Below are 55,276 nucleotides of genomic sequence, written 5' to 3'. Positions count from 1 at the left end.
GACCAGACCAAGACCATCGACCCGTGCAACCTGCAACTGCTCTACCAGGGCCGCAGCCCCAGCTCCGGCGGCGACTACGGCCTCCTGCCCTACCGCCCCGGCGTGCTCACCCTGCAACGCTGAACGGCCTACCGGGCGGTCGTCTGCTCCACGACCGCCCGGTGCCGGCGTTCAACCGCTCATTGCCGTTCCGCGACGGCCAGCAGCCGCCGGCCGGCATGCTCCGGCCGGACGTTCGGACTGTCCGCCGCGGCGGTGTTCGATCGCCGGGTGGAGGCGGCGATGACGCCCTCGTCGACGGTCACCCCGACACCGGGCGCCTCGCCCAGGATGAAGGATCCGTCCTCGACTTCCAGGTCGAGCGACACCCCGAGCTGGTGGACGACCACGTCACGTACGAGCAGCACGATCGGTCTTCCGCGACGTGATCATGCAGGCGTCCGGTAACCGTATTGCCCGTGGTGTGGTGAAGTCGCTGGAAAGCCAGGTCATTCACACCGCCCGCTACGTGGGACGCACCGCGCGGGCGCTGTGCGTCGCGTCCAACGCGGGCCATCGGCGCGTCTACGAACGCATCGCCGCCCGCGACCCCGAGGGCGCCGCCGAGGCGATGTTCACCCACATCACCGACTCCTGGCTCGTCCGTCGCGGCGGGCCCGGCGACCCGGCACGCCTGCAGCGCTAGCCGTGCTCCGGGGCCTGCGGTTCGGCAGACCCCGGAGGTCACATCGCAGGCGTCAGTTGCGAATCCACTGCTGGTTGGTGCCACCGTTGCAGGTCCAGAGCTGCACGGCGGTGCCGTTGGCCGTGCCGGCGCCGTTGACGTCCAGGCACAGCCCCGAGCCGACGCCCATGACCGTGCCGTCGGCGTTGAGGCGCCACTGCTGGTTGGCGCCGCCGTTGCAGGTCCAGATCCGGACGCGGGAGCCCGATGCGGTGCCGGGCACGTCCAGACACTTGTTGCCGTAGACCGTCAGCTGGTTGCTCGAGGTGAGCGTCCACTGCTGGTTGGCCCCGCCGTTGCAGTCCCAGATCTGCACGACAGCGCCGTCGGCCTGGCTGGCGCCGTTGACGTCCAGGCATCGGTTGGATCCGGCGCCGCGCAGTTCTCCGGTGGGGCCGCCGGAGCCGCCGGTCCCGGTGATGGACAGGTTGTCGAACTGCGCGGTCACGCCCTGGCCGGTGCCGTAACCGATCTGGCCGGCCACCCAGGTCGAGTCGGACACGCTACCGACGGTGGCGCCGTCGATGGCCGCGCTGAGGGTGGTCCCGTTGAGCGTCAGCGACAGCGTGTGCCAGCGCCCGATGCCGAAACCGGACGTCGTGCCGCTGGCCAACGTCCGCCAGTTGCCGCTCGTGTTGTTGCTGCGGATCGACCACGCGCCGGAGTCGGAGACCCGGAAGTAGTAACCGTTGAGGTTCTGCGGGCCCTGATGGTTGTACGTGTTGCCGCGGCCGATGAGCTGGACGTAGCCGGACTTCTCGAGCATGACGTCCGACGAGACGGTGTAGTTGCGCCACGTCAGGTCGCCCAGCAGGGTGAATGGCTCGGCCTGGCCGGACGTCCAGAAGATGGGGGCCTGCTCCGACATCTGGCGCACGCACTGTCCGGTGCGCCCGCCCCCGCACCCGGCGACCTCGAACGAGCCCTGCTGGTCCATGAGGTACCTCGCCTCGCGGCCGGTCGCGTAGCCGTCGAAGTTGTCGCTGTAGGGCAGCTTCAGGTTGCCCTGCGCGGGGCTGGTCGCCGCGCCCTTGCCCTGCCCGGTGGTGGTCGTGATGCTGTACACGTAGCCGGGCTGGACGGTGAGCGAGAAGCTCCCGCCGGACGGCGTGATGTCGCCGCCACGCACGAAGTGCTCGGCGGGGTTGCTGGACCGGACGTTGGTGGACCACACGCGCACGGTGCCGGTGGACAGCCCGCCGGTGATGCTGAAGTTGAGGGTCTGGGCCGCGGTGGCGTCCATGGTCTCGATGATGGTGCTGTAGTCGCCGTTGCCGGGCGACCTCAGCGAGACGTAGCTGCCGTTGTTGCGGTTACCGCCGATGTAGCCGCTCGAGTTGTCGAGGTAGCGCCAGCCGGGGGCGGTGAACTGCGTGGTCTGGGCCATGACCCAGGTGCTCCTGCCGATCGAGTAGTAGCCCGACCACGGCTGCGGAGCCACCGCCACGCCGGTGGTGGCCCACGGAATGTTGGGGGTGATGGCGGCGATGACCGGCCAGTTGATGTAGGCGGTCATCTTCCCGTCGAGGTAGCCGCGGTTGACGCCGCGGGCGAGCGCCTGGGCACCGGCGTTGTAGTCGTCGGAGCCGTTCTCGCTGGCCCACAGCGCCTTGCCGGTCGACACGGCGTTGCCGGAGCTCGGGCAGCTCGCCTGCGAGCTGCGGTACCCGCAGACGTAGTGGCTGCCGAAGACCGACACGGCGGCGGCGAACGCCGGGTCACGCAGCGATTCGTCGGCGGCGGCCCACCCGAAGTCGTCCGAGGCCACCAGCTTCACGTTGGCGTACCCGCGGGAGTTCAGGGTGGAGCGCAGGTTCTTGTACCAGGTGGCGTTGTAGCCCTTCTCGTTCCAGCCACCGAGGTAGTTGATCGTCAACCCGTGCGTGCCGGCGCAGTCCAGCCACGCCAGGAGGTAGTCGATCGAGTCGTTGGACCAGAAGTTGCCGTTGCCGATCCAGCCGGGGGCGCCCCACGCCAGGCCCACCAGGCTGATGTTGGGGTTGCGGGCCTTGGCCTGCTCCATCAGCCACCACTCGTACCCGCGGTTGCAGTTGACGCTGCCCCGCGTGTGTTCGTGGCTCGGCTCCGCGCCCGAGGTGGAGTTGGTGTCGCCGCCGATCTCCACCTTCAGGACCTGCATCGCCGCGCCGTAGCCGGGCTTGAACAGGTAGTTGAGGATGTCACTGCGCTGCGGCTCCGGGTAGTCGACCAGCAGCCGGGTGTTGCCCCCGCCGCCGCTGACCGCGCCCACGCCGTCGAACGTCCGCCCGCCCGACGCGCCGTTGATCGTGATCGCCGTCGCCGCCTGTGCCGGGGAGGCCACCGCCACCGGCGCGCTCGCGGCCACCACTGTCGCGCCGATCGCCGCCGCTACGCGCCAGCGCAGGTGCCTCGCTCTTCTCAACATCGACCCGGACTCCCCATCGCCGTTGATACATAAGACGTCTTACGTTAGGCACTCTCCAGATAATTGGGCAACTTCGATGCATTTCGGATCGCCGCACCGCGGGACGGGCGTGAAAGTTACCGGCGCGGCAGTCGCGGAGCCCATCGAAACCGTTGCATCTCTTGACACAATACGTCATACGAATTATGTTCCGCCTCGCGCACTTCCGGAGGAGAGGCCATTCGCCCCCAAACAAGGAGTCACTGCTGTGAGCACTGCCCAGAGACGACGCCTGGTTCCCCGTTGGCTGGCGGTGGCCGCCGCTGTCGCCATGGTCGCCGCGGGGACACTCACCGTCATGACGGCCACCGGCCCGTCCGCGTCCGCGGCGACGACGGCCGGTTGCGGCAAGACCCCGACACTGCACAACGGCTCGTACACCATCCAGAGCAGCGGCCAGAGCCGCAGTTTCATCCTGCGGATCCCCGACGGCTACAGCAGCACCCGCCCCTACCGGTTGATCTTCGGATACCACTGGCGGGGCGGCACCATGAACGACGTCTCCACGGGCGGGACCAGCGGCACCTCGTGGGCCTACTACGGCATGCAGCAGCAGTCCGACAACAGCGCGATCCTGGTCGCGCCGCAAGGTATCGGCAACGGCTGGGCCAACACCAACGGCCAGGACATCACGTTCACCGATGACATGGTGCGGATGATCGAGAACGACCTCTGCGTCGACACCACCCAGCTGTTCGCCATGGGATTCAGCTACGGCGGCGGGATGAGCTACGCCATCGCGTGCGGCCGGGCCACCGTCTTCCGGGCCGTCGTGGTCTACTCCGGCGCGCAGCTGTCCGGTTGCAGCGGCGGCACCCAGCCGATCGGGTACTTCGGCATCCACGGCATCTCGGACAACGTCCTCAACATCGCATCGGGACGGGCGCTGCGCGACACGTTCGTGCGCAACAACGGCTGCACCGCGCAGAACCCGCCGGAGCCGGCGCCGGGCAGCGGGCGGCACATCACGACCGCGTACTCCTGCCGGGCCGGATACCCGGTGCAGTGGGCCGCGTTCGACGGCGGTCACGGGCCCGGCCCGGTGGACGGATGCTCCGGCTGCGAGGACGGCGTCCGGACGTGGACCAAGGGCGAGGCATGGCGGTTCATCTCCTCCTTCGGCAGCACCCAGCCGTCGAGCCCGCCGCCGTCGAGCGCGTCACCGTCGAGCAGCGGACCGCCGCCGGGCCAGACGAACGTCATGATCGCGGGTGCCGGCTCGGGCCGCTGCGTCGACGTGCCCGGCTCCAGCACGACGAACGGGACACAGGTGCAGCTGTGGGACTGCCAGGGCGGCACCAACCAGCGCTGGACCTACACCACCGGCAAGCAACTGCGGGTGTACGGCAACAAGTGCCTGGACGCCAACGGCCAGGGCACGAGCAACGGCACCACCGCCATCATCTGGGACTGCAACGGCCAGCCCAACCAGCAGTGGAACCTCAACGCCAACGGCAGCGTCACCGGTGTCCAATCCGGACTGTGCCTGGACGCCAGCGGCGCCGCCACGGCCAACGGCACGAAGATCCAACTGTGGTCCTGCCACGGCGGCTCCAACCAGCAATGGAGCCTGCGGAGCTGACCGAATGACCGGTGGCGCCGGCCCGCAGACCCCGACCCGGCCTGCGCCGGCGCCACCCATTGCATGAACCGGCCCGAGCGGCATCGGCACAGCTGCTCCGACGTCGGCACGCGCGACGTCCAGGCGTTGCGCTCGCGACTCGGGCGTGTCCGGCGGCGGGGGTGCCGGACACGCCCGTCTTCAGGGTTCGTCGAGTCGTCCTCGTACTCTTTGTCGGTGCACCGTGCATGGTGCGATGGCGCCGGCGAAGGGACGAGGCATGGCACCGGCGGCGGGTCCGTCCCGTCGACAGCCCACGCTCGCCGAGGTGGCCGCGCGAGCCGGCGTGTCGATGACCGCGGCGTCGCGGGTGATCAACAACGCGCCGTATGTGAGCCCGGCCAAGCGGGCGGCCGTGGAGAAGGCCATCAGGGAGCTCGGGTACGCCCCGAGCCGCAGCGCCCGGGCGCTGGCCACGCGCAAGAGCGGCGTGGTCGCCCTGGCCATCTCCGGCGATGACCCGGCCCTCTTCGCCGATCCGTTCTTCGCCCATGTCATCGTCGGTATCTCGACGGCCCTGGAGGAGACCGAGCTGCACCTGCTGCTGTGTCTGGGTGCGTCCGGCCGGGCCCAGGCACGGTTCAAGGGCCTGCTCGGCACCCGCGCGGTCGACGGCGTCATGCTCATCGCGCTGCGCGGCGACGATCCGCTCGTCCCGGTCGTGGAGCGCTTCGGCCTGCCCACCGTCTACGGTGGCCGGCCACTGCACGGCGAGCCCGCCTGGTATGTCGACGTGGACAACCGGGGCGGCGCCCGGAAGGGCACCGACCACCTGATCGAGCTCGGCCGCACGCGCATCGCCACGATCACCGGTCTGCCCGACACGGAGGTCGGCCAGGCCAGACACCTCGGGTACCGCGATGCGATGGCCACCGCCGGCCTGTCACCGCACGCCGTCGAGGCCGGTGACTTCACCGTCGCCGGCGGTGCCGCGGCGATGACGGCGCTGCTGGACACCCATGCCGACCTCGACGCGGTCTTCGTCGCCAACGACAACATGGCGGCGGGGGCGGTGCGGGTGCTCCGCGAGCGCGGTCGCCGGGTCCCCGACGACGTGGCCGTCGTGGGGTTCGACGACCTCGAGATCGCGACCCGCACGGACCCGCCGCTGACCACGGTGCACCAGCCGGTGCGCGCCCTGGGCACGGAGATGGCCCGGATGCTCACGGCGCTGCTGGCCGGGCGGGAGCCCAGCCCGCTGATCCTGCCCACGCGCCTGGTCGTGCGCGCGTCGGCCTGAAACTTTCAGCGCCGAGCGGGGCGTCGCACGCCCCGACCTCGATGCATCTGACGGGTCAGCCGCCCGGGCGGTCGATGGTTTGCGTCCGCGCCGTCCCGGCCGATACAACACGACTGGAAGCGCTTCCACATCGATCCACCTGCAGTAACCGGACAGTTGGCGGCACCTGTCCGGAACTGTTTCCACACTGCGATTCGCAGGTCAGTAAAGGAGGAATGCATGAGACGACTCTCCGTTGTCATCGCCGCGGCACTGCTCTCGATTGGCGGGGCCGTCGGGGTGGCCTCGCCACCCGCCCACGCCGACACCCAGATCTGCAGCAAGTACGGGTCCACACCCATCCAGGGCGGCAAGTACATCGTGCAGAACAACGTCTGGGGCGACGACACGACCCAGTGCATCAACGTGACGAACACCGGCTTCACGGTCACCTCGGCAGTGCACAACCTGCCGCAGAACGGCGCTCCCGCCGCGTACCCGTCGATCTACGCCGGATGCCACTACGGCAACTGCACGTCCGGCAGCGGCCTGCCCCTGCCGGTCAGCGACAGCCGGTTCGCCACGATCGCAACGAGCGTCAGCATGACCTACCCGAACAACGGCAGCGTGTACGACGCCGCATACGACGTCTGGTTCGACCCGACCCCGCGCACCGACGGGCAGAACACCGGCGCCGAGCTGATGGTCTGGCTCAACAAGACCGGCTCCGTGCACGCCGCCGGCTCACAGGTGGCAACGGTCAACATCGCGGGCGCGAACTGGGACGTCTGGTACGCCAACTACGGCTGGAACGTCGTCTCCTACGTCCGGCAGAGCCCGACCTCGTCGATCAACTTCAACGTCTCGTCCTTCTACCGTGACATGCTCAACCGCGGATACGCCCAGAACTCCTGGTACATCACCAGTGTCCAAGCCGGGTTCGAACCCTGGATCAACGGCACCGGCCTCGCCGTCAACGACTTCTCCTACAGCATCGGCAGCGGCACGGGGCAGGGCCGGCGCATCGTCGGCACCCAGTCCGGCCGGTGCGTGGACGTGCCCAACGCCAGTCAGACGCCGGGCACGCGGGTGCAGCTGTGGGACTGCAACGGTCAGGCGAACCAGGCGTGGACATACACGTCCGGCAAGCAGCTGCAGGTGTACGGCGGCATGTGCCTGGACGCCAACGGCCGGGGGACGACCAACGGCACCACCGTGGTCATCTGGAGCTGCAACGGTCAGACGAACCAGCAGTGGAATGTCAACGCCAACGGCACCATCACCGGGGTGCAGTCGGGGCTGTGCCTGGACGCCCCGGGCACGGGCAACGGGACACGGCTGCAGCTGTGGTCCTGCGGTGGATCGGCCAACCAGCGGTTCAGTCTCAGCTGACCGGACAGTGCCTCGCAGGCGGCCTGCGAGGCACTGTCACATGACGGTCTCCGTCGCGCCACCCCTCACCCGGCTGCGGGTGAGGGGTGGTTGCGCGGCCGCGTCAGCTGCGCAGACTCCACTGCTGGTTCGCGCCGCCGTTGCAGGACCAGAGAATGAGCTTCGTGCCGTTGACGGTGGCGGCGCCGTTGGCATCCAGGCACAGCCCGGACTGGACGCCGGTGATGGTGCCGTTGGCGTTGAGGTTCCACTGCTGGTTGGTCTGACCGTTGCAGTCCCAGATGACCACCGCGGTGCCGTTGGTCGTGCCGCGGCCGCTGGCGTCCAGGCACTTGCTGCCGAACACCTGCAGCTGCTTGCCCGAGGTGGAGGTGAAGCGCTGGTTGGTGCCACCGTGGCAGTCCCACAGCTGGGCCTGGGTGCCGTTGGCCGGATTCGTGCCGCCGATGTCGGCGCACCGGCCGGACGCGCCACCCACGATCATGACGTTCTGCGGGCCGGTGCTGCCGCCGCCCTGCTGCCGGACGATCCACTTCGACTCGGCCGACCGGTTCCCCTGGGCGTCCACGACGTAGAGCCGATATTCGCCGGACGACGCCGGCACGGCAATGGTCGTCGCGGTGCCGACCGCCCGGGTCATCGTCGGACCGGTGGCGAACGTGGTCGTCCCCGAGGGGGCCAGCCACACGGTCCTGGCCGCGTCGCCGGTGCTGCGGATCGGGATCGTCGCCGTGCTGCTGCCGACGAAGGTGCTGGCCGGCAGGGCGTAGTCCGGCAGGGAAACCTGACCCTGCGCAATGATGTCGCGGTACGTGTCCTCAAGTCCGGAGTTCACGGCGATGCTGTGGGCCGCGGCCGGCCAGACGTAGTCGGAGGAGACGAGGATGTCCTGGACGGTGCTGTTCGGCAGGTTCTTGTTGGAGACCTTGTTGATGGCACCGTAGGTCTGCGTGATGCTCAGATCGTGCTTGCGCCCCCAGTCGTCGGAGTTGATGAGCCACGTGACGTTCTTGTCCACGCTCAGCACGTTGTCCCGGAAGGTGATGTACGCCGATCCCTCATCCGGGTGGAGTCCGTACTTGTGCCCGGCCGGGACGCCCTCGAGGTAGTTGTTGGTGATCGTGGTCCCCGGCTGGCTGCCCAGCGTGTAGATGGGTGCCGTGTCGCTGAGGCGCTGCACGGTGTCGATGATGTGGTTGTAGCTGATGGTGTTGTTCCGCGCCGTCGTGGTCGGCCGGTTCGGCGCGATCGAGCCCGACGAGCCGTCGAAGTTCCACCAGCCCCAGCCGAGGGTGATGCCCGCCCACGGCGCCTTTTCGATCCGGTTGTGCTGGATGGTGAGGGTGTCGGCGAAGTACGCCGAGATGGGGCTGTGCCCGTTGAACAACACGGCACTGTCGTAGATGTAGTTGTTCTTGATCTCGATGTTCTTGCACAGGCCTTCGACCTGGGCGGAATACCGCTCGCGGTTCGTCGACGTGCCGTCGCCGATGTAGACGTGCTGCGGATGCCCCACCGTGACCGCGGATCCGGCGATGTCGTTGGTGAAGTTCCCGATCAACCGGGTGTTCTGCACGTCGTTGACCATGTTGATGCCGTCGCCGCCGGTGTGCTGGATCCGGTTGCGTTCCAACAGGATCCCGTCGGCGTTCTCGATCTGGATGATGCCGGGTGCCACGTCGACATTGCGGTAGTAGTAGGCGTGGAAGTTTCCCTTCGCATACGCGGAGGCACCGAGGTTGCCCTGCTGCGCCTGCTTGAAGGCCGAGCCGGCGACGTTGAACAGGTTCCAGTCCGAGTGCTCGACGGTGAGCCCGGAGAACGTGAGGTTCCGAACGTGGCTGCTCGTGGACCCGCCGGCGACCCGAAGCGCGGTGGACACGTTGTTCGGCGCGAACACCGGCGCGGTCGTCATGTCCTCTGAACCGGCTTTGTAGTAGTACAACACCCGGCTCGTCTTGTCGAAGAAGAACTCCCCCGGCGTGTCCAGGAACTCGTACGCGTTCATGACCTTGTGGCTGCCGCCGGCCTGTGCGTCGCCGTTGTACGCGCCCTGGGCGATGGCCGCGCCGGGTTGCTGGAACAGGGCCACCCGGTTCGCACCGTCAGCGCTCGTGGTGACCTGGCGGACGCCCACGATGGCGGTGGTCCAGGTCGTCGCCGTTTCGATCTCGATGTCGTCCTGGTTGCGCGGGACGGCGGGGAAATCGGCGAGGCTGTACTTGGACCCGTCGCATTCCGAACCGGACTCCCACGCCCAGGAGGCCTGCCCCGCGCTGACGTTGTAGGTGCCGTAGCACCCGGCCGAGTTGATCGTCTTGGCTGCCATGAACGCCCGCTTGCCGTTGACATAGAGCGCCCGGAGCTTGTTGCTCCGATTGAGCGGGGCCTTCCAGATGTTGCCGCTGTGCTGCGTCCACCCGGTCACCTGAACGCCGGCCTCCAGCACCGGACGCTCGTTCTGGTAGGCGGCGTAGGCGATCCGGTAGCCGTTGGTGCCCGAGTCGCTCGCCGTGAACTCGATGGTGCTGGTCACCGGGTAGGTTCCGCCGCGAACGTACACATAGATGTCGCCGGTCATGTTCGCGTTCACCGTGCGAACGACGTCCCGCGCGCGCTCGACGGTCTTGAACGGCGCGGCGATCGTCCCGGCGTTGGCGTCGTTGCCGTCGGGAGCGACGTAGTACGTTGCCTGGGTGGCGGCCACGGCGGGCGCCTGGCCTGCGACGGCCGGCAGCAGCGCGGCAGCGGCGAACACCGCGAGCGCCGTGAACGACCTTCCAGCGGTGGAAAACGCTGACTTCACGCCTCGGTCCTTTCTTCCATTCCCAGCGGGGGGACGGGCCATCTCGCCGTTCGGCATCGATCACAGGCCGCGCATGACGTGGTGCGCGTGCGCCGACACGCGCTGGCCGCGCCACTGCGAGCCCGTCAGGCGGCAGCTTTGCCGATCGGGCGTCATGTGGCCCTCAAGACAGCGGAAAGACTCGAACAGAGGGTAGACGTCATACGTATGAAGTACAAGCACTTGAATATGCCGACGCCGACGTGGCCGCCGCACACCGGATGCGAGCGGCCTTGCCGGCTCCAAGAAGGTGGTCGCGGCGCACAACCTCAAGCTGGTCGAGGCGAAGATCAAGCCGACCGACACGGACATGACCGCGCACGTCACCACCATGAAGGCGCAGGGCGTCAAGGCGATCGTGATGTCGACCAGCAGCGCTCACATGGTCGGCCACGGCCCGGCTCGTTCCGCCGCGTGGCGGTGCGGGCCGGGCCGTTGCCGGTGCGCTCAGAGCGTGGTGACGGTCCAAAGGTTGTTGGTGCTGGTGTTGGGCGTCCACATGGCGACGGTGGAGCCCGCGGTGGCGTTGCCCATGCCGTCCAGGGCGGTGCCGGTGCCGCGGTTGATGATCTGGACCCGGCCGTTGCCGGTGTCGTTGAGCCGCCACTGCTGGTTGTTGCCGCCGTTCCACGCCGCCTGCCGGCAGACTGCGCCGTTGGCGGTCGCGCCCCAGCTGTCCAGGACCATCCCGTTGGTGCGGTTGACGATGCGGTACCAACCGCTGCCGAGGTCCACCAGCTGCCACTGCAGGTTGGTGCTGCCGTCCCAGTTCCACTGCTTCAGGTTGGCACCGGAGGCGACAGTGCCGCCGCTGTCGAGCACCAGGCCGGTGGTGACGTTGCCGATCCGCACGTACCGCGGCTGCTGCTGCACCTGCCCGACGATGCGGTAGGTGCGCCCGGCCAGCCCCGGCAACTGGATGGCGTCGCTCTCGGGCCTGGTGACGGTGACGGTGCCGCCGCTGGTCGTGTCGGTGACCGTGAACGTCCCGGTGAGGAGCCGGTTGCGCACCTTGACGGTGCCGTCGCGGTCGAACCGGACCGTGACCTCGTCGGGCTGCCCGCCGCCCCACCGCGCGCCTACGGTGTAACCGCCGCGCCCGCGCAGCCCCTGCACCTGCCCGCCCAGCCAGGCCGACGGCAGGGCCGGCAGGACGTGCAGCTCGCCGTTGTGGCTCTGCAGCAGCATCTCGGCGATGCCGGAGGTGGCGCCGAAGTTGCCGTCGATCTGGAACGGCGGGTGCAGGTCGAACATGTTCGGCGCGAGCCGGTCCGTGGTGACGAGCAGGCGGATGAGGTCGTGCGCGCGGGTGCCCTCCTCCAGGCGCGCCCAGTAGTTGATCTTCCAGGCGAGGGACCAGCCGGTGCCGTCGTCGCCGCGCAGCTCGAGGGTGCGGCGGGCGGCGGTGTACAGGGTGGGCGTGCCGCGTTTGGTGATCTGGTTGCTGGGGTGCAGCCCGTACAGGTGGGAGACGTGCCGGTGGGTGCGTTCGGTCTCGACCCAGTCGGCGAGCCACTCCTGGATGTTGCCGCGCGAGCCGACCTTCATCGGCGGGAGCCGGTCGCGGGTGGCCAGGACCCTGGTCCGGAAGTCGGCGTCGACGCCGAGCACCTGGGCGGCCTGCGCGACGCCGGTGAACAGGTCGCGCAGGATCTGGTTGTCCATCGTCGGCCCGGCGCACACGCTGACGCCGGAGTGGTGGGCGAGCTCCGGGGAGTTGGACGGGTTGGTGACCAGGTATCCCAGCGAGGGCTCCTGCACCAGGGTGTCGAGGAAGAACTGGGCGGCGCCCTTCATGGCCGCGTAGTTGGCCTGCAGGAAGGTGGTGTCGCCGGTGAACTGGTAGTGGTCCCAGATCATGGTCGCCAGCCAGGCGCCGCCGGTCTGCCACATGCCCCACAGCGCGCCGTCGACGACGGAGGACCCCCGCCATGCGTCGGTGTTGTGATGCGTCACCCAGCCGCCGGCACCGTACTGCACCTGGGCCGTGCGGGCACCGGTGACCGCGAGCTCGCGGATCATGCCGAACACCGGCTCGTAGCACTCGGCCAGGTTCGCGGTGTCCGCGGGCCAGTAGTTCATCGGCAGGTTCGCGTTGAGCGTGTACTTCGAGTCCCACGACGGGCTCAGCGAGTCGTTCCAGATGCCCTGCAGGTTCGCCGGTTGGGTGCCGGGCCGGGAGGACGAGATCAGCAGGTACCGGCCGAACTGGAACAGCAGCACCGAGAACTGCGGGTCGCTGGTGGTGGCGTGCTGCGCGATCCGCACGTCGGTGGGCTGGTCGGCGGCGGAGGTGCGGCCGAGGTCCAGCGTCGTGCGCCCGAACAGCCGCTGGTAGTCCGCGACGTGCCGGCCGCGCAGGTCGTCCCAGGTCCGGGCGGCCGCCGCGGTGAGGTACGCGCGGGCCTTGCCCTGGTAGTCGCCGCTGGTGTCGCGGTAGTTGACGTAGCTCGTGCCGATCGACACGAGCAGCGTCACGCTGTTCGCCGACTGGACCTGCACCGTGCCGCCGGAGCTGCTGACGGTGCCACCGTCGGCGACCACCCGCGCCAGGCCGTAGAACTTGACCTTGCCGGCCAGCCCCCGCAGGTCGCCGGAGATCCCGTCGATCGCGACGGTCGCGGCGTCCGGGCTGGACACCGTGGTGCGCTGCGGGCTGTCGAACTTCGCGGTGAACGTGAGCTGCCCGGCCCGGTCCGCGGTCAGCCGCACCGCGATCACCTGGTCCGGGGCGCTGGCCAGCACCTCCCGCCGGAACCGGATCCCGTTCTGCAGGTAGCTCACCCCCGCCACGGCCGTGCTCAGGTCCAGGAACCGCGAGTAGTCCGACACCCCGCTGCTACCGGCGGCGAACGTCAGCCGCAGGTTGCCCATGATCTGGTACGCCAGCTGCGCCGACGGGATGCCGAGCAGGTTCTGGTCGATGAGGCTCTGCGCCTGGCCCCACTGCCCGGCGAAGACCAGCTGCCGGATCTGCGCCAGCGCGCCGGCGCCCCGGGGATTGCTCTGGTCGTACGGGCCGCCGGCCCAGATGGTGTCCTCGTTGAGCTGCAACCGCTCCACGTCGACGGTGCCGAACACCATGGCGCCGAGGCGCCCGTTGCCGATCGGCAGCGCGCGCAGCCAGTCCGTGCCGGCGGACTGCGCGTACCACAGCGCCAGCCCGTTGGCCGTGCCCACCTCCGGTGGTGCGGCCGCCGAGGCCGGCGACGCCGACCACGCGAGGGGCAGCAGCGCCGCACCGGCCCCGACGGCGCCGGCCTTCAGCACCTGCCTTCGGGTCACGTCTGGCGTCGGCTCTTGCGATACAGCGGTGTCATTGCCGGCAGGGTCGGCTTGCACGGGATGCTCCTTTGCCGTGGCGGGTCGGCACGTCTCACAGCTGCCTGTTAGCGCTCACAACAATCAATGCATGCAGGGACTGTTGATTTCGGCGGAAATTGAGCGGGCGGCGGCAACGCTCGACGTCTATATTCGCCGAGACTGCCAGATCATTTCCGAAGATTCAAGCGCGGCCAGGAATGCAAAAAGCCCGCCATTTTCGGTTATGCGGACGCCCGCCACACAGTCCAAAGCGCCGCAAGCACCGCACGACGACGCCGGGTGCCCCGTGGTTGGGGCACCCGGCGGTCGCAGGTCAAGCGTCAGGCACCAGGGTTACTGGTACAGCACCGCGGAGATCTTCGCGTCGTCGATGTTGGTCTTGTCGTACCAGTAGAAGCCGGTGTCGATCGACTTCGGCAGCTTCTCGCCCTTGATGGTGGCGACGGCGGCCTTGACGGTCTCGTAGCCGATGCCGACCGGGTTCTGGGTGATCGCCCCGTACATCGTGCCGGCCTTGATCGCGTCGATCTGGTCCTTGCCGGAGTCGAAGCCGACGATCACCAGCTTGTTGGTGAGGCCCTTCTCCTGGGCGGCGTGCAGGACGCCGATCGCGGCGCCCTCGTTGGAGCCGTAGATGCCCTTGAGGTCGGGGTTGGCGGTCATGATGGCCTTCGCGAGGTCGGTGGCCTTCAGGGGGTCGCCGCTGTACTGGATGTCGACGATCTGGATCTTCGGCTCGTTCTTCTTCATGTAGTCCTGGAAGCCGTCGCGGCGCTGGACGCCGGTGACGCTGGTCTGGTCGTGGACGACCATGGCGATCTTGCCCTCGTGCCCGATCTTCTCCGCCATGTGCTTGGCGGCCTCGGCGGCGGCGGCGAGGTTGTCGGTGGAGGCGGTGGTGACCGGTACGTCGCTGTCGACGCCGGAGTCAAACGCGATCACCGGGATCTTGTTGGTCTTCGCCTGCTGCATGAGCGGGCCGGCGGCCTGGCTGTCGATCGCGGCGAAGCCGATCGCGGACGGCTTCTTGTCGATGACCGTCTGCAGCAGCTGGATCTGCTGCTCGACGTTGCCTTCCTCCTGGGCGCCTTCGAACGTGACCGTGACGTTGAGCTCCTTGCCGGCCTGCTCGGCGCCGGCCTTCACGGCCTGCCAGAACTGGTGGCGGAAGCCCTTGGAGATGAGCGCCACGTAAGGCTTCTTCTCCTCGCCCGGCTTCTCGGCGGCGTCCGAGCAGGCGCCGAGCGCCAGCGTGATCGCGGTCGCGCCGAGCAGCGCGACGAATGCCTTTCTGTGCATGGTCCGGACTCCTTCATCAGCATGGGATGGGGTGTGTTTCGGGGTGGGTCTTTCTGCGGGGGCCACGGGTGTCAGGCCCCCCTTCTGCGCAGCATGTCGACGTAGACGGCCACGAGGATCACGCAGCCGACCACGACCGATTGCCATTCCTGCGGCACGGCGGTGACGCGCAGGCCATTGGTGAGCACGGCGACGATGAGAGCGCCGACGACGGTGCCGGCGATCGAGCCTCGGCCGCCCTGCAGTGAGGTGCCGCCGATGACGACCGCGGCGATGGCCTCCAGTTCCAGGCCCATGCCACCGACCGGCTGGGCGGAGCTGAGCCGGGACGCCGCGAGGACACCCGCGACGCCGACGAACAGCCCGGCGATCGTGTAGATGGCGAGCTTCCAGCGCACCACGTTGACGCCGGACAGGGCGGTGGCCGCCTCGTTGCTGCCGATCGAGAACGCGTAGCGACCGACGATGGTCTTGCCCAACACCACCGCGGCCACGACGGTGAGGACCAGGAAGATCAGGACGCCGAGCGGGAACCGGGCGCCCGGGATCACCGAGTAGTTCATCAGCAGCTGGAAGTCGGGGTGTTCCTTGAAGTAGATCGGCTTCGTGCCCGAGATGACCAGGGACAGGCCGGACGCGACGAGCATCATGCCGAGCGTCGCGATGAACGGGGGCAGCCGCAGGACCGACACGTTGAACCCGTTGATGAACCCGATCAGGCCGCCGAACAGGATCGCGCCGGTGACCCCGGCCCAGGCCGGCCAGCCCCAGTAGGTCATGAACACGCCGGTCATGACGCCGCACAGGATCATGCCGGTGCCGATGGACAGGTCGATGCCGCCGGAGACGATGACGAAGGTGGTGCCCAGCGCCAGGATCCCGGTGACCGTCGCGGCCATGAGGATGCCGACGAGGTTGCTCGGCGTGAAGAAGTACGGGCTGGCGAAGGAGAAGAACACGAGGATCGCGATCAGGCTCGCGAGGGCGAGCAGTTGCTGCACGGAGCCTCGGATCCGGGCGACGATCGGGTTGTTGACCGGGATCGAGGTCACGAGGTCACCGTTCCTTCGCTGCTGAAGCGGGTTGCGTAGTCCATGATCTTTTCCTGGGTGGCTTCGGTACTGTCGAGGACTGCGGTGATCCGTCCCTGGCACATGACCGCGATGCGGTGCGACATCCGCAGGATCTCGGGGAGCTCGGACGAGATCATCACGATCGCCTTGCCGGCCGCGGCGAGCTCGTCGAGCAGCGCGTAGATCTCGTCCTTCGCGCCGACGTCGATGCCCCGGGTCGGCTCGTCGAAGATGAGGATCTCGCAGTCGCGGGCGAGCCATTTCGCGATGACGGTCTTCTGCTGGTTGCCGCCGGAGAGGTTCTGCACCAGCTGGCCCGTGGACGGGGTGCGGATGCGGAGCTTGGCGACGTAGTCGGTGGCGGTCTTGCCGATCATCCGGTCGGCGACCAGGCCGAGCCCCGAGGTGAAGCGGGGCATCGAGGCGAGCGCGATGTTGTCGCGCACGTTGCGGCCGAGCAGGACGCCGTAGCGTTTGCGGTCCTCGGACAGGTAGCCGATCCCGGCGCGGGCGGCGTCGGCCGGGTTGGCGATGGCGACCTCGCGGCCGTGGACGGTGACCGTCCCGCCGTCCTTGCGGTCCGCGCCGACGAGGGCCCGGGCGAGTTCGGTGCGGCCGGCGCCCATGAGCCCGGCGAAGCCGAGGATCTCGCCGCGGCGCACCTCGAAGCTGACGTCGCGCAGGAGTGCCTTGGTGTGCAGGCCGCGCACGGTCATCACCGGCTCCCCGGTGGCGACCACGCCCCGGGGGCGCTGCTCGCTGGTGATCGTCCGGCCGACCATCAGCGAGATCACCTGCGGGACGGTGCTCGATGCGGTGTCGAGGGTGTCGACGTACCGCCCGTCGCGCAGCACCGTGATCCGGTCGGTGATCTGGGCCAGCTCGTGCATGCGGTGCGAGATGTAGATGACGCCGGTCGTCGGTGTGACGAACCGCCGGATGAGCCCGAACAGCGTGCCCACCTCGACCTCGTTCAACGCCGCGGTCGGCTCGTCCATGACCAGGACCCGCGCGTTGAAGCTGAGCGCCCTGGCGATCTCGACCATCTGCTGCCGGGCCACGGTCAGGTCACTGATGAGGTCCGTGGGCTCCAGCGGCAGGCCGAGCCGGGCGAGCAGCTCCCTGGTCTGCCGGTTGAGCGCCCGCTCGGACAGCAGCAGGCCACCGATGCGCGGTTCGCGGCCGATGAAGATGTTCTGCGCGACGGTGAGGTCCGGCATCAGGTTGAGTTCCTGATGGATGATCGAGATGCCGAGCTCCTGGGCGTGCCGGGGGCTCGCCGGGGTGTACTGCTGGCCGTCGAGGAAGAACTCGCCGCTGTCCGGCCGGTCGATGCCGGACAGCAGCTTCATCAGCGTCGACTTCCCGGCGCCGTTCTCCCCGACGAGGGCCAGGACCTCGCCGTGGCGTAGCTGCAGGTCGACGTCGTCGAGGGCCTTGACCCCGGGGAAGCTCTTGCTCGCGCCGCGGACCTGCAGCAGCGTCGTGTCGGCCATGTCAGGCTCCACTGCCGGTGGCGGGGCGCGGCGCGCGCGTCTGCCAGTAGCCGCCGCCCGGGTAACCGAACTCGAGCAGCGACTCCTCGTGCATCTGCGCGCTGTAGCCGGGTGCCTCCGGCAGCACGTAGTGGCCGTCGGTGACGACGCACGGGTCGACGAAGTGCTCATGCAGGTGGTCGACGTACTCCGTCACGCGGCCGTCCAGAGATCCGGACACCGCGACGAAGTCGAAGATCGACAGGTGCTGGACGAGCTCGCACAGCCCGACGCCGCCGGCGTGCGGGCACACCGGGACGCCGAACTTCTTCGCCATCAGGTAGACGGCGAGGATCTCGTTGACGCCCGCGAGCCGGGCCGAGTCGAGCTGGCAGAAGTCGATCGCGCCGGCCTGGAAGAACTGTTTGAACAGCACCCGGTTCATGCCGTGCTCGCCGGTGGCGACGCCGATGGGCGCCACCGCCCGCCGGATCGCGGCGTGGCCGAGGACGTCGTCGGGGCTGGTCGGCTCCTCGATCCACAATGGACGGAACTCGGCCAGCCGGCCGACCCACTCGATGGCCTCCGGCACATCCCAGACCTGGTTGGCGTCGATCATCAGGTTGGCGTCCCAGCCGATCACCTCGCGGGCGATGCGCAGCCGCCGCACGTCGTCGGCGAGGTCCGTGCCGACCTTGAGCTTGACGTGCCGGTAGCCCGCGTCGACCGCCTCCTTCAGCAGCCGGCGCAGCTTGTCGTCGTCGTAGCCGAGCCAGCCGGCGCTCGTGGTGTAGCAGGGGTAGCCGCCCAGCTCGCGCAGTTGCTGGAGCCGCTGTGCCCGGGTGGGCTCCATCTCCCGCAGCATCGCGAGCGCCTCGTCCGGGGTCAGGGCGTCGGTGATGTACCGGAAGTCGGTCGCGGCGACCAGCTCCTCGGGTGACATCTCGGCCAGCAGCCGCCACAGCGGTTTGCCGGCCCGGCGCGCGGCGAGGTCCCACAGTGCGTTCATCACCGCGGCGAGCGCCAGGTGCACGACGCCCTTCTCGGGGCCCAGCCAGCGCAGTTGCGAGTCTGCGCCCAGTTCCCGGTAGACGGCACCGAGGTCCTGGCACAGCACGCCCACGTCGCGGCCGAGCAGCGGTTGCGCGCGCTGCCGCACCGCTTCGGTGACCAGGTCGGTGCCGCGGCCGATGGTGAAGGTGAAGCCGTGCCCGGCGAGCCCGGGGGTGTCGGTCTCCAGCACCACGTAGGCGGCCGAGTAGTCGGCGTCCTTGTTCATCGCATCCGAGCCGTCGAGCTTCAGCGACGTCGGGAAACGCACGTCGTGGATCCGTACTGCGGTGATCGTCGTCATGCGCACACTTCCGTCCGGCGACGCGGACCAAGCCCGCGGCGGCGGTGATTGATCCGATCTATTGGCGTCGGACACTAGCACCGTCAATCACCCCGGGTCTCCACCGAATCGGCAAATTCATGGGATGAATTTTGTCGAAGCGCATCGACTTCTCACCGGTTGTGGCCAGCCTTGCGCCAACTCGCTCGATTATGCACCATTTCGTCCCTCCAAACCGTTACCTATCCGGCGACGATCAGCAGTTGACGTTCGAAGACCTCCCATGTCTAATCCCAACGTTGCTCCACTAGACATCCGATGGCTTCAGTTAGGGGCCACGATGATCCACCGCCGAACACGAGTCGCCACGGCGATCGCGATGCTCGCGCTGATCGGCCTCACCGCCTGCAAAGGCCCGGAGGGCACCGGCACCGCCGACGACGCGACCGACTCCGGCGGGCGCATCACCGTGTGGGTCGACCCGCCGCGGCTGCCCGCGGTGAGCGCCTTCCAGCAGGCACACCCCGAGATCCCGGTCGACGTCATGACGATCAACGGCAACGTCGGCAGCACCGAGCTGCAGCAGAAGTTCGTGCTGTTCAACCAGGCCGGCACCGGCTGGCCCGACGCCATCTTCTTCCCGTCCAACGACGACATCGCCTGGGCCGTCAACTCGAAGATCAACTACGTCCGGGACCTCACCACCGACCTGGCCGACGTCATCGCCCAGTACGCACCCAGCTCGATCTCGCAGTGCCGCATCGACGGGCTGTACCGCTGCCTGCGCAACGACGCCGCACCCGACGTGTTGTGGTACGACAAGCAGCTGCTGTCCGCCTGGGGCTACCGGCCGCCGGCCACCTGGGAGGAGTACGAAAAGCTCAGCCTGCGCATCGCCGCCGAACACCCGGGCTACATCACCGGCTTCCTCGGCGACGCCTACGCACCCGACCGGTACCTGTGGGCGAGCGGCTGCCCCACCAACGACCGGCTCAGCGAGCGGCAGGTGCACATCAACCTCACCGACCCGCGCTGCACCCGCGTCCGCGACCTGCTCGACCACCTCGTCGGCGCCCGCGCCATCGCGCCGGCCGGCATCTTCTCCCCCGAGGCCGCCGACCTCGGCCGCCGGCTGGTGATGAGCCCGGGCGCGGTGTGGTGGGGCAGCTTCCTGTTCCGCGACACCTGGAAGGTCCCGCCGGGCCGCATCGCCGCCGCCGCCCCGCTGCACTGGGCCGCGGACCCCACGCCGTTCACCAGCTCCGAGGGCGGCGGCCTGTGGGGGTTCTCCCGCCACATCAAGGGCACCCAGCTGGCCAACACGCTGACGTTCGCCCGGTTCGTCGCCGCCGACCCGCGCTGGCAGGTCGACCTCAGCGTCGGGCTGCCCGGCGTCGGACCGCTGCAGCAGCCGTGGCTGGACCGGCAGCGGCAGGCCGGCTACCTCGCCGACTTCGACGCCGCCGCCGCGGCGTTCGTCCTGGCGAGCACGATCGTGCGGCCGGAACGCGACTACACCCGCTACAACACCGGCACCGTGTGGACGCACACCGTCACCCCGGCGCTCACTTCGGGCCGCTCCTTCGCCCACGCCTGGACCGTCTTCGGCGAGCGGCTCGTCGGCGAGGCACGGTCGTTCGGCTACACCGTCCACAACAGCGCGTAAACGGCCGGTCCCTGACAGTGCCGGCAGCCGCCCACGACACCTGAAAGCCGCCCTCGCCGAATCGAGACCCGCCCGTGTCGACGTATCGGAGCAGCCAGACCGACCGGTGGTCCGCCAGCCACCCGGTCCGCACCCCCACCCGGCCCGGGTCGCCCTACGCGCCGGTGCACGCGATCGACCCGCCGCCGGCCCGCCCGCCGCGACGGACCGGACGGGCCGGGCGCATGGGCCGCCGCGCCGCCGCGGTCCTGGTCCTGCCGTACGTCGTGCTGCTGCTCGTCGGCGGCCTCGTCCCCGCCGGGTACGCGGTCGTCAAGAGCCTGCAGAACGAGTCCGAGACCGGCTTCGGCGGGATCAGCGCTTACCAGCGGGTGGTGACCGACCTGCGCTTCGCCGAAACCTTCGGCAACGTCGCGCTCACCCTGGTGATCTGGCTGCCGCTGATGCTGGTCGGCGTCGTCGGGCTGGCGCTGCTCGTCGACGCGAGCCCCGGCCGGTTCGGCACCACCATGCGGTTCGTCTACTACCTGCCCGGCGCCCTGGCCGGCGTCGCCAACTTCATGCTCTGGCTGTTTCTGCTCGACCCGGGGCAGAGCCCGATCGCGTTCCTCTGGCACGGCTTCGGCTACAGCACCCTCAACGAGGTGGCCCAGCCCGGGAACCTGCCCTACATCCTGGCCGCGATGCTGTTCTTCCAGGGCGCCGGCACCTGGGTCGTGGTGCTCGGCGGCGGGCTGAACAGCATCTCCGACGACCTGCTGGAGGCGGCGAAACTGGACGGCGCCGGCGCGTGGGGCATCGCCTGGCGGGTCAAGCTGCCGATGATCCGGCCCTGGCTGGGCTACCTGACGCTGCTCAACCTCGCCTACGGCTTCCAGCTGTTCCTGGAGCCGCAGGTGCTCAGCCAGGTCACGCACGGGCTGATCGCGCCGCAGTGGACGCCCAACCAGCTCGGCTTCTCCTACGCCTACCAGATCCTCGACACCCCGATGGCCGCGGCGATGTCGGTGATCCTGCTGGCCGTCACGCTCGGCGTCGGCCTGCTGGTCGTGCGCCGCAGCGGCCTCTTCGACGACGAACGGTGACCCGATGAAGCCCTCAACGCTCGGCCGCGCCACCCGGATCGTGACGCTGCTGCTCATCGCGGCCGGGTTCGCCTACCCCGTCGCCGCGTTCGCGCTGGTCGCATTGCGCCGCGACGACGGCACAGGCCCCACCGGCCTCGCGCTGGGCAACGCCCGGGACAGCTGGCTGACGGTGCTGCGGTTCAACGACGGGGTCGTGCTCAGCTGGCTCGGCAACTCGCTGCTGGTGGCCACCGGCGGCGCGCTCGTCGCCGTCGTCGTGGGGCTGCCGGCCGGCTACGCGCTCGCCCGGCTGCGCTTCCCCGGCCGGCGGCTGCTGCGATTCTGCACGCTGCTGACGATGGTCGTGCCGAACACCGTGCTGGTGATCCCGGTGTACCTCGAGGTGAGCGCGATCGGGGCGGTGAACAACATCTGGATGGTGGCGCTGCTGATGGGCTTCCACCCGTTCGGCGTGTACCTCACGTATATCCACTTCCGGACCACCCTGCCGGTGCCGGTGCTGGAGGCGGCCCGCATCGACGGGCTGTCGGAGACCGACATCTTCCGCCGGGTCGCGCTGCCGGCGTCGAAGCCGGCGGTGGCCCTGGTCGGCTTCTTCAGCTTCGTCGCGAACTGGACCAACTTCTTCCTGCCGCTGGTCCTGCTGCCGCTGTCGTCGAGCACGACGATCTCGGTCGGCCTGCCGCAGCTGGTCTCCTCCAGCCCGCTGTTCGACCCCACCAACGCCGCCGGCCTCGACGTGCGGCTCTATGCGCCGCAGCTGGCCGTCGCCACGTTCGTCACGGTCGCGCCGGTGATCGCCGTGTTCGTGATCGCGCAGCGGGCGCTCACCCGCGGTCACATGCTCGGCGCCACCCGCCGGTAGGCGGCGGGGCGCGCGCGTCGCCGTGGTTCAGGGCGTTGCCCGGAGCGGGGGTACCGTTCCCGCGTGTTCGATACGCATGCCGCGCTGTCGGAGGTCCTCGCCGGCGTGGACGACCTCACCGTCGACCTCGACCCGGGTGTCGCCGCCAGGCTCGCCGCCAGCGGTGACCGCACCCTGGTGCCGAGGGTGCAGGCGGCGATGGAACGGTTTCTGGACGAGGGCAACTTCTACGGCGTGGAGGTGCTGGCCGACGTCCTGGCCGGCATCCTCGGCACGCGGGCGTTCCCGCTGCTGCTGCGGGCCTCGGCGCGGCCGCTCGGCCACGACTGGGACAGCCTGATAGGGCTCCTCGGCCAGCTGATGGACGCCGATCCGGCGGGCTGCCGTCCGACGGCGCGGTTGTTCGCCACCGAACGGCATCCCGACCTGCGGCTGGCCGGGCTGTGGGCGCTCGGATACGTGGTCACCGCCGACGACCTCGACCTGCTGGGTGCCGCCCTGCGCGACGCGGACCCGCACGTGCGGCAGATCGCCCTGGGGTCGGTGGGGAGCCTGCGCGGCGACGCCCGCGTGCTGCCCGCCGTGCTCGAGGCCCTGCGGGACCCGGATCCGGCGGTGCGCGGCACGGCCGTGCTCACCGTCGGCGACGTCGGGGACCTGGGCGCCCTCGACAGCCTGCTCGCGCTGCGCCGCGACCCGTCACCGCGGGTCCGGTCGCTGCTCGGCCACGCCACCGGCCAGCTGATCGCCCCCGGTTGGGGCCCGCCCCGCACGCCGCCCGGCCCGGCCCAGGTGGAGACCGCGGTGGCGGCGCTGGTGGACCTGCTCGCCGACCCGGACCGCGAGGTGCGTGTCGGCGCCGTCCAGGGACTGGGCATGATCGGCGGGCCGTCGGCCGTCGGCGCGCTCATCGCGCTCGCCGATGACCCGGACGCCGCGATTCGAGCCGCCGTCGCGTTCGCCCTCGGTACCCTCGCAGCCCCGGACACCGTCGCGACACTGCGCGTCCTGGCGCGGGACGAGGCGGCGCAGGTCAGGAGCGAGCTGGTGACCGCGTTGGGGCGGCCCGGACGGCCAGAGGCGGTGCCGCTCGTCGTGGCGCTGGCGGCCGACCCCGACCCCGACGTCCGGGTCAGGGCAGCGGCCGCGATCGGCCGCCTCGACGACACGGCCGCGCTGGACACGGTGCGCCGCCTCGCCGCCGACGACCCCGAGCCGCGGGTCCGCCGCACCGCCGCCGCGGTCCTGGCCCGGCAGGCGGCCTCGGCGCCGGCGTAGTGGCGCGGCGTCGCATGATCGGGCCGAGCCCCCGGCCACCGCGGTGGCAGGCGGCCGGGGGTCTCGAGCCGTGGCAGGTTGCCGACTACGCGGCGGGTTCCAGGAGGACGACGGGGATCTGGCGGTCGGTCTTGCTCTCGTAGTCGGCGAAGCCCGGGTAGGCCGCCTTCTGCGCGGTCCAGATCCGGTCCCGTTCCTCCCCCTCGGTCACCCGCGCGACCAGCTCCACGGTGCCGGTCCCGATCTCGGCCTTGACCCGCGGGCTGGCCAGCAGGTTGTGATACCAGTCCGGGTTGGTGGGCGCCCCACCCTTGGACGCGAACACGGCATACCCGCCGTCGACCTGCTGGTACATCATCGGGTGGACCCGCTCCTGGCCGGTGCGGGCGCCCACGGTGTGCAGCAGCAGCAGCGGGGCGCCCTCGAAGTTTCCGCCGACCCGGCCGTCGTTGGCCCGGAACTCCTCGATGATCTTGTCATTCCAGTCGCTCATGAACACCAGTCTTACACCCGCCGCCGGCCCCGCTCCGGTGCCCGGCGGGATCCTATTTGTCGAAGTGCATGCCGCTCGGCTCGAGAGACTGGCACGCCTTGCGGGCCTCCTCCCACCTCGGTTGGGCGGTGATCGGCGACAGCTGCTGCGGCACCTGGAAGTCGCCGTTGCTGTCGGGGTCGGGCAGGTCCGGGATGCCGTTGGTGCGGATGCAGGCGGCCCACTGGCGCCGCTTGGCGACCTCCTCGGCGGGGCGCGGCTCCCGGCGCGGCGCGGTGCCTTTCGCGGCCTGGAACAGCGCCAGGCACGCCGGTGGCGGGGTCAGGTTGGCCGCCGGTTCCGGGAGCACCCAGATGCCGTCGTCCTGGATCGGGTCGGGGAAGTCGGGGAAGCCGCTGGCGCGCATGCATTTCACCGCCTCGATGAGCTTGTCGTGGTCCGCGCCGCGGGTCGGGCGGGCGGCAGGCCCGCCACCGCCGCCGCACCCGGCCAGTGCGGCCAGCGCGGCCAGCGTCGCCGCCACGAGCAGCGCCCGTAGCGTCCTGGAGTCAGCGGTTCTTGCCATTGGTCGGACCTCCGTCGATCGTGATCGGGCCGGGCTGGAGCGGCTCGCACGCGACGTCCGCCGCTCTCCACGCGGGGTTGTCGTCGAGTGGGAACAGCTGGGCCGGCACGTGGAACACGCCGTCGCTGTCCGGGTCGGGCCAGTCGGGCAGGTTGTGGGTCCGCATGCAGTCGCCCCATTTGCGCAGCTTGGTGATGAGTTCGGCGGTCACCGGCGCCCGGCTCGGTGGGCCGCCCTTGGCCTTGGTGAACAGCTCCCGGCACTCGGCGGCCGGGAGGATCTCGTTCGCAGGCTCCGGGATGATCCAGTGCCCGTCGCGTTCGATCGGGTCGGGGAAGTCGGGGTAGCCGTGGCCGCGCATGCATTTCGCGGCGTCGACGAGCGCCTCGCGGGCCAGGCCGGCCGGGCCGGCGGCCGGGGCGGCGGACGGGCCGGTGCTGGACCCGCCGCCCGCGTCACACCCCGCCAGGGCAACGACCGCGGCCAGGACGGCGGCCACGGCGAGCACGCGACGTCGCACAGACATGATCGGGTTCTCCTCACGATGGGCGGTCATGACGTCCGCAGCGCGTCGGTGGGCGCCAGGTAGGCGGCGCGCAGCGCCGGATAGAGGCCGGCGACCGCGCCGGCGGCGACCGCGACGAGCAGCCCGCCCCACAGCGCCTCCGCCGGGATCAGCACCGACCAGCCCTGGTCGGCGGCCATCGCGACGGTGACCGCCGCGCCGATGGCGACCCCGGCGGCGCCGCCGAGCGCGGCGAGCACGAGGGACTCGGTGATGAACTGCGCCGCCACGTGGCCGCGGGCCGCGCCGAGCGCCCGGCGCAGGCCGATCTCGACCCGCCGCTCCAGCACCGAGATCACCATGACGTTGGCGATGCCGATCGCGCCGACCAGCAGCGCGATGGCGCCGAGGCCGAGGAACAGGAACGCGCCCGCCTCCTTGACCTTCAGCTGGGCGGTGAGCGCGTCCGACGGCCGGCTCACCTGCACCTGCGACGGGTCCACGGGGTTTGCCGTGCGGGCGAGACGGGTCGCCACGTCCGCGACGTGGTTCGGGTCCGCGCGCAGGTACAGGCGGCTCGGGTGGCCGTCGTAGCCGAGGAACCGGGTGGCCGACTCGAACGACACCAGCGCCGCCTGGTCGAGCTCCGGCGCGAGGGGGAACGGGGTGAGGATGCCGACGACCGTGAACCAGTGCCCGCCGAGCCACACCCGGTCGGTGCCGGTGACGGCCTTGATGCCCAGGGTGCCGGCGGCGGCGTAGCCCAGCACCGTGACCGGGGCGGGCCCCCCGTCGAGGAACCGCCCGGCGAGCAGCGCGCCGTCGAGGGTGCCCAGCAGCGAGACGTCGCAGGCGCGGACGCTGCGCCCGCCGGTCTGGCCGACCGGCACGTGGTCGTTGCGGTACACGGGCGTGAGGCCCAGTTTCGCGGTCGGCGCGGCGGCGAGGAGCTCGGGCATCTGCCGGATCATCGCGGTGGCGTCGGTCGGCAGCTCGGTCTCCAGGCCGTCGCGGTCGATGCCGTTCGCGACGGTCAGCAGGTTCGTGCCGAGGTCGTCGAGCTGGGCGAGCAGGTGCGACTGGCTGGAGCGGGTGACGCCGAGGACCGCGACGATCGAGGCGATGCCGATGGCGATACCCAGCCCGGACAGCAGCGCCCTCAGCGGGCGGGACCGCAGGCCCAGCGTGCCGACCGGCACCAGATCCGACGGCCGCAGCGTGCTGCGGGGGATGTCAGGCGTCCTCATGCGGCACCTGCACCTTCTGCCCCTCGGCGAGACCGGCTCCGGTGACCTCGGCCAGCCCGGCGAACTCGTCGAACAGCTCGGTGCGCACCGGCACGCGGCGGGTACCCGTGCCGTCGACGACGATGACCTCGTAGCCGCCGCTGGGTGCCGCGTTCAACGCATTGATGGGGACGGCGAGGACGCCGCGGTGCGCCGCCACGGTGATCGCGACCTGGACCTGCGCCTGGTCGAGGAAGCCGGGAGTGGCGCCGTCGAGCCGGACCGCGACCGGCGCCGCCGCCTGGGGCGGGGGGCCGCCAGGGGTCGCCGCGGGGACGGTCACCGCGCCGATCGACGTGATCTGCCCGGTGCGGGTCGTGCCGTCGGGCAGGATCACCACGACCGGGTCGCCGACCTTCGCCGTCGGCAGCTGCCGCGGTGACAGCTGGATCGTGACCGCGGGTGTTTCGCTGGTGCCGTGCTCGACCGGCACGCCGAGGTCCAGCGGCACGCCGAGGGCGACGTCGTGGCCGGCGACGCGGATCGCGTCGGGGACGAAGACGACCTGGCCGAGCGGCACCTCCCCGGTGACCGCCAGGCCGGCGGCCCGCTGCCAGCGGCGGACGGCGGCGGCGGTGGCCGCGGTGAAGTGCTGGTCGACGGTGAGCCCGGCGCCGTGGCCGAGCGCGGTGAGGTTCTGCTCCAGCTGCTGGACGTCGACGCCGTCGGCCATGCCGGCCTGGAGGGGACGCCAGGTGGGGCGTGGCCCGTACAGCAGGATCACCGGCCGCCCGTCGACCTCATAGGCGACCTGGCCGCGGCGCACCACCGTGCCGACGGTCGGCACGCCGGTGAGGACGCCGGGTCCGGGGGCGGTGACCGTCGTGGCGCCCTCGTATCCGAGGGTCCCGCTGACGTGCTGGCGTTCCGAGACGTCCGCCCTGCGCACCTCGGCGGTCCCGGTCGCCACGGCGGTCGGCGCCGGCGCGGCGGCGCCGCCGGCCCGCAGGTGGATCACGGCGATGATGGCGGCGCCCGCCAGCCCGGCGAGCCCGAGGCCCGCCCTTGTCCGGTTCATGCCCCATACCGTCGCGGTGCCGGGCCCGTCGCCACTTCCCCCAAAGGTGGCCCGGCGGGACCCCAATTCGGGGGCCGAGCCACCCCCGCACGCTCGGTAGCCTGATCGGGTGTCCATCCGTTTCGGCCTGCGCGGGCGCATGGCCGTGTCCTACGTGCTCGTGTCGGCGGCCGCCGTGCTGGTCGTCGAGGCGGCGCTGCTGGCCGTGATGGTCCCGCCGATCCGCGCCGCCAGTGAGAGCGTCACCCAGGCCCGGCAGCGGGAGGCCATGACGGACAACGCGAACCTGCGGCTCAAGAGCGAGATCGCGGCGTCGGACCTGGCCACGGCCATGGGCGACGTGGTCACCGCGCTGGACGACAAGGCGCAAGGCCGGTTCGGCCCGCCGGAGCTGCTGAGGGACGCCGCCGCTGAGCGGAGCCGCGCCCGCGACGGCAAGCGCAAGGACGCCGCCGACGCGATCGAGGTGGTCGCGACGACGGACGGGCGGGTCGTGGACAGCAACTCCGCCGCGTTCCCGGTCGACTCGCGGCTGCCCGCCGAGGCCGCCGGGGAAGCCGGGGACGCCGCGGCGGCCCGCAGCGGCACGACGGACGCCGCGGGGATGGCCGCCGGCTGGGCCACCCGGCCGGTGGAACTCACCGCCGCGTCGGGCACCACCCGCACGGTGATCGGCGTGGTCTACGTGCAGACCCCGGCGAAGTCCGCCGGGAGCGGCGCGACGCCCATGCCCAGGGTCGGCGCGGCGGTCAGGTCCCTGCTCGTGCCGGGGCTGGTGGTGCTGGTGCTGCTGCTGCCGGTCGGCGCCCTGTTCGGGCTGCTCAGCACCGGCCGGGTGATCCGGCGGGTGCACCGGCTCGCGGCCGGGGCCGCGGCGATGGCCGGCGGCGACCTGAAGGCCCGGATCCCGGTCGCCGCGACCGACGAGCTGGGCAGCCTGGAGGAGGCGTTCAACTCCCTCGCCCAGCGGCTCGACGCGGCCGTCGAGGTCGAGCGGAGGATGGCCGGCGCCGAGGCGCGGCGGGCCGAGCGGACCCGGATCACCCGCGAGCTGCACGACTCGATCTCCCAGGACCTGTTCTCGGCGAACCTGCTCGCCGGCGGGCTGCGCAAGGCGCTCCCCGCGGGCTCCGAGCTGCGCCGGCAGGCCGAGGCGATGGAGGAGTCGCTGGGCCGCACGATGCGGGAGATGCGCGCGATGCTGCTGGAGCTGCGGCCCGTCGCGCTGGAGGACGCCGGCCTCGCCGACGCGCTCACCGGGCTGTGCCGGGCCTACGAGGCGCGGCTCGGCATCGCCATCACCGTGCACGTCGACCCGGTGCCGCTGGCGCCGGCGGTCGAGCACGCGGTGCTGCGCATGGTGCAGGAGGCGCTCGCCAACGCCGCCCGGCACGGCGACCCCGGCGCCGTCGACCTGCGCGTCACGGCCGCCGACGGCACGGTGACGGTGACCGTCCACGACGACGGCAAGGGCTTCGACCCGGCGACCGCCGGCCGACGGCACGGGATGGGGCTGGGACTGATGCGCGAACGGGCCCGCGAGCTCGGCGGCACCCTGGACGTGGCCAGTGCCCCGCAGTGCGGCACCACGGTCACGGTGCTCCTGCCGGGCGGCACCGGATGATCAGGGTGCTGATCGTCGACGATCATCAAGTGGTACGGCAGGGGCTGCGTTTCGTGCTCGAGCAGGAGCCCGACTGCACCGTCGTGGGCGAGTGCGCCGACGGCGACGCGGCGCTGCGGCAGATCGACGCCGCGCGGCCCGACGTCGTGCTGCTGGACATGGTGATGCCCGGCCTGGACGGGATGGGCGTGCTGCACGCCCTGCGGGACCGCGCCGACCGGCCCGCGGTGGTGGTGCTGACGTCGTTCCCGGCCGATGACCTCGTGATGGACGCGGTCCGTGCCGGGGCCACGTCATACCTGCCGAAGAGCACCGCGGTCGACCGGGTCGTCGAGGCGGTCCGAGCGGCGGCGACCGGCGGCAGCGTCCTCGATCCGGACGTCGCGGCGCTGCTGGTGCGTAGCGTCCGCGACGGCGGCGCCGGTGGCGGCCCGCTCGCGCGGTTGTCGGCCCGGGAGCGCGACGTGCTGGCGGCCTTGTCCCGCGGCCGGTCCAACCGGGAGATCGCCCGGGCGCTGTCGCTCGGCGAGCAGACCGTGAAGTCGTACGTGTCGAGCATCCTCACCAAACTCGACCTGCAGGACCGCACCCAGGCCGCGATCTTCGGGCTGCAGCAGGGTCTGGTGCCGCTGCGCGACGCCCTGGACCCGTGACGCTGACGCACTGGACCCGTGACGCTACTGCACGACCTGTCCGTCGCGCATGACGATCCGGCTTCGGCAGGCGGCGGCGACGGCCTCCTCGTGGGTGACGATGACCATCGTCGTGCCCTCGTCGTTGAGCTCCTGGACCAGGCGCATGATCTCCCCGCCGGCCACGGAGTCGAGGTTGCCGGTCGGCTCGTCGGCGAACACCACCGCCGGCCGCCCGACGAGCGCGCGGGCGATCGCGACCCGCTGGCGTTCCCCGCCGGACAGCTTCGACGCCAGGTGCGTCAGCCGGTGCCCGAGCCCGACCCGCTGCAGCGCCCGCACGGCGGCGGCGCGCCGCTCCGCCCTCGGCACGCCCCGGTAGAGCAGCCCGGTCGCCACGTTCTCCACCGCCGTCAGCGACTCCAGCAGGAAGAACTGCTGGAAGACGACACCGACCCGGTGCGCCCGCAACCCGGCGAGCTGCCGGTCGGTCAGGTCCTGCACCGGCTGCCCGGCCAGCAGCACCTGCCCGCTCGTCGGCCGGTCCAGCGCGGCCATCAGATGCAGCAGCGTCGACTTGCCGGACCCGGACGCCCCACGCACGGCGAGCATGTCACCGGCCTCGACGGTGAGGTCCACCCCGCGGACCGACTCGACCGGCGGGTCACCGGGGTAGGTCTTGTACACGTCACGCAGTTCAAGCACGGGCATGCTCCGAGGATCACCGCTCCCGGCCCGCCGGACCTCCCGCAAACGTCATGCCGGCGCACCACCTTCTGGGGGAGCCTTTCAGTGGAGGGATTCCTCGAGCAGGTCCGTCACGTAGGCCTGGGCGAGTTGCAGGCTCAGCGCCGGCTTGTCGATGACGTGGCTGCGTTCCTGCTCGGTGTGCTGGTCGCCCTTGCCGACGATCACGGGCACGAAGTCGCCGGGATAGTCGAACAGGCGGATCAGGTCCAGCGGTGACACACGGTCGATGTTGTACACCCGGATGGGGCTGGTGACGATCGAGTCCTCGAACCATCGGCCGAGGTTGGCCGCGGTGACGTCGACCTTCACCGCGTACTCGTCGCCCAGGATCTCGACGAAGAGGGCGACGAGGGCCTCGGCCTCCCGGGTGATGTCCGGCTCGGTTGCCGTCCGGAGGCGCTCGGCGTGCCGGAACTGCTGCAGCTGCGGGTGCAGGGACGCGATCACGCGGGTGACCGTGCTCAGCGACAGCAGTCCGACGAACCGGCCGGCGTCGACGACCATGATGCGCTGCGCGCGGCTGAGGCGGTCGAGCAGGAAGGCCAGCAGGTACAGGCGCGTCGACCACCAGTCCGTGGCGATGTCGATGGTGATGACGCGGTGCGGCCCGGCGCCGCTGACGACGCGGATCATCTCGCCAGCCACGCTGGAGTCCGGGCTCATCATGTCGCCCTGGATCGGGTCGCTCGTGGACAGCCGGTTGATCAGGACCCCGCGGGACAGCCGGGCGGACGTGACGGCCGCGCCGACCAGCGCCTCCAGTTCGTCCGGCCGGCTGAAGAACGACACGACCCGCTCGCGCATGAGGGACGCCCGGAACGCCCGCACCCGGTCGAGTGACGCCTCGTCACCGGGTGTCAGCGGACCGAACCCGTCCATCTGCTGGGGAGGCCACGGCGCCGTCTCGGAGAGCAGGAACACCAGGATCGGCCGCTGCTCGTCCTCTTTCGCCGCGGCGTACTCCCATTCGGTGATGGACCGCAGCGGGTCGCCGTCCACCTTCGGAAGATCCGCGACGGCGGCGCTGTCCGGGATGAAGCCGTACCGCCACGCCACCAGCAGCACGTACGCGTCCGAGCCGCGCACCAGCTTGAGCACCCGGTCCAGCGGATACGTCGTCGCGGCCGTGAACTCCTCCATCGCGACGACCTCGTGACCCAGCCGGCGCAGCGAACGGATCGCCGCGGCACGGTAGTCGAGCAGATCACGGGAGGTGGACGACACGAAGACCCTCACGACGTTGCCTCCTCATGCCGGACCTCGCCGTGCGCCGCACGGTCAACCCACATCATCGCGCCAACCGCCCCCGCCCGAACAGGTCTTCGTGCGCCCGCCGCGCTAGGCGAGGTGGCTGATCCGGCTCGAGGTGGTGTGCTGCTCGTAGGCGCTCTCGGCGTGGACGGCCAGGTCCAGGCCGCCGCGCTCCTCCTCCGGGGTGACCCGGAAGCCGACGGACCGGTCGATCGCCTTCGCCACCAGCCAGGTGACGGCGAACGCGTACACCGCGACGACGAGCACCGCGAGCAGCTGCCGGCCCAGCAGGTCCAGCCCGCCGCCGAACGCGAGGCCCCGGTCGTGTCCGGTGACCGCCGCGGTGGCGAGGACACCGATGAGCAGCATCCCGATGAGCCCGCCGACGCCGTGCACGCCGACGACGTCGAGCGAGTCGTCGTAGCCCAGCTTGTACTTGAGGCCGACGGCGTAGCAGCAGGCCACCCCGGCCACGACGCCGATGGCGAGGGCGCCGAGCGGGTTGACCGAGCCGCACGCGGGGGTGATCGCGACCAGGCCGGCGACCGCTCCGGAGGCCGCGCCGAGGGTGGTCGGGTGGCCGTCGCGCCAGCGTTCGACGATCAGCCAGCCGCCGACCGCCGCCGCCCCGGCGACCTGGGTGTTGAAGAACGCGGTCGCCGCGACCCCGCCGGTGGTCAGCGCCGACCCGGCGTTGAAGCCGAACCAGCCGAACCACAGCAGCCCGGCGCCGAGGATCACCAGCGGCAGGCTGTGCGGCCGCATCGCGTCGGTGCGGAACCCGAGCCGCGGGCCGAGCACCAGGGCGAGGGCGAGTGCGGACGCCCCGGAGTTGACCTCCACGACGGTGCCGCCGGCGAGGTCCAGGATGCGCAGGTGGGTGGCGATCCAGCCGCCGCCGAAGACCCAGTGCGCGATCGGGACGTACACCACGACGACCCACACGGCCACGAAGCCGACCCACGCGCCGAACTTGGCGCGGTCGGCGATCGCCCCGCTCAGCAGGGCCGCGGTGATGATGGCGAACATCAGCTGGAACGCCGCGAACGCCATCGTCGGCACGGAGCCGGTGAGGTCACGGGCGCCGATGCCGGCCATCCCGGCGTGCTCGAGCGAGCCGATCAGGCCGCCGGCGGTGTCCTTGCCGAACGCGAGGGAGTAGCCCACGACGACCCAGACGACGGTGACCACCGCGAGGCAGGCGAAGGACATCATGAGCATGTTGAGCGCGCTCTTGATCCGGACCATGCCGCCGTAGAACAGTGCCAGGCCCGGCACCATCAGCAGCACCAGCGCCGCACTCACCAGCAGCCAGGCGGTGTCGCCCGCGCTGAACCCCTCCGGCATCCCGGACCCCTCCCCCTCCGCGTGTGGTCCGTGATCGCCGTTGATCGCGTGGCATGCAGCGTCGCGGCCCCGCGTTTCGCCCAATGAACGTCCTGATTTCAAACATGTTTCCGACGTCACATGCCCGCCACTGAGGCCAGCCGGCGGAGTCTCGATTCCATCGGCGACGCCACGGCGGCTCGCGAGCGGTGACATGTCCGAATTGGCGGAGAGTGTCACTACCGGCGATGGCGGAATGGCAGATTGTGACATCGATGGTTGTGGTGAGTCCGAGGGGGTAGTGGGCCCCAGTGCGGTCGACGATCCGCGGCCGCCTGGCACGGCGATTCCGGGGGTGCGGTGTGAAGTTCGGGGTGCTCGGCGCGTACCAGATCTTCCCGGGGCTACGGCACCGGATCCGCGCGGCGAAGCACCGGAAGCTGCTGGCACTGCTCACGGTCAACGCGGACCATTTCGTGTCCGTGGACCGGCTCGCGCAGGAGCTGTGGCCGGTCGGGCCGCCCCTGTCTGCGCCGAACCTGATCCGGCAGTACGTGTCGGCGATCCGCCGGGCGTTGCCCGCCGGGGTCGACGCCGACCTGATCAGCACGATGCCGGCCGGGTACCGGATGTCGCTGCAGCCGGGCGACCTGGACCGGCACGAGTTCGACCGGCTGGTGGACGAGGGGCGCACGGCGCTCACGCTCGGGCTGCTCGACGAGGCCGCCGACCCGCTCGCGGCGGCGCTGGCGCTGTGGCGGGGCGAACCCCTCGCTGATCTGGAGCCGTCGCCGTCGATCGAGGCCGAGGCGCGCCGGCTGACCGAGCGGTGGCTGGCCACCGTCGAGCTGCGGGTGGACGTCGAGCTCGACCGCGGCCGGTACGACCGGGTGCTGGACGAGCTCGCGGCGCTGGTGACCCTGCATCCCGCACGGGAGGGGCTGCGCGCGCGGCAGATGCGGGCGCTGTACGCGACGGGCCGGCGCGCGGACGCGCTGAGCGCGTTCCGGGAAGGCCGGGAGGCGCTCATCGACAGCATCGGCATCGAACCGGGTCCGCAGCTGCAGCAGGTGCACCGGATGATCCTCAACGACGAGCTGACGGCACCGCCCGGGGTGCGGACGGTGCGCCGGCCGCCCGGCGGTCACCGGCCGGCGCAGCTGCCCGTCGACGTCCCCGACCTGGTCGGCCGGGACGACGACGTGGCACGCGTCAGCAGGTTCCTGAGCGCCGAGGCGGCGTCGCCGGTCATGGTGATCTCCGGCAAGGCCGGCGTCGGCAAGAGCGTCCTGGCGGTGCGGGCCGGGCACCTGTTACGCGATCGGTTCCCCGACGGCCAGCTGTTCCTGCGGATGGACCGGGAGACACCACAGGAGGCGCTGCGGCGGGTGCTGCGCGCACTGGGTGCGCCGGTGCCCCCGGATCAGGACCTGCACGAGACGTACGCGACGTGGATGCGGCACCGGCGGATGCTCATCGTGCTGGACGACGCGGCGCACGAACGCGACGTGCGTCCGCTGATCCCGGCCGGTTCGCCGAGCGTGGTCCTGGTGACCAGCCCTTCCGTGCTGGCCGGCCTGGAGGGCGCCCAGCACCTGGTCTGCACGGCGCTGACCGAGGCGGCCGGGGTCCGGATGCTCGCCGGCATCATCGGTCAGGAGCGCGCCGACGCGGAACCGGACGCGGTCCACGCCGTGGTCACCCGGGTGGGCCGGCTGCCGCTGGCGGTCAGGATCGCCGGCAGCCGGCTGGTCGTGCACCGGCACCGTCCGGTGGCGGACCTGGCGCGGCGGCTGGCCACCCGCAACCCGCTGGACGTGCTGCGCCACGGCGACCTGCAGCTGCGGCCCCGCATCGCGGCCAGCTACGGCCGGCTCGACGAGCTGCACCAGCGGGTGTTCGCGCGGCTGGGCACGCTGCCCGGGCCGTTCGACGTCGACGCGGTCGCGGCCGCGACGGAGCTGTCCGTCGACGCCGCGGACGCGGCCATCGACCGGCTGCTGGAGCTGCACCTGGTCGACGCGGACAGCGGCGGACGGTACGTCCTGGACCGGCTGATCGCCGCGTTCGCGCAGGAGCGCCTGCACGCCGGTACACCGGGACTAAACCCGGACTCGCACCGCCACTAAACGCCCGGTGGGCACCTTGCATGCATGCTCACCGATTCCCGTTCCACCGTCCCCGCACTCGAGGTGCGGCGCCGCGGCCCGGTCGCGACCGTGACCCTGCACGGCACCGGCGCCGGCAACGCCCTCGGCGGTGCGGTGTTCACCGGCCTGCCGCAGGTGCTCGGCGACCTTGCCGGTGACGACTCGGCCAGCGTCGTCGTGCTGCGCGGCGCCGGCGGCACCTTCAGCGTCGGCCTGGACCTGCGCTGGTATCTGCCCCAGTACCGGCGGATCACCCGCCTCGGCGACGACAAGGCGGCCGCGCGGCGCGCCCTCTACGAGCAGACCCGCGCCGTGCAGCACGCGATCAGCGCGGTCGAGGACTGCCCGCTGCCGGTGGTCGCCGCCGTCACCGGCAGCTGCGTCGGCGCCGCGCTGGAGCTGGTCGCGGCCTGCGACGTGCGGGTCGCCGCGGCCGACGCGGTGTTCACGGCCCGGGAGGTGGACATCGACCTGGTCGCCGACCTCGGCCTGCTGCAGCGCCTGCCGCGGATCGTCGGCGAGGGCACCACCGCCTATCTCGCGCTCACCGGCACGGAGCTCGGCGCGGCGGAGGCGCTGCGGGTCGGCCTGGTGTCCGCCGTGTACGACACGCCGGCCGGCCTCGAGCAGGTCGCCGACCTGATCGCCGGGCACGAGCGGCACGTGCTGGCCGGGATCAAGCACGTGCTGCACGCCAGCCGGGACCTGTCCGTGGCGCGGGGGCTGGAGCTCAGCGCCGCGTGGACGGCCGCGTTCATGCCCACCACCACCGTCACCGAGCGGCTGCGAGAGCGCCTGGGAGGTACCTCATGACCACCGTGCACGACCCCGTCGACCTGGACAACCTCGACGACCTGGACAGCGACCAGCTCGACTGCCTGGACGACAACCTGCAGCTGCTGGCCCGGCACGCCGGCGCGCCGGACCAGCACGGGCCGTTCACCCGCGACTGGGGCTTCCAGGACCTCGGCGGGGCGCCGGTCTTCGCCCGGGAACCGGTCGAGGACCGGCTGCGCCGCGACGCCGGGCTCGCCGTCACCTGGCACGACCCGGCCCCGCTGACCCAACATCTGGCGCGGGGGCGGCCGGTGCTGTGCATCGCCGACGCGTACGCGATGCCGTGGCTGCCGTACGCCGGCCACGCGCACATGGATCACTCGTTCATCGTCGCCGGCATCGACGCCGGTCTGGCCCGGATCGTGGACGCGTATCACAACGACACCGCCTGGGGCCCGGCCCGGCCGACCCGCACGACCGTCCCCGCCGCCGACCTCACCGACCTGCTGGGCGCGGCGCCCCGCGCGGCCACGCTCGAACCGGCCGGGCCACCCGCGCCGCCACCGCCCGGCGACACGCTGCGCGCCAACGCCGCGCACATCGCCGACGCCGGCGCGCTGCGCGGCTACGTCGAGCGGATCCGGGGCCGCGCCGACGACCCGGACGTGATCGCGGAGGTCGCGCTCGCCTGCTGGCTCGGCGTGCGCAGCCGGACCCGGTACGCGGCCTGGCTGGCGGCCCACCACGGCGCAGACGCGGGCGGGCGCTTCGCCGACCAGGTCGCCGCCGCGTGGCGGCGGGCCAGTGAACAGGCATACATCGCCCAGCTGCGGGCCGGGCGCGGACGGCGCGTGCCGACCGGCGTGTTCGACACGCTCGCCGGCCCGGTCGCCGACGCGGAGGCCACCGCCGCGACCGCACACCGCCAAGGAGACCTGCCATGAAGTTGTACGACCGCTTCGCCGCGGCCGCCCGCCGCCACCCGGACCACGCCGCGTTCGACACCGGCACCCGCACCATCACCTACCGCGAGGCCGAGCGGCACGTCGCCCGCGCCGCCGGTTGGCTCGGCGCGCACCTGCGGCGCGGCGACCGGGTCGCGCTGCACCTGACCAAGTCCCCCGAGGCGATCATGCTCATGCTCGCCGCGCTGCGCGCCGGCCTGAGCTACGTGCCGATCGACCCGGGCGCACCGGCCGCGCGGCGCGCGTTCGTCGTCGCCGACAGCGGCGCCCGCGCGGTCGTCGTCGACGACCGGACCGCCGGCGGCTGGGCGGCGGCCGACGTGATCCGCGACAGCGTCGTGTTCGCGCACCAGGAGCCTGCGGGAGAGCCCGCATCCGTCGGCGCCGAAGACACCGCATATGTGCTGTACACGTCGGGCTCCACCGGCCGCCCGAAAGGGGTGGTGATCACCCACGGCAACGCGGCGGCGTTCGTCGACTGGGCCGCCGATTACACCGGGCTCGGACCGGCGGACCGGGTGGCGGTGCACGCGCCGCTGCACTTCGACCTGCCCGTCCTGGACGTCTACGCCGGTCTCGGCAGCGGCGCCACCGTCTGCCCTGTGGACGAGCGCACCGTGCTGTTCCCGCAGGCGCTGCTGCGGCACCTGCGCCGGCAGCGCATCACGGTGCTGTACGCCGTGCCGTCCGCCCTCGTCGCGCTGCTGCACCGCACCACACTGCCCGAGGACGGGCTGCCGGACCTGCGGCTGCTGCTGTACGCCGGGGAGGAGTTCCACCCCGGGCCGCTGCGCCGGCTGATGGCCGCGCTGCCGCACACCGAGGTGCACAACCTGTACGGGCCGATCGAGACGAACGTCGTCACCGCCCTGCGGGTCCGGCCCGAACACCTCGACCTGCCCCGGATCCCGCTCGGCCGGCCGGTGCCCGGCACCCGGATCTTCCTGCGCGACGGCGACCGCGACGACGACGGGGTCGTCACCGAACCGGACCGGGCCGGAGAGCTGCTCGTGTCCGGCCCCAGCCGCACCCCCGGGTACCTGGACCGGCCGGACCTCACCGCCGCGTCCCGCGCCACCGTCCTCGCCGACGGCCGCCGCTGGACCTGCCACCGCACCGGCGACTACGCCACCTGGGACGCCGACGGGCAGCTGCGCTTCCTCGGCCGGCGCGACGGGCTGGTGAAGACCCGCGGGTTCCGGGTCGAGCTCGGCGACGTCGAGGCGGCCGTGCTGCGCCACCCGCAGGTCCGCGAGGCGGCGGTGGTCGCGCTGCCGCATCCCGAGCACACCAACCTGCTGCACGCGTTCGCGGTCACCGACGGCGACACGTCCGGCGACGACCTGCGGCAGTGGTGCCTGCGGGAGCTGCCCGCGTCCATGGTGCCGGTCCAGGTGACCGTCACCGCCGATCTCCCCCGCACCAGCACCGGCAAGATCGCCCGCCGGGAGCTCGTCGACCAGGCCGCCGGAGGTGCGTCGTGACCGCGCTGCTGCCCTACGTCACCGAGGTCGTCAGCGGCCGCCTCGGCCGGCCGGTCGCGCCGGACGAGCCGCTGCTGGACCAGCCGGGCTTCGACTCGCTCGCGATCGCCGCCGTGATCGACCGGATCGAGTCCGACCTCGGCATCGAGCTCGAACCGGACCTGCTGGTCCCGGAGACGTTCACCGACCTGGTGTCGCTCGCCGGCGCCGTCCAAGCCAGCACACCCGCCAGCACACCCGCAACAGGAGGTGCCTGAGATGACCGACGCGCTGCATGGGCTGCTCGACGAGGCGGCCGAGGCGGCCCCCGACCGGCTGGCCGTCGTGACCGATGAGCACCACTGGACCTACCGGGAGCTGGCCGCGCGGACCCACGCGGCCGCGGCGTGGCTGAGGGCGCAGCGGGTGCGCCGCGGCGACCGTGTCGTGCTGCTCGCCGCGAACAGCCCCGACCTGGTCTGCGCCTGCTACGCCGTGTCCCGGCTCGGCGCGGTGTTCGTCGTGGTCAACAGCGAGACGAAACCGTTTCAGCTGCGGCACATCCTGGACAACGCCGCGCCCGCGCTGGTGCTGACCGACGACCCGGCCCGGGTGCCGGCCGACGTGACCGTCCCGGTCGCGACGTTCCCGGTGCTCGGCGAACCGTCCGGCACCGTCGACTGGCCGGGGATCAGCGCCGACCCGGCCTGCCTGATCTACACCTCCGGCAGCACCGCCGCGCCCAAGGGCGTCGTCTCACCGCACCGCACGATGCGGTTCGCGGTCGCCGCGATCGCCGGGCGGCTGCGGTTGCGGCCCGGTGATGTCATCGGCACGTTCCTGCCGCTGTCCTTCGACTACGGGCTCTACCAGGTGTTCCTGGCCGCCCACGCGCGGGCCACGCTCGCCCTCGGCGACCCCGGCCAAGTCGGCCCGGGGCTGCCCCGGCGGCTGGAGCGCTGGGGTGTCACGGTGCTGCCGCTGGTCCCGTCGATCGCCGCGGCCCTGCTGCGCCTGCACCGGCGCGGCGGTGCGCCGCTGCCCGCCCTGCGGGCCGTCACCAACACCGGGGCCCGGCTCGCCCCGGAGACGATCGACGCGCTGCGCGGCGCCTTCCCGGACGTCGCCGTGTACGCGATGTTCGGGCTGACCGAGTGCAAGCGGGTCGCCATCCTCGACCCGGCCGACCTCGACCGGCGGCGTGGCTCGGTCGGCCGGCCGCTGCCGGACACGGAGTGCCTCGTCGTCGACGAGGACGGCCGCCCCGTGCCGCCCGGCACCACCGGCGAACTGGTGGTTCGCGGGCCGCACGTGATGGCCGGGTACTGGCGGGCGCCGAAGCAGACCGCGCAGCGGTTCCGGCCGTACGGCTCCGGCACCGAGCTGGCGTTGTTCACCGGCGACCTGTGCGCCCTCGACGAGGACGGCTACCTGTACTTCCGGGGCCGCTTCGACGACGTGTACAAGAGCCGCGGCCACCGGGTGTCCACATTGGAGGTCGAGGCGGCGGCCCTGGACGTGCCCGGCGTCGCGGAGGCGGCCGTCGTGCCGCCGCACCACGACGGCGACTCGGTGCGGCTGTTCACCACCGGCACCGCACCCGCCGACGCGGTCCTCGCCGGGCTGCGCGAACGCCTCGAACCGGCCAAGGTGCCCGACACCGTCCGGGTGCTGGAGCGCATGCCGCTGAGCACCAACCGCAAGATCGACCGCCACCAGCTGCGCGACGAAGCCCCGGAGGTGTCCTGATGCACGCACCCCACCTCGTCGAACGGTACGGCAGCCCGCTGTACACCTACGACCTGAGTGTCCTGCGCGCCGCGCACGCCGACCTCGTCGCGCAGCTGCCCGCGGCCGGCACCCTGCTGTACTCGGTGAAGGCCAACCCGCACCCGGAGCTCATCCGCGAGCTGTACCGGGTCGGCTGCGGCGTCGAGGTCAGCTCCACCGGCGAGCTCGACGCGGCGCTCAGCGCGGGGGTCCCTCCTGCCGGCATCCTGCACAACGGGCCGGCGAAGACCCGCGCCGAACTCGAGCACGCGCTCGCCGCCGGGGTCCGGCTGTTCTCCGTCGACTCCGCCGCCCAGCTGGCGCGGCTCGGGCACGTCGCGGCCCAGCACGGCGTCACCGCCGACGCGCTGCTGCGGGTCAACGGCGACACCGCACCCGCCGGCGCCGGGCTCGCCATGACCGGCACCGCCTCCCAGTTCGGCGTCGACGCCGGACACGTCGCTGCCGACCCGGACGCGTTCGCCCACGACCACGTCACCGTCAAGGGCCTGCATTTCTACCTCGGCACCAACGTCGCCGACGAGGCCGACCTGATCGCGACGTTCCGGACCGCGCTGGAGGTCACCGCGGCGCTGCGACCGGTGCTGCGCCGCCCCGTCGAGGTGCTGGACCTCGGTGGCGGCTTCGCCGCGCCGTACGCCCGCGCCGGCCGGCGGACCCGCTACCCGGGGCTGCGGGCGGCGCTGGAGGACCTCCTCGGCACGCACGCCCCGGACCGGCCGCGGGTGCTGTTCGAGTCCGGGCGCTACCTGACCGCCGAGTGCGGCCGGCTCGCCGCGACCGTCCAGGACGTCAAGCAGTCCAAGGGCCGCACCTTCGTCCTGCTCGACAGCGGCATCAACCATCTCGGCGGGATGGCCGGGCTGCGCCGCGTGCCACCGCTCGTGCCGCAGCTGTCCGCCGACCGGCCGGACGCCCCGGACGTCACCTGCGACGTCGTCGGTCCACTGTGTACCCCGCTGGACGCGTGGAGCCGCGGCGTCACCTTGCCGGACCTGCGCGCCGGCGACGTCGTCGAGGTGCCGAACGTCGGCGCCTACGGCCTCAGCGGCAGCCTCATCGGATTCCTCAGCCACGAACCACCCGCGGAGGTCGTCCTCGACGGCGACACCGTCGTGCACGCCTCCCGGCTTTCACTCGTGCGCACCGAACAGAAAGGACGCTGACATGAGCACCCCGAACACCGACCGGTACACCACCGTGCTGCGCCGGCACCTCAAGTACCTGCCCGACAGCGCGCCGCTGCCCGCCGACGCCGACCTGCGCTCACTGGGCCTGGACTCGATGGCCGCGGTGGACCTGCTGTTCGACCTCGAGGACACCTTCGACCTGGTCCTGCCGGACGAGGCGCTGGTCGAGCAGACGTTCACCACCCCGCAGGCGCTGCAGGACACCCTGCAGCGCATCGACGAGGAAGGAGCCCGGTCATGACCGCGGTGCTCACGTCCGACGCGGTGAGCGTCGCCCGCGACGTGCTGCCGGCGATCGCCGCGCAGGCCGCCGCCGTCGACAGCGACGGCGAGTTCCCCCGGGCCGGGCTGGACGCGCTGCGCGGCACGCCGCTGATGGGGCTGCTGGTGCCGGCCGAGTACGGCGGGATGGGCGGCACCTTCGCCGACCTCGCCGAGGTGACCCGCGAGCTCGCCGGCGGCTGCACCGCGACCGCCGTGATCTGGGCCATGCACTGCCAGCAGGTCGCCGCCGTCGCACGGCACGCCGGCCCGCGGCTGCGCGCCGACGTCCTGCCGCGCATCGCCCGCGGCGAGGTCTACATCGCCTCCATCACCACCGAACGCGGCAAGGGCGGCCACCTGCTCACCGCGCAGGCACCGCTGGAACCGACCGGCGACGGGCGGCTGCGGCTGCACCGGGACGCACCGATCTCCACCGGTTCGCTGCACGCCGACGCGTTCCTCATCACCATGCGCGCCGGCGCCGACGCGCCCGACTCCGACGTCCGGCTCGTCTGGGCGGACCGCGCCGACATCACGGTGCAGACGCACGGCGACTGGGACCCGATGGGGATGCGCGGCACGCACAGCGTCCCGGTGACCGTCGACGGTGTCGTCGACGCCGGCAACGTGGTCGGCGACGACTTCCGTACGGTGGCGCTGGCCAGTTTCGTCCCGGCCGGGCACATCGCCTGGGCGTCCGCGTGGCTCGGCGCCGCCCAGGGCGCGCTGCGCCGCGTCCTGGTCCTGCTGCGCGACCCGCGGGCCCGCCGCCAGTACAACCTCGATTCCGAACTGCTGCTCACCCGCCTCGCCCGGGTCCGCGCGGACCTCGACGGCGTCGAGGCACTGCTGGACCGGGTCGTCGCCACCGTCGAACGGGTCGTCGCCGGCGGCGCGGTCCGTGCCGAGGTGGAGGCGCCGGCGTACCAGATACTCGTCAACGAGCTGAAGATCGTCGCGTCGGAGCGTTGCTACGCCGCCGTCGACGAGCTGATCGACCTCGTCGGGCTGCGTCACGGCTACCTCAAGAACTCCCCCACTGCGCTGGAGCGGGTGCTGCGCGACCTGCGTTCGGCCAGTCTGATGTACGCCAACGACCGGCTGCTGCTCGCCAACGGCAGGCTCGCGCTGTTCGACCGCGCGGCCAGGCTGCCATGAACGGCGCGCTGGTGGTCGTCGCGCCGCGCCCCGGCACCCCCGACGCGCTGGTCGGGTCGCTGCCCGCGGCCGAACGGGACCGCGCCGGGGCACTGCACGGCGACCGCCGGGCCGAGTACATCGGCGGCCGGGTGCTGGCCCGCGAGCTCCTCGCCGGCGAACTGGGCTGCCCGCCCCGGGACGTCCCGATCGTCGTCGACGACGCGGGCCGCCCGGGCGTCGCCGGACCGGACCCGGCGGCCGGCGTCTCGTTCAGCCTGGCCCACGCCGGCGGCCTCATCGCCGTGGCGGTGAGCCGGGCCGGCGACGTCGGCGTCGACCTCGAACCGGACGACCGGCGCCCGACGGCGCTGCCCTGGTCGTGCTCGCCGGCCGAACGGGCCTGGCTGGCCGGCCGGCCGCCGGGCGAGCGGCCGGCGGCGTTCACCCGGCTGTGGACCCGCAAGGAGGCCTGCGTCAAGGCCCGCGGCACCGGCATCCGGCACCGCCTCGCCGACGTCCACTGTGGACCGTATCCGGCCGGGCGGTGGCGGGACGTGTGGTGGCGCGATGTGTGGGTCGCCGACGGGTTCTGCGCCGCGGTCGCCATCACCACCGGCCGCGACGGCTTCGACGTACGGCTGCGGCACACCACTCTCACCGGGAGGATCAGATGAGCACGAACGACACCGGCAACCGGCAGCTGCGGCGCGTCCTCGGCGAGTTCGCCACCGGCGTGACCGTCGTCGCCGCGGACTCCCCGCGCGGCCCGGTCGGCATGACCGTCAACTCCTTCACCTCCGTCTCCCTCGAGCCGCCGCTGGTGCTGGTCTGCCTCGCCACCGCCGCCAGCACGACCCGCGCCGTCACCGACGCCGGCTCGTTCGCCGTCAGCATCCTGCGCCGCGACCAGCGCGGCATCTGCGACACGTTCGCCGCCCGCCGCCCGGACAAGTTCTCCGCCGTCGGCACCGTCGAGGCCGCGACCGGCGCACCCGTCATCGACGACGCGCTCGCGTACATCGACTGCCGCGTCCACGACGTCCTGCCCGCCGGCGACCACGTCGTCGTCATCGGCGAGGTCGCCGAGGCCGCCGCGGCCTGCGACGGCGAACCGCTCACCTTCTTCCGCGGCACCCTGCAGTGACCCGCCACGACATCGAAGGGCCCACCATGTCATCGACCGTGTCATCGACCCCGTCCTCCGCTGCCTCGCCCCTGCGGCCCGGCGCCCGCGCCATCGTCACCGGCGGCTTCGGCTTCGTCGGCTCGCACCTCGTCGACGCCCTGACCGCGCGTGGCGTCGCCGTCACCGTCCTGGACGTCTGCCCGCCGCCCGCCGCGCTGCCTGACAGCGTCGAGCACCGCTACGCCGACCTGCGCGACCCGCAGTCGGTGCGGGCCGCGCTCGTCCCGGCCGACGTGGTGTTCCACCTCGCCGGCAACGCCAGCGGCACGCTGTCCGTCGACCGTCCCCGCTTCGACTTCGAGACCAACGCCGAGGGCACGTTCAACCTGTGCGAGGCGCTGCTGGACCTGCCGCCGCAGCGGTTCGTCTACCTGTCCTCGGCCATGGTGTACGGGCGGCCCGAGTCCACGCCGATGCCGGAGGACCACCCGCTGCGCCCGTTCCTGCCGTACGCGGCGTCGAAACTGGCCGGCGAGCACGTGGCGCAGAGCATGTACGAGTCGTTCGGGCTGCCCGCCGTCATCGGCCGCGCCTTCACCATCTACGGCCCGGGCGAGGACCCGCGCCGCGCCGGCGGCGAGGTGTCCCAGTTCGTCCGGTGGCACCTCAACGGCCGGCCGATCCCCGCCGTCGGCGACGCCGAACGCAAGACCCGCGACTTCGCGCACGTCGACGACCTCGTCGCGGGGCTGCTGACCATCGCCGACCGCGGCACCCCCGGCGAGGTCTACAACCTCGGTACCGGCTCGGAGACGTCCCTGCGTGAGCTGGCCGACGTCATCGGCGCCGTCACCGGCCGGCCCGCCGACCTGCGCTGCGACGACGAGGTCCTCGACGACAGCTACCGCCACGTCGCCGACATCGACAAGCTGCGCGCCCTCGGTTACCGGCCGCGGGTGTCGCTGGAGGCCGGCGTCGCCGCGCTCGCCGCCGCGCTCGGCGAGCACCCGGAACTGCCGAGCATGCCCGCCGTGTTCCACCGCCCGATGGCCGCTTAGGAGCTGACCATGAACGACTTCGTCGTGCCGTATCACGGGCAGGGCAGCATCTTCGACGACGACGACATCGACGCCGTCACCGCGTTGCTGCGCTCGGACCGGCACCTGTCCTCCGGCGTGGAACGCGGCGCGTTCGAGACCGAGTTCGCGCACGCCACCGGCGCCCCGTACGCCGTGTCGGTCACCAGCTGCACCATGGCCCTGGACCTCGCCACGCACCTGCTGGACCTGCGGCCCGGCGACGAGGTGATCGCCTCGCCCCTGACCTTCCAGGCCACCGTCGCGGCGCTGCTGGGCCGGCAGGTCACCGTGCGGTTCGCCGACATCGAACCGGACAGCCTCGCCCTCGACCCGCACAGCGTGCACCGGCTGATCGGCCCGCGCACCCGCGCGGTCTACGTCACCCACTACGGCGGGCTCGCCGCCGACCTCGACGGGCTGCGTGCCGTCACCGACGCGGGCGGGGTGGCCCTCGTCGAGGACTGCGCGCACGCGCTCGGCACCCACTACCACGGCCGGCCCGTCGGCACCGCCGGCGACATCGGCTGCTGGAGCTTCCACAGCCTGAAGAACATGTCGACGATGGGGCAGGGCGGGATGCTGACCACCGCCCGGCCCGGCTGGCACGACACGCTGCGCCGGATCGGCTCCATGGAGCCCGACGCCGACTTCACCCCGCGGCGCACCACCGCCGGCTTCGGCGAATACGCGGCGCCGCGGCCCGGCGACCCCGAACGGCACGCCAAGAACGCGTACACGCACGACTGCACCGCCGTGCGCTGCGGCGGCAGCAACGCCATCATGAGCGAGCCCGCCGCCGCGGTCGGCCGCACCCAGCTGGCGAAGCTGCCCCGGTTCGTCGCCCGCCGCCGGCAGCTCGCCGGCTACCTCAACGAACGGCTGTCCGCGCTGCCGGGGGTCCGCGTCCACGGCGACCTGCCCGGCCGCGAACACTCCTACCACCTGTACACGTTCCGGCTGGACGGCGCTGAACCGGGCGCCCGCGACGCACTGATCCGCCGCCTGCACCACCAGCACGGCGTCGAGATCATCCTGCGGTACTTCCCGCTGCACCTGCTGCCCGAGTGGCGGGCCCGGGGCGGCGCGCTGGGCCAGGCCCCGGTCGCCGAGCGGATCTGGTTCAACGAGCTGGTGAACCTGCCGATCTACCCGGCGATGCAGGACTGGCAGGTCGAGCACATGGCCGACGCGATCTGCAAGGAGGTCCTGCAATGACCGACATCGCCGCGGCCCTCGACGAGTTCCGCGCCCGGCACCAGGTGCCCGGCGTCGCCGTCGCCACGTTCGACCTCGAAGGTCCACGGCAGGCGGTCGCGCGTGGGGTGCGCAGCGTCGAGGAGCCCGGCGCGGCGATGCGCCCGGACACCCTGTTCCGGGTCTACTCGGTGGCCAAGAGCCTCACCGGCACCCTCGCCGCCGTGCTCGCCGAGGACGGTGTCGTCGACCTCGACCAGCCGGTCGTGGAGACGCTGCCACAGTTCCGGCTGCGCGGCGGTGCGGGGACCGCCGAGGTCACCCTGCGGCACCTGCTCAGCCACCGGGCCGGCTTCATCCCGGACGCGGTCAGCCACGAGCACTGCGGCCGCGACCCCGAGGCGATCGGCGCGGCGGCGACCGGCGAGCCGCCCCGCACCCCGCTGGTCGGCCGGCCCGGGCAGGTGTACTCCTACAGCAACCTCGGGTTCATCGTCGCCGGGCATGTGCTTGAAACCCGCGCCGGCGTCCCGTTCGCCACGCTCTTCCAGGACCGGGTGGCCCGGCCGCTGGGCATGCACCGCACTACCCACGACCCGGCGGTCGCCATGACGTTCCCGCTGCTGCAGCACCACCCGGCCGGCGCGCTGCGGGTCGGTCACCAGCCGTGGGTGGCGGCGAAACACGCGCCGTCGTCGCAGTGCTGGTCGACGGTGCAGGACATGGCCCGGTTCGGTGCGATGCACCTCGCCGGCGGCGCCGCGTCCCGGCGGCAGCGCCGCCCGCACGCCGACGTCCGGCTCGACGTGGACCTGCGGTACGGGCTCGGTTTCTACCTCGGCCCCCGCGACGGTGAAGCGGTGCGTTTCGGCCACGAAGGCTTCTACGACGGCATGTGGTGCAAACTCGTGTGCGTCCCCGCGGCCGGCGTGGGTCTCGTCTGGGCCGACAACCGCGGCGACGAGCTGCGCGACGCCCGGTACCGCGTCATCGAGCAGATCCTCGGGGTCGGACCCGGCGACTGGTCGCGGCGGCACCACGAGACACCGCAAGCACCGCGGACCCCGCCGCCCGACGGCCGCTACGAACGGCCCGCCAGCGGCGCCGCCCTGGACATCCGCTCCGGCGGCGACCGGATCCGGCTGCACACCGAGGGCCGCGAGCTGGTCCTCGACCCGGTGGCCACCGACGTCTGGGCGGCCACCGCCGACGAGCACGCCCGGCCGCCGTGGCGCACCCACGCGGGCAGCCGCCGCGTCAGCGTCGGTGCCGTCCGCGACGACCCTGGCGGCGCGGTCGGCCACATCCTGCTCAACGGCCTGCCCTACCGGCGGCACGGTTCGAGTCCCGCCCCGGCGGGTACGCGGTAACCCGATGGCAGTCGACACCGCCGTGCAGCACCGCCGCGCCCCCGCGGTGGTGGCGCTGGCGTGCACCGCGCAGTTCGTCGACGTCGTCGGCGTGACCGTCCTCATCGTCGCGCTGCCGATGATCCAGCACGACCTCGGGCTCGGCGACGCGACCCTGTCGTGGGTGGCCGGGATCTACGCCCTCGCGTTCGGCGGGTTCCTGGTCCCCGGCGGTCGCGCTGCCGACCTCGCCGGGCGGCGCGCCACGTTCATGCTCGGCAGCGTCCTCGTCGCGGCCGGCTCGCTGCTGTGCGCGCTCGCCGGCAACGGCGCCGTCCTGCTGGCTGGGCGCGCCGGTCAGGGCCTCGGCGCGGCGGTGTCGGTCCCGGCGGCCCTCGCCATCCTGCTGGACGCCGTGCCGCCCGGTCCGCGCCGCAACCGGGCGCTGGGGCTGTGGACGATGGCCGGCGCCGCCGGCGGCGCGTCCGGGTTCGTCATCGGCGGTCTCATCACCCAGGCCGCCGGCTGGCGCTGGCTGTTCGCCGCCATCGGCCCGGTCGCGCTCCTGGCCGCTGTCGTGACACCGCTGGTCGTCCGGCCCGACCCGAAGCGCACCCGACCGGCCGGCGACCGGCTCGACCTGCCGGGCGTCGTGCTCAGCACGGCCACCGTGGTCCTGGTGATCCTGGGCTTCACCCGCGCCCAGGACCACGGCTTCATCGACCCTTTCGCCTTGGTACCGCTGGCGCTCGCGCCACTGGCCGGCTTCGCGTTCGTGGTGGCGCAACGACGCGCGCGGGCGCCCCTGGTGCCCGCCGTGGTGTGGTCCGCCCGGCCGTTCCGCCTCGGCACCGCGGTCGCGGTGGTCCTCACCGCGACCACCAGCGGCGCCAACGTTCTCGGTTCCCTGTTCCTGCAGCACGGGCTGGGTCTGTCCGCCGCCGCGTCCGGCACCGGCTTCCTGCTGTTCAGCGCCAGCGTCGTGGTCGCCTCCACCACGGCGGCGGCGGTGATCCGGCGCCTCGGCCTGCCCGGCGCGATGACCGCGGGACTCGCGGTCATCGCCGCGGCCATGGCGGTCGAGTCCGCCGGGGTCTGGCACCGGTCGCTGCCGGTGTTCCTCACCGGTCTCACGCTGTCCGGCCTGGGCCTCGGCGTCGCGTCGGTGGCCTCGACCACCTGCGCGACCGCCGACACCGCCGGCACCACCGCCGGCCTCGTCGGCGGGCTGCTCAACGCCGCCGCGCAGATCGGCACCGCCCTGGGCATCGCGGTCCTGCTGGCGATCGCAGCACCGACCAGCACCGCCGCATACCTGGCCGCCGCCGGCGCCGCCCTCGCGGCCGGAATCGTCGTCCGGCTCACCGCCGCCGCGGCGGTCCCATGACGGTCGCGGTGCACCTCGTCCGCGCCGGTCGCGCAGCGTTATTCTCGGGCACCGCAAACCGATACCATCCAGTAACCAATCGGCACGTGTCGCCGCGCTCCGAATGGGGGAAATGAGCCGGATGCAACAGGAGCAGGTCCTCGGCGGTCGGTACCGGCTGACCCGGCGGCTCGGTGTCGGTGGCATGTCGGTGGTGTGGAAGGCGCACGACGAGCTGCTCAACCGGCATGTCGCGGTCAAGGTCCTGGACGGGGCGCAGGCCGCCAGTCCGGCCGCCCGGCGCCGCGTCCAGGCCGAGGCGCAGGCCGCCGCCCAGCTGTGGCACCCGAACGTCACCAACGTCTACGACTACGGCGAGGCTCTCGACGAGTCCGGTGACCTCGTGCCGTACGTGGTGATGGAGCTGCTGCCCGGCCGCACGCTGTCGCAGCGGCTGGCGGCCGGCCCGCTGCCGCCCCGGGTCGCGCTGCGGATCTGTGCCGAGGTCGCCGACGCTCTCGCCGCGGCCCACGCCTGCCACGTCGTCCACCGCGACGTCAAACCCGCCAACGTCATGCTGACCCCGTCCGGGGCGAAGGTCCTCGACTTCGGTCTCGCCGCCGTCGCCGGTCAACCCGACATCGACGAGGAGGGCCAGCTGCTCGGCACCGCCGCCTACCTGGCCCCGGAGCGGCTCACCGGGGACGAGGTGCTGGCCGCCTCCGACGTCTACGCACTCGGCCTGCTCATCCACCGGGCGCTGACCGACGAGCTGCCGTGGGAGGCGGACACCCCGTCGCAGATGCTCAACGCACACGTGTACGTCGAGCCGGCCCCGCTCCCCACGATCAGCGACGTCCCCGCGGCCGTCAACGAGATCTGCAACCGGTGCCTGGCGAAGGACCCGGCCGACCGGCCGACCGCCGCCGAGGTGGCCGCCGTGCTCACGGCCGGCGCCGGCATCGTGCCCCGCCCGTCGGACGACCTGCCGGAGCCGGTGGCGGCGCAGCTACCGGCCGACGACCGTTCCACCGCGCCCGCCTCGGCGAGCACCGGGCCGGCCGACGACACCGAGCTGGAAGGCACCCGGACCGCGGGCCGCCGCCGGCGCCGGGCCGTCCTGGTGCTGGCCGGTCTGGTCGCCGTGGGCGTCGTCGCCGTGGCCGCCGTGCTCAGCCAGCCCGACTCCCGCCCCCGGGACACCAGCGCGGCGGCCGCGCCCCGCAACCCCACGGCGGGCGCCGCCCCCGGGCCGTCCGGCGCCACCGCAGTACCCACGGAAACAGTGACCGCCGCGGCCGGCTCCACCAGTGGCCCCGGCGCGGCGAACCCGACCGGCGCCGCCGGGACGGCGCAACCCGCCAACTCCGCCGGCCCGACCCCGACGAACGGGCCCGGGCCCGAACCGACGCAGAACGTCACCACCCCGCCCGCGCCGGAACCCGGCGTCCAGGTCCGCGCCAACGGCGGTGTGGCACGGGTGTCGTGCAGCGGCAAGAAGGCCCAGATCCTCGGCCTCGACCTCACCGCCGGCTACACCCTCGGCGAGTACCGGCCCGGGCCGGCGGACGAGGTGAAGGCCGTGCTCAGCTCGAGCACCAACACGAGCGAGATCAAGGTCAGGTGCAGCAAGGGCGCCCCCGCACCCACCGTGAAGGAAACCCCCGCCAAGCCTTAGTGCCTGTCGGTACGGGGTCCATGCGGCCGCTGCTGTGGATCGCGTCGCCATATGATGCGGTCGTGGTGGTGTCGGTGTTGTCGTTGGCTGTGGAGCAGGCGTTGCATCACCGGCCCGGGGTGTTCAGGCCGGCGGTGATCGTGCGGATCGACGGGGTGGATGTCAGCCGTGTTGACGGCGACGACGGGCCGGGGCCGTGGGATGCGCTGGTGCCCGTGAACCGTTTCGTGGCGACCGGTGAGGTCACGACGGCGACGATCTCGTGCTGCCCGAGTTGTGGTCCGGAGTGCTGTGCCATCGAGGTGCGCATTCGGCGTGAGGGTGCGACGGTTCGTTGGGACTGGGGTCGGCGAGTCGTGTTCTGGGAGGACAAGGGGCGCACGACGCTGTTCGATGCGGCGGCCTACGACGCCGAGGTGGCGCGCGTCGGCGCCGACCGCAGCTGGGAGAGCGCGGTGTACCGGGCCGGGCGGCTCATCCTGGCAGACCTTGTGCTGCCGTCGGGGATCGTGGGCGTCAGGGTCGACATGAGCGACGCCGACGAGATCGAGATACAGCTTGAAGAGCCGGACGCGTACCAGATCTGGGTGCGCGCGGCCTGGGACGCGGAGCGACCCGACGAGAGCGCCGCGGCGGCGCGGGCGATGCTCGCCGGACCTGCCGCCGACTGGCCCGCGCGGTGGTTCAACGTCCAGTCGGAACATGAGGTCCCGCCGGCATACGCGGGCCCGTCCTGGCGGCGCACAGCGTGGTGACTGAACGACGCTAGGAGCCGCCGTACGGCACGGTGATGATCTCCAGGTTGTGACCGTCGGCGTCCTGCCAGTACAGGCCGCGGCCGCCGTCGTTGGTGTTGATCGTCGAAGGCTGCCGGTGGTGAGGATCCGCCCAGTACGCCAAATCGCGTGCCCGGATGCGGGCGAAGATCTCGTCGAACTCCGGCTCCGACACCAGGAACGCGTAGTGCTGAGGATGCACGGTGCCGTGCTCCTGCATGAAGTCGAGCGAGCAGTTGTTTGCCAGCTCGACGACCAGGAACGGGCCGTACGGCACCGGGTCCGCGACGCCCAGCAGCTCGGCCAGGAGCCGGGCGGAGCGCTCCCGGTCACGCACGTGGACGATGGTGTGGTTGAGCTGGACCGGCATGACTTCCACGCTACGCGGAAGATCCTGGAACGACAGGCCGGCAGGGGCGGGTGAAGTCTCGGGGGACATTGCCTGCTGCCGGCCGTGGGCGGGCCCGTCCGGATCGGTGTTGCAGCCGCAGCGGCCCGAGGTCACTGGTTCGATCGCCCGCCGGCCGGGGAAGTCACGGGGCGACTCGTTCAGCGCTGGAGGGAGCGTCATGGCGGAGAAGGATGATGTGTTCGACGTGGTCGTGATCGGTGCGGGGCCGGTCGGGCTGACCGCCGCCGCACGCGCCGTGCGGGGTGGCCTGACCGCCGCCGTCGTCGAGGATCGCCTGGCCGGCGGCGAGTGTGAGTACTACGGGTGTATTCCGAGCAAGGCGCTGCTGTGGCCGATGGAGCTGGCGGCCGAGGTGGACCGGATGCCGGGGCTGCAGCTGCGTGGCACGATCGACGCCGCCGCGGTGCTGGCCCGCCGCGACGAGACGGTGTCCCACCACGACGACACCCACGTCGTGAACGCGATCGAGAAGTACCCGGCGACGTTCGTCCGCGGGCACGGGCGGCTGGCCGGACCGCTGCGCGTCGAGGTCACCGCGCGGGACGACGGCGTACACGCGCTGCGGGCCCGGCACGCCGTCGTCCTCGCCACCGGCACCAGCCCGGCGGTTCCCGACGTGCCCGGGCTGGCGCAGGCACGCCCGTGGACCAACCGGGAGGCGACCAGCGTGCAGCAGGTACCCAAGCGGCTGGTCGTGATCGGCGCCGGGCCGGTGGCCTGTGAGATGTCCCAGGCCTTGCACTCCCTCGGCGCGCAGGAGACCACCGTCCTCGTGCGCGGTGACCGGCTGCTCTCCGCGACGGAGCCGTTCGCCGGTGAGCTGGTGGCGCGCTCGTTCCGGGAGTCCGGCATCGACGTGCGGTTCGGCCGTTCGGCGACCCGCGTCGAGCGGCCGGTCCCCGGCGGCCCGGTGACCGTGCACACCAACGACGGCGGGCAGATCGACGCTGACGAGATCCTCGTCGGGGCCGGGCGCCGGGCGGGGGTCGACGACATCGGCCTGGACACGATCGGCGTGCGGGCGAACGGCCCGATCCAGGTCGACGCCAGCATGCGGGTGACCGCCGTCGCGGACGGCTGGCTGTACGCCGTCGGCGACGTCAACGGCCGCAACCTGCTCACCCACATGGGCAAGTACCAGGCCCGGGTGTGCGGCGACGTGATCGCCGCCCGGGCCGCGGGCGCCCCCGACGACGGGCCGGCGCTGCGCGACACCGCCGACGACCGGGGCGCCCCGCAGGTCGTGTTCACCGAACCCCAGGTGAGCACGGTGGGGCGCACCGAGTCACGCGCCCGTGCCGACGGCTTCAACGTCCGCACCGTGGAGTACGACATCGGCGACGTCGCCGGCGCCATGGTCCGCGGCGTGGGCTACACCGGCTGGGCGAAGCTGGTGGTCGACGCGGACCGCAGGGTCCCGCTCGGCGCCACCTTCGTCGCCTCGGACACGGCGGACATGCTGCACGCGGCCACCATCGCGGTGAACGCGGAGGTTTCCCTCGACCAGCTGTGGCACGCCGTCCCGCCGTTCCCGACGGTCAGTGAGTTCTGGCTGCGCCTGTTGGAGGGGTACGGCCTGTGACGCCAGGTGGGGTGGACCGGTCGGCCCACCCCACCGGACGGTCAGGTCACGGGAAGTTCACCACGTTGACGGGCGTGGTGCCCGCCGGTGTGGTCCCGCCCGTGTCGTTGATGACATGGGTGATGACACCCTTGAAGTTCAGCGACACGGTTGCCAGGCTGTGGAACCTGACGCCGGACGTGTTCGGCACCTCGAACGCGTGGTAGGCGTTCACCGCGGGGTTGGTGTTGAAGAAGCAGTAGCTGCCCAGCCCCCACGCCTCGTGGGTGGTGACGTTCGGCCCGACCTTGTAGGCGGCGTAGCCGTTCAGCCCGTTCGGGCCGATCCAGGAGGCCTGGTTCGGCACGTCGTAGGGCATCTCGTTCTGGTAGAAGATCGTCTTGCCGTTCTGGCCGTTCCAGATGACCTCGTACTTCTGGTAGTGCTCGACGAACAGGCCGGTCGCCAGGACGTTGTTGCCGTTGACGATGACGCCGGTGTCCGCGGTGTTGACCGTCCACCCGAAGGTGCCCGCGTTGCCGTGGTCGGCGCGCCAGGCCCAGGTGTGGTCGATGATGACGTCGTTGCTGTTGACGATCAGGCTCGTCGTCGCCTTGCCCGCGACCGCTCCGCCGATGCGGTAGAACACGTCCTGCAGCGTCGTCGGGTTGGCCGCGTGGGACGCGGTAGAACCGGCCGCGCCGACGGTCACCAGCGCCGCCGAGTTGGTCGTGCCGGCGTCGATCAGCAGGCCCTTGATCCGGACGCCGTCGACGTCGGCGATCTGGATGGCGTTGACGCCGTTGTCCGGGATGATCGTCGCGTAGCCGATGCCGAGCACGACGGTGTTGGGCCTGGTCACGTTGAGCGTCTGGTTGACGTGGTAGATGCCCGGGGTGAAGAACAGGTTGCAGCCGGAGGAGAGTGCGGTGTTGATGGTCGCGGCGGTGTCGCCGGCCTTCACCACGTAGAACTGGCTCATCGGCAGCGACGTGCCCGGGGTGCTGCCCGACGCCCAGCTGGGGCCGGACGCGTTGGTGCGCAGGGACGGCAGGAACACCCGGTACTTGCCGGTGCCGTCGATGTACAGGTAGGGCACGTCCCGCGAGACCGGCGTGGTGGCCAGGGTGGTCTCGGGCGGGTTCGGGAACGTGTTCGCCGGTGCCCCGGTGGTGCCGGAGAACACCATGTTCCACACGCCGCCGTTCCAGCTGCCGAGGCTGCTGTCCCTGGTGTACCACTGCTGCTGCGAGGCGGACGCGGCCTGGCCGGAGACCCGCGTGTCGGCGATGTAGCCGCCGCTGGCGAAGCCGAAGCTGGCCGGGTACAGCTGCAGGCCACCGCGCACGTCGATCCGGCGGAACGGTGCGGCCTGCGACACCGCCCAGCGGTTGTTACCGCTGCTCGGGACGATGGCGAGGTTCTCGGCGGAACGCCAGAAGTTCTGCGTCGCGTTGCCCGCGTCCGAGGCGTTGAAGGCGTCGACCGTCACGTCACCGTTGATGACCACGTCGCCCGGGTTCTGCCCCAGCCCGGAGACCGAGGTGTAGAAGCCGACGTCGTCATGCACCGTGTACGCGCCCGGCTTGAACAGGTGCGCGACCCGTCCGTTGCCCATCTGAGCGGTCTGGGTGCTCTTCTGGGCGTTGAAGTCGGCGTCCAGCTGCGCCTGGATCGTCGCGTTGGACATGCTCGGGTCGAAGATCCGCGTGTTCGGTCCGAAGTTCGGGATGTCGGACTGGGTCGGGCAGGTCGCCGTCGTGCCGATGGTGTAGGTGGCCGTGGCGACCGCGGAGTTGCTCAGACCCGACGCGAGACCGATCGCCTTCACCGTCGTGGTCGCGGAGACCGTGATCGGCCCGGTGTACAGCGTCGAGGCCGCCGTCGGCGTCGAACC

Annotated in this window: 46 protein-coding genes; 28 read left to right on the top strand and 18 right to left on the bottom strand. The window is 71.9% G+C overall.

Annotation, left to right across the window (positions count from 1 at the left end):
- Window positions 1-179: 179 nt before the first annotated feature.
- A complete protein-coding gene (locus AB0K00_RS49890; RefSeq protein ID WP_363537572.1) occupies window positions 180-407 on the bottom strand; it encodes a hypothetical protein in 228 nt (75 codons plus the stop codon).
- 23 nt (window positions 408-430) lie between these two features.
- On the opposite strand from AB0K00_RS49890, the gene AB0K00_RS49885 reads away from it, so the two are divergent.
- A complete protein-coding gene (locus AB0K00_RS49885) occupies window positions 431-685 on the top strand; it encodes an FCD domain-containing protein (protein WP_363537578.1) in 255 nt (84 codons plus the stop codon).
- A gap of 52 nt (window positions 686-737) precedes the next feature.
- On the opposite strand, the gene AB0K00_RS49880 is transcribed toward AB0K00_RS49885, so the two are convergent.
- Window positions 738-3,131, bottom strand: coding sequence for a ricin-type beta-trefoil lectin domain protein (locus tag AB0K00_RS49880; RefSeq protein ID WP_363537570.1), 2,394 nt, complete (start codon window positions 3,129-3,131; stop codon window positions 738-740).
- A 310-nt stretch (window positions 3,132-3,441) separates the two neighbouring features.
- Here AB0K00_RS49880 and AB0K00_RS49875 point away from each other — a divergent pair, with 310 nt between their 5' ends.
- The 3 genes from AB0K00_RS49875 (at window position 3,442) to AB0K00_RS49865 (ending at window position 7,402) form a co-directional block, all read left to right on the top strand.
- Window positions 3,442-4,752 (top strand): ricin-type beta-trefoil lectin domain protein, encoded by a 1,311-nt coding sequence (locus AB0K00_RS49875; protein WP_363537576.1) that lies wholly within the window; start codon window positions 3,442-3,444, stop codon window positions 4,750-4,752.
- Between the two features lie 307 nt (window positions 4,753-5,059).
- Window positions 5,060-6,031, top strand: coding sequence for a LacI family DNA-binding transcriptional regulator (locus AB0K00_RS49870; protein ID WP_363537568.1), 972 nt, complete (start codon window positions 5,060-5,062; stop codon window positions 6,029-6,031).
- Window positions 6,032-6,250: 219 nt separating this feature from the next.
- Window positions 6,251-7,402, top strand: coding sequence for a ricin-type beta-trefoil lectin domain protein (locus tag AB0K00_RS49865; protein ID WP_363537566.1), 1,152 nt, complete (start codon window positions 6,251-6,253; stop codon window positions 7,400-7,402).
- Between the two features lie 103 nt (window positions 7,403-7,505).
- Here AB0K00_RS49865 and AB0K00_RS49860 read toward each other — a convergent pair whose 3' ends face one another.
- From AB0K00_RS49860 to AB0K00_RS49835, 6 genes are all read right to left on the bottom strand, one after another.
- Entirely contained in the window at window positions 7,506-10,208 is a 2,703-nt protein-coding gene (locus AB0K00_RS49860) for a ricin-type beta-trefoil lectin domain protein (protein WP_363537564.1), read from the bottom strand.
- Window positions 10,209-10,694: 486 nt separating this feature from the next.
- Window positions 10,695-13,532, bottom strand: coding sequence for a glycoside hydrolase N-terminal domain-containing protein (locus AB0K00_RS49855; protein WP_363537562.1), 2,838 nt, complete (start codon window positions 13,530-13,532; stop codon window positions 10,695-10,697).
- Between the two features lie 372 nt (window positions 13,533-13,904).
- Entirely contained in the window at window positions 13,905-14,870 is a 966-nt protein-coding gene (locus AB0K00_RS49850) for an ABC transporter substrate-binding protein (RefSeq protein ID WP_363537560.1), read from the bottom strand.
- Window positions 14,871-14,941: 71 nt separating this feature from the next.
- The gene (locus AB0K00_RS49845) at window positions 14,942-15,922 is read right to left on the bottom strand and encodes an ABC transporter permease (protein WP_363537558.1); all 981 of its coding nucleotides are present in this window, start codon (window positions 15,920-15,922) and stop codon (window positions 14,942-14,944) included.
- Window positions 15,919-17,439, bottom strand: coding sequence for a sugar ABC transporter ATP-binding protein (locus tag AB0K00_RS49840; protein ID WP_363537556.1), 1,521 nt, complete (start codon window positions 17,437-17,439; stop codon window positions 15,919-15,921). Before AB0K00_RS49840 ends, AB0K00_RS49845 begins: the two co-directional genes overlap by 4 nt.
- 1 nt (window position 17,440) lies before the next feature.
- A complete protein-coding gene (locus AB0K00_RS49835) occupies window positions 17,441-18,772 on the bottom strand; it encodes an L-fuconate dehydratase (RefSeq protein WP_363537555.1) in 1,332 nt (443 codons plus the stop codon).
- Window positions 18,773-19,091: 319 nt separating this feature from the next.
- Here AB0K00_RS49835 and AB0K00_RS49830 point away from each other — a divergent pair, with 319 nt between their 5' ends.
- From AB0K00_RS49830 to AB0K00_RS49815, 4 genes are all read left to right on the top strand, one after another.
- Complete coding sequence (locus tag AB0K00_RS49830; protein WP_363537553.1) at window positions 19,092-20,417, top strand: extracellular solute-binding protein; 1,326 nt, start codon at window positions 19,092-19,094, stop codon at window positions 20,415-20,417.
- A 74-nt stretch (window positions 20,418-20,491) separates the two neighbouring features.
- A complete protein-coding gene (locus AB0K00_RS49825) occupies window positions 20,492-21,502 on the top strand; it encodes a sugar ABC transporter permease (protein WP_363537551.1) in 1,011 nt (336 codons plus the stop codon).
- 4 nt (window positions 21,503-21,506) lie between these two features.
- Entirely contained in the window at window positions 21,507-22,370 is an 864-nt protein-coding gene (locus tag AB0K00_RS49820) for a carbohydrate ABC transporter permease (protein WP_363537549.1), read from the top strand.
- 63 nt (window positions 22,371-22,433) lie between these two features.
- Entirely contained in the window at window positions 22,434-23,648 is a 1,215-nt protein-coding gene (locus AB0K00_RS49815) for a HEAT repeat domain-containing protein (protein WP_363537548.1), read from the top strand.
- An 85-nt stretch (window positions 23,649-23,733) separates the two neighbouring features.
- Here the strand turns inward: AB0K00_RS49815 and AB0K00_RS49810 are convergent, their stop codons facing one another.
- From AB0K00_RS49810 to AB0K00_RS49790, 5 genes are read right to left on the bottom strand one after another with little or no spacing between them, the layout of a single operon-like run.
- Window positions 23,734-24,141: a nitroreductase family deazaflavin-dependent oxidoreductase gene (locus AB0K00_RS49810; RefSeq protein WP_363537546.1), complete on the bottom strand. Its 408-nt coding sequence runs from the start codon at window positions 24,139-24,141 to the stop codon at window positions 23,734-23,736.
- Between the two features lie 52 nt (window positions 24,142-24,193).
- A complete protein-coding gene (locus AB0K00_RS49805) occupies window positions 24,194-24,706 on the bottom strand; it encodes a hypothetical protein (protein WP_363537544.1) in 513 nt (170 codons plus the stop codon).
- Window positions 24,690-25,232 (bottom strand): hypothetical protein, encoded by a 543-nt coding sequence (locus tag AB0K00_RS49800; RefSeq protein ID WP_363537542.1) that lies wholly within the window; start codon window positions 25,230-25,232, stop codon window positions 24,690-24,692. Before AB0K00_RS49800 ends, AB0K00_RS49805 begins: the two co-directional genes overlap by 17 nt.
- Window positions 25,233-25,258: 26 nt before the next feature.
- Window positions 25,259-26,458, bottom strand: coding sequence for an ABC transporter permease (locus AB0K00_RS49795; protein WP_363537540.1), 1,200 nt, complete (start codon window positions 26,456-26,458; stop codon window positions 25,259-25,261).
- Window positions 26,445-27,515, bottom strand: a complete 1,071-nt coding sequence (locus AB0K00_RS49790; protein ID WP_363537538.1) for a peptidoglycan-binding domain-containing protein — start codon at window positions 27,513-27,515, stop codon at window positions 26,445-26,447. Before AB0K00_RS49790 ends, AB0K00_RS49795 begins: the two co-directional genes overlap by 14 nt.
- Before the next feature lie 109 nt (window positions 27,516-27,624).
- On the opposite strand from AB0K00_RS49790, the gene AB0K00_RS49785 reads away from it, so the two are divergent.
- The gene (locus AB0K00_RS49785; protein WP_363537536.1) at window positions 27,625-29,139 is read left to right on the top strand and encodes an ATP-binding protein; all 1,515 of its coding nucleotides are present in this window, start codon (window positions 27,625-27,627) and stop codon (window positions 29,137-29,139) included.
- Entirely contained in the window at window positions 29,136-29,792 is a 657-nt protein-coding gene (locus AB0K00_RS49780) for a response regulator transcription factor (RefSeq protein ID WP_363537534.1), read from the top strand. The genes AB0K00_RS49785 and AB0K00_RS49780 overlap by 4 nt, the downstream gene beginning before the upstream one ends.
- A gap of 24 nt (window positions 29,793-29,816) precedes the next feature.
- Here the strand turns inward: AB0K00_RS49780 and AB0K00_RS49775 are convergent, their stop codons facing one another.
- From AB0K00_RS49775 to AB0K00_RS49765, 3 genes are all read right to left on the bottom strand, one after another.
- Window positions 29,817-30,476, bottom strand: a complete 660-nt coding sequence (locus tag AB0K00_RS49775) for an ABC transporter ATP-binding protein (protein ID WP_363537574.1) — start codon at window positions 30,474-30,476, stop codon at window positions 29,817-29,819.
- An 84-nt stretch (window positions 30,477-30,560) separates the two neighbouring features.
- Window positions 30,561-31,757 (bottom strand): DUF4062 domain-containing protein, encoded by a 1,197-nt coding sequence (locus AB0K00_RS49770; protein ID WP_363537532.1) that lies wholly within the window; start codon window positions 31,755-31,757, stop codon window positions 30,561-30,563.
- 102 nt (window positions 31,758-31,859) lie between these two features.
- Window positions 31,860-33,119: an ammonium transporter gene (locus AB0K00_RS49765; protein ID WP_363537531.1), complete on the bottom strand. Its 1,260-nt coding sequence runs from the start codon at window positions 33,117-33,119 to the stop codon at window positions 31,860-31,862.
- Between the two features lie 341 nt (window positions 33,120-33,460).
- Between AB0K00_RS49765 and AB0K00_RS49760 the strand changes: the two genes are divergently transcribed.
- The 17 genes from AB0K00_RS49760 to AB0K00_RS49680 all read left to right on the top strand — a co-directional run bounded on the left by AB0K00_RS49760 (window position 33,461) and on the right by AB0K00_RS49680 (window position 51,385).
- On the top strand, window positions 33,461-35,227 hold the full coding sequence (locus AB0K00_RS49760; RefSeq protein WP_363537529.1) for a BTAD domain-containing putative transcriptional regulator: 1,767 nt from the start codon (window positions 33,461-33,463) through the stop codon (window positions 35,225-35,227).
- Between the two features lie 24 nt (window positions 35,228-35,251).
- Window positions 35,252-36,061, top strand: coding sequence for an enoyl-CoA hydratase-related protein (locus AB0K00_RS49755; protein ID WP_363537527.1), 810 nt, complete (start codon window positions 35,252-35,254; stop codon window positions 36,059-36,061).
- Window positions 36,058-36,969: a hypothetical protein gene (locus AB0K00_RS49750; protein ID WP_363537525.1), complete on the top strand. Its 912-nt coding sequence runs from the start codon at window positions 36,058-36,060 to the stop codon at window positions 36,967-36,969. Before AB0K00_RS49755 ends, AB0K00_RS49750 begins: the two co-directional genes overlap by 4 nt.
- Window positions 36,966-38,474, top strand: a complete 1,509-nt coding sequence (locus tag AB0K00_RS49745; RefSeq protein ID WP_363537523.1) for an amino acid adenylation domain-containing protein — start codon at window positions 36,966-36,968, stop codon at window positions 38,472-38,474. Before AB0K00_RS49750 ends, AB0K00_RS49745 begins: the two co-directional genes overlap by 4 nt.
- Window positions 38,471-38,731: an acyl carrier protein gene (locus AB0K00_RS49740; protein WP_363537521.1), complete on the top strand. Its 261-nt coding sequence runs from the start codon at window positions 38,471-38,473 to the stop codon at window positions 38,729-38,731. The genes AB0K00_RS49745 and AB0K00_RS49740 overlap by 4 nt, the downstream gene beginning before the upstream one ends.
- A 1-nt stretch (window position 38,732) precedes the next feature.
- Entirely contained in the window at window positions 38,733-40,202 is a 1,470-nt protein-coding gene (locus tag AB0K00_RS49735; protein ID WP_363537519.1) for a class I adenylate-forming enzyme family protein, read from the top strand.
- Window positions 40,202-41,410 carry a type III PLP-dependent enzyme gene (locus AB0K00_RS49730; protein WP_363537517.1) on the top strand — a complete coding sequence of 403 codons (1,209 nt, stop codon included), beginning with the start codon at window positions 40,202-40,204 and terminating at the stop codon, window positions 41,408-41,410. The genes AB0K00_RS49735 and AB0K00_RS49730 overlap by 1 nt, the downstream gene beginning before the upstream one ends.
- A 1-nt stretch (window position 41,411) precedes the next feature.
- Entirely contained in the window at window positions 41,412-41,675 is a 264-nt protein-coding gene (locus AB0K00_RS49725) for a phosphopantetheine-binding protein (RefSeq protein ID WP_363537515.1), read from the top strand.
- Window positions 41,672-42,856 carry an acyl-CoA dehydrogenase family protein gene (locus AB0K00_RS49720; RefSeq protein WP_363537513.1) on the top strand — a complete coding sequence of 395 codons (1,185 nt, stop codon included), beginning with the start codon at window positions 41,672-41,674 and terminating at the stop codon, window positions 42,854-42,856. Before AB0K00_RS49725 ends, AB0K00_RS49720 begins: the two co-directional genes overlap by 4 nt.
- A complete protein-coding gene (locus AB0K00_RS49715) occupies window positions 42,853-43,512 on the top strand; it encodes a 4'-phosphopantetheinyl transferase superfamily protein (protein ID WP_363537511.1) in 660 nt (219 codons plus the stop codon). Before AB0K00_RS49720 ends, AB0K00_RS49715 begins: the two co-directional genes overlap by 4 nt.
- Window positions 43,509-43,982 (top strand): flavin reductase family protein, encoded by a 474-nt coding sequence (locus AB0K00_RS49710; RefSeq protein WP_363537509.1) that lies wholly within the window; start codon window positions 43,509-43,511, stop codon window positions 43,980-43,982. Before AB0K00_RS49715 ends, AB0K00_RS49710 begins: the two co-directional genes overlap by 4 nt.
- Before the next feature lie 26 nt (window positions 43,983-44,008).
- On the top strand, window positions 44,009-45,022 hold the full coding sequence (locus tag AB0K00_RS49705) for an NAD-dependent epimerase/dehydratase family protein (protein WP_363537507.1): 1,014 nt from the start codon (window positions 44,009-44,011) through the stop codon (window positions 45,020-45,022).
- A gap of 9 nt (window positions 45,023-45,031) precedes the next feature.
- Window positions 45,032-46,258: a DegT/DnrJ/EryC1/StrS family aminotransferase gene (locus AB0K00_RS49700; RefSeq protein ID WP_363537505.1), complete on the top strand. Its 1,227-nt coding sequence runs from the start codon at window positions 45,032-45,034 to the stop codon at window positions 46,256-46,258.
- Entirely contained in the window at window positions 46,255-47,607 is a 1,353-nt protein-coding gene (locus AB0K00_RS49695) for a serine hydrolase domain-containing protein (RefSeq protein WP_363537503.1), read from the top strand. Before AB0K00_RS49700 ends, AB0K00_RS49695 begins: the two co-directional genes overlap by 4 nt.
- A 4-nt stretch (window positions 47,608-47,611) precedes the next feature.
- Window positions 47,612-48,973: an MFS transporter gene (locus AB0K00_RS49690; RefSeq protein WP_363537501.1), complete on the top strand. Its 1,362-nt coding sequence runs from the start codon at window positions 47,612-47,614 to the stop codon at window positions 48,971-48,973.
- 112 nt (window positions 48,974-49,085) lie between these two features.
- The gene (locus AB0K00_RS49685; protein ID WP_363537499.1) at window positions 49,086-50,630 is read left to right on the top strand and encodes a protein kinase; all 1,545 of its coding nucleotides are present in this window, start codon (window positions 49,086-49,088) and stop codon (window positions 50,628-50,630) included.
- Between the two features lie 62 nt (window positions 50,631-50,692).
- Window positions 50,693-51,385: a hypothetical protein gene (locus tag AB0K00_RS49680; RefSeq protein WP_363537497.1), complete on the top strand. Its 693-nt coding sequence runs from the start codon at window positions 50,693-50,695 to the stop codon at window positions 51,383-51,385.
- A 10-nt stretch (window positions 51,386-51,395) separates the two neighbouring features.
- Here AB0K00_RS49680 and AB0K00_RS49675 read toward each other — a convergent pair whose 3' ends face one another.
- Window positions 51,396-51,977 carry a VOC family protein gene (locus tag AB0K00_RS49675; protein WP_363537495.1) on the bottom strand — a complete coding sequence of 194 codons (582 nt, stop codon included), beginning with the start codon at window positions 51,975-51,977 and terminating at the stop codon, window positions 51,396-51,398.
- Here AB0K00_RS49675 and AB0K00_RS49670 point away from each other — a divergent pair.
- Window positions 51,976-53,400: an NAD(P)/FAD-dependent oxidoreductase gene (locus AB0K00_RS49670; RefSeq protein ID WP_363537493.1), complete on the top strand. Its 1,425-nt coding sequence runs from the start codon at window positions 51,976-51,978 to the stop codon at window positions 53,398-53,400. The two genes, AB0K00_RS49675 and AB0K00_RS49670, sit on opposite strands and share 2 nt — an antisense overlap.
- Window positions 53,401-53,446: 46 nt before the next feature.
- On the opposite strand, the gene AB0K00_RS49665 is transcribed toward AB0K00_RS49670, so the two are convergent.
- The coding region (locus tag AB0K00_RS49665) for a chitobiase/beta-hexosaminidase C-terminal domain-containing protein (RefSeq protein WP_363537491.1) at window positions 53,447-55,276 on the bottom strand (1,830 nt) is incomplete at its 5' end.

It is taken from the genome of Dactylosporangium sp. NPDC049525, assembly GCF_040676755.1.
Classification (GTDB): domain Bacteria; phylum Actinomycetota; class Actinomycetes; order Mycobacteriales; family Micromonosporaceae; genus Dactylosporangium.
Note: the sequence above shows the minus strand (reverse complement) of the source record. Positions and strands in the feature narration are given on the sequence as shown.

Bases quoted from the DNA above. Each gene is read 5' to 3' on its own strand.
- AB0K00_RS49885 (WP_363537578.1), top strand. From the start codon at position 431: ATGCAGGCGTCCGGTAACCGTATTGCCCGTGGTGTGGTGAAGTCGCTG.
- AB0K00_RS49880 (WP_363537570.1), bottom strand. From the start codon at position 3,131: ATGTTGAGAAGAGCGAGGCACCTGCGCTGGCGCGTAGCGGCGGCGATC.
- AB0K00_RS49875 (WP_363537576.1), top strand. From the start codon at position 3,442: ATGGTCGCCGCGGGGACACTCACCGTCATGACGGCCACCGGCCCGTCC.
- AB0K00_RS49865 (WP_363537566.1), top strand. From the start codon at position 6,251: ATGAGACGACTCTCCGTTGTCATCGCCGCGGCACTGCTCTCGATTGGC.
- AB0K00_RS49850 (WP_363537560.1), bottom strand. From the start codon at position 14,870: ATGCACAGAAAGGCATTCGTCGCGCTGCTCGGCGCGACCGCGATCACG.
- AB0K00_RS49840 (WP_363537556.1), bottom strand. From the start codon at position 17,439: ATGGCCGACACGACGCTGCTGCAGGTCCGCGGCGCGAGCAAGAGCTTC.
- AB0K00_RS49835 (WP_363537555.1), bottom strand. From the start codon at position 18,772: ATGACGACGATCACCGCAGTACGGATCCACGACGTGCGTTTCCCGACG.
- AB0K00_RS49830 (WP_363537553.1), top strand. From the start codon at position 19,092: ATGATCCACCGCCGAACACGAGTCGCCACGGCGATCGCGATGCTCGCG.
- AB0K00_RS49820 (WP_363537549.1), top strand. From the start codon at position 21,507: ATGAAGCCCTCAACGCTCGGCCGCGCCACCCGGATCGTGACGCTGCTG.
- AB0K00_RS49810 (WP_363537546.1), bottom strand. From the start codon at position 24,141: ATGAGCGACTGGAATGACAAGATCATCGAGGAGTTCCGGGCCAACGAC.
- AB0K00_RS49805 (WP_363537544.1), bottom strand. From the start codon at position 24,706: ATGGCAAGAACCGCTGACTCCAGGACGCTACGGGCGCTGCTCGTGGCG.
- AB0K00_RS49800 (WP_363537542.1), bottom strand. From the start codon at position 25,232: ATGTCTGTGCGACGTCGCGTGCTCGCCGTGGCCGCCGTCCTGGCCGCG.
- AB0K00_RS49795 (WP_363537540.1), bottom strand. From the start codon at position 26,458: ATGAGGACGCCTGACATCCCCCGCAGCACGCTGCGGCCGTCGGATCTG.
- AB0K00_RS49790 (WP_363537538.1), bottom strand. From the start codon at position 27,515: ATGAACCGGACAAGGGCGGGCCTCGGGCTCGCCGGGCTGGCGGGCGCC.
- AB0K00_RS49780 (WP_363537534.1), top strand. From the start codon at position 29,136: ATGATCAGGGTGCTGATCGTCGACGATCATCAAGTGGTACGGCAGGGG.
- AB0K00_RS49765 (WP_363537531.1), bottom strand. From the start codon at position 33,119: ATGCCGGAGGGGTTCAGCGCGGGCGACACCGCCTGGCTGCTGGTGAGT.
- AB0K00_RS49755 (WP_363537527.1), top strand. From the start codon at position 35,252: ATGCTCACCGATTCCCGTTCCACCGTCCCCGCACTCGAGGTGCGGCGC.
- AB0K00_RS49750 (WP_363537525.1), top strand. From the start codon at position 36,058: ATGACCACCGTGCACGACCCCGTCGACCTGGACAACCTCGACGACCTG.
- AB0K00_RS49745 (WP_363537523.1), top strand. From the start codon at position 36,966: ATGAAGTTGTACGACCGCTTCGCCGCGGCCGCCCGCCGCCACCCGGAC.
- AB0K00_RS49735 (WP_363537519.1), top strand. From the start codon at position 38,733: ATGACCGACGCGCTGCATGGGCTGCTCGACGAGGCGGCCGAGGCGGCC.
- AB0K00_RS49730 (WP_363537517.1), top strand. From the start codon at position 40,202: ATGCACGCACCCCACCTCGTCGAACGGTACGGCAGCCCGCTGTACACC.
- AB0K00_RS49725 (WP_363537515.1), top strand. From the start codon at position 41,412: ATGAGCACCCCGAACACCGACCGGTACACCACCGTGCTGCGCCGGCAC.
- AB0K00_RS49720 (WP_363537513.1), top strand. From the start codon at position 41,672: ATGACCGCGGTGCTCACGTCCGACGCGGTGAGCGTCGCCCGCGACGTG.
- AB0K00_RS49715 (WP_363537511.1), top strand. From the start codon at position 42,853: ATGAACGGCGCGCTGGTGGTCGTCGCGCCGCGCCCCGGCACCCCCGAC.
- AB0K00_RS49710 (WP_363537509.1), top strand. From the start codon at position 43,509: ATGAGCACGAACGACACCGGCAACCGGCAGCTGCGGCGCGTCCTCGGC.
- AB0K00_RS49705 (WP_363537507.1), top strand. From the start codon at position 44,009: ATGTCATCGACCGTGTCATCGACCCCGTCCTCCGCTGCCTCGCCCCTG.
- AB0K00_RS49700 (WP_363537505.1), top strand. From the start codon at position 45,032: ATGAACGACTTCGTCGTGCCGTATCACGGGCAGGGCAGCATCTTCGAC.
- AB0K00_RS49695 (WP_363537503.1), top strand. From the start codon at position 46,255: ATGACCGACATCGCCGCGGCCCTCGACGAGTTCCGCGCCCGGCACCAG.
- AB0K00_RS49690 (WP_363537501.1), top strand. From the start codon at position 47,612: ATGGCAGTCGACACCGCCGTGCAGCACCGCCGCGCCCCCGCGGTGGTG.
- AB0K00_RS49685 (WP_363537499.1), top strand. From the start codon at position 49,086: ATGAGCCGGATGCAACAGGAGCAGGTCCTCGGCGGTCGGTACCGGCTG.
- AB0K00_RS49670 (WP_363537493.1), top strand. From the start codon at position 51,976: ATGGCGGAGAAGGATGATGTGTTCGACGTGGTCGTGATCGGTGCGGGG.
- AB0K00_RS49675 (WP_363537495.1), bottom strand. From the start codon at position 51,977: ATGACGCTCCCTCCAGCGCTGAACGAGTCGCCCCGTGACTTCCCCGGC.